The organism is Corallincola platygyrae (genome assembly GCF_039544265.1).
In the GTDB taxonomy this organism is placed as follows: domain Bacteria; phylum Pseudomonadota; class Gammaproteobacteria; order Enterobacterales; family Neiellaceae; genus Corallincola; species Corallincola platygyrae.
Window position 1 is genome coordinate 57672 of the sequence record NZ_BAABLI010000006.1, and the last position, 57671, is coordinate 115342.

At 48.9% G+C, this 57671-nt stretch carries 56 protein-coding genes (1 of these 56 only partly in view); 33 read left to right on the top strand and 23 right to left on the bottom strand.

The window, feature by feature from the left end; genetic code table 11:
• The first annotated feature begins 32 nt into the window (after window positions 1-32).
• The 3 genes from seqA to ABEA14_RS03985 all read left to right on the top strand — a co-directional run bounded on the left by seqA (window position 33) and on the right by ABEA14_RS03985 (window position 4984).
• The gene (gene seqA, locus ABEA14_RS03975; RefSeq protein ID WP_345338652.1) at window positions 33-572 is read left to right on the top strand and encodes a replication initiation negative regulator SeqA; all 540 of its coding nucleotides are present in this window, start codon (window positions 33-35) and stop codon (window positions 570-572) included.
• Window positions 573-618: 46 nt separating this feature from the next.
• Window positions 619-2271: a phosphoglucomutase (alpha-D-glucose-1,6-bisphosphate-dependent) gene (gene pgm / locus ABEA14_RS03980; RefSeq protein ID WP_345338565.1), complete on the top strand. Its 1653-nt coding sequence runs from the start codon at window positions 619-621 to the stop codon at window positions 2269-2271.
• A gap of 214 nt (window positions 2272-2485) precedes the next feature.
• On the top strand, window positions 2486-4984 hold the full coding sequence (locus tag ABEA14_RS03985) for a glycogen/starch/alpha-glucan phosphorylase (protein ID WP_345338566.1): 2499 nt from the start codon (window positions 2486-2488) through the stop codon (window positions 4982-4984).
• A gap of 209 nt (window positions 4985-5193) precedes the next feature.
• Here ABEA14_RS03985 and ABEA14_RS03990 read toward each other — a convergent pair whose 3' ends face one another.
• The 3 genes from ABEA14_RS03990 to ABEA14_RS04000 form a co-directional block, all read right to left on the bottom strand.
• On the bottom strand, window positions 5194-6150 hold the full coding sequence (locus ABEA14_RS03990; protein ID WP_345338567.1) for a GGDEF domain-containing protein: 957 nt from the start codon (window positions 6148-6150) through the stop codon (window positions 5194-5196).
• A 184-nt stretch (window positions 6151-6334) separates the two neighbouring features.
• A complete protein-coding gene (locus ABEA14_RS03995; RefSeq protein WP_345338568.1) occupies window positions 6335-8284 on the bottom strand; it encodes an exoribonuclease II in 1950 nt (649 codons plus the stop codon).
• 51 nt (window positions 8285-8335) lie between these two features.
• The gene (locus tag ABEA14_RS04000; protein ID WP_345338569.1) at window positions 8336-8815 is read right to left on the bottom strand and encodes a type III secretion system chaperone family protein; all 480 of its coding nucleotides are present in this window, start codon (window positions 8813-8815) and stop codon (window positions 8336-8338) included.
• Between the two features lie 208 nt (window positions 8816-9023).
• Here ABEA14_RS04000 and astE point away from each other — a divergent pair, with 208 nt between their 5' ends.
• Window positions 9024-10109, top strand: a complete 1086-nt coding sequence (gene astE / locus ABEA14_RS04005; RefSeq protein WP_345338570.1) for a succinylglutamate desuccinylase — start codon at window positions 9024-9026, stop codon at window positions 10107-10109.
• 142 nt (window positions 10110-10251) lie between these two features.
• Window positions 10252-13317, top strand: coding sequence for a D-2-hydroxyglutarate dehydrogenase YdiJ (ydiJ, locus tag ABEA14_RS04010; RefSeq protein WP_345338571.1), 3066 nt, complete (start codon window positions 10252-10254; stop codon window positions 13315-13317).
• A 52-nt stretch (window positions 13318-13369) separates the two neighbouring features.
• Here ydiJ and ABEA14_RS04015 read toward each other — a convergent pair whose 3' ends face one another.
• On the bottom strand, window positions 13370-14008 hold the full coding sequence (locus tag ABEA14_RS04015; protein ID WP_345338572.1) for a CBM96 family carbohydrate-binding protein: 639 nt from the start codon (window positions 14006-14008) through the stop codon (window positions 13370-13372).
• Between the two features lie 413 nt (window positions 14009-14421).
• Here ABEA14_RS04015 and ABEA14_RS04020 point away from each other — a divergent pair, with 413 nt between their 5' ends.
• The 3 genes from ABEA14_RS04020 (at window position 14422) to ABEA14_RS04030 (ending at window position 17009) form a co-directional block, all read left to right on the top strand.
• Window positions 14422-15543, top strand: coding sequence for a methyl-accepting chemotaxis protein (locus tag ABEA14_RS04020; RefSeq protein ID WP_345338573.1), 1122 nt, complete (start codon window positions 14422-14424; stop codon window positions 15541-15543).
• Between the two features lies 1 nt (window position 15544).
• Window positions 15545-16495, top strand: a complete 951-nt coding sequence (locus ABEA14_RS04025; RefSeq protein WP_345338574.1) for a hypothetical protein — start codon at window positions 15545-15547, stop codon at window positions 16493-16495.
• 85 nt (window positions 16496-16580) lie between these two features.
• Window positions 16581-17009, top strand: a complete 429-nt coding sequence (locus tag ABEA14_RS04030) for a GFA family protein (RefSeq protein WP_345338575.1) — start codon at window positions 16581-16583, stop codon at window positions 17007-17009.
• A 2-nt stretch (window positions 17010-17011) separates the two neighbouring features.
• Here ABEA14_RS04030 and ybaK read toward each other — a convergent pair whose 3' ends face one another.
• Window positions 17012-17479: a Cys-tRNA(Pro) deacylase gene (gene ybaK / locus ABEA14_RS04035; protein ID WP_345338576.1), complete on the bottom strand. Its 468-nt coding sequence runs from the start codon at window positions 17477-17479 to the stop codon at window positions 17012-17014.
• Between the two features lie 375 nt (window positions 17480-17854).
• Here ybaK and ABEA14_RS04040 point away from each other — a divergent pair, with 375 nt between their 5' ends.
• The 15 genes from ABEA14_RS04040 to ABEA14_RS04110 all read left to right on the top strand — a co-directional run bounded on the left by ABEA14_RS04040 (window position 17855) and on the right by ABEA14_RS04110 (window position 26965).
• Window positions 17855-19180: an AAA family ATPase gene (locus ABEA14_RS04040; protein WP_345338577.1), complete on the top strand. Its 1326-nt coding sequence runs from the start codon at window positions 17855-17857 to the stop codon at window positions 19178-19180.
• A 6-nt stretch (window positions 19181-19186) separates the two neighbouring features.
• Window positions 19187-20080, top strand: a complete 894-nt coding sequence (locus tag ABEA14_RS04045) for a DUF4435 domain-containing protein (protein WP_345338579.1) — start codon at window positions 19187-19189, stop codon at window positions 20078-20080.
• A 206-nt stretch (window positions 20081-20286) separates the two neighbouring features.
• The gene (locus tag ABEA14_RS04050) at window positions 20287-20637 is read left to right on the top strand and encodes a hypothetical protein (protein ID WP_345338581.1); all 351 of its coding nucleotides are present in this window, start codon (window positions 20287-20289) and stop codon (window positions 20635-20637) included.
• Window positions 20638-20727: 90 nt separating this feature from the next.
• Window positions 20728-21165: a GIY-YIG nuclease family protein gene (locus ABEA14_RS04055; protein WP_345338582.1), complete on the top strand. Its 438-nt coding sequence runs from the start codon at window positions 20728-20730 to the stop codon at window positions 21163-21165.
• 14 nt (window positions 21166-21179) lie between these two features.
• On the top strand, window positions 21180-21533 hold the full coding sequence (locus tag ABEA14_RS04060; protein WP_345338583.1) for a hypothetical protein: 354 nt from the start codon (window positions 21180-21182) through the stop codon (window positions 21531-21533).
• A 39-nt stretch (window positions 21534-21572) separates the two neighbouring features.
• Window positions 21573-21992 carry a hypothetical protein gene (locus tag ABEA14_RS04065; RefSeq protein WP_345338584.1) on the top strand — a complete coding sequence of 140 codons (420 nt, stop codon included), beginning with the start codon at window positions 21573-21575 and terminating at the stop codon, window positions 21990-21992.
• Window positions 21993-22409: 417 nt separating this feature from the next.
• Window positions 22410-22877: a DUF3592 domain-containing protein gene (locus ABEA14_RS04070; RefSeq protein ID WP_345338585.1), complete on the top strand. Its 468-nt coding sequence runs from the start codon at window positions 22410-22412 to the stop codon at window positions 22875-22877.
• 92 nt (window positions 22878-22969) lie between these two features.
• Entirely contained in the window at window positions 22970-23644 is a 675-nt protein-coding gene (locus ABEA14_RS04075) for a penicillin-insensitive murein endopeptidase (RefSeq protein ID WP_345338586.1), read from the top strand.
• Between the two features lie 127 nt (window positions 23645-23771).
• Entirely contained in the window at window positions 23772-24173 is a 402-nt protein-coding gene (locus ABEA14_RS04080) for a DUF6326 family protein (protein ID WP_345338587.1), read from the top strand.
• Between the two features lie 18 nt (window positions 24174-24191).
• The gene (locus ABEA14_RS04085) at window positions 24192-24581 is read left to right on the top strand and encodes a hypothetical protein (protein ID WP_345338588.1); all 390 of its coding nucleotides are present in this window, start codon (window positions 24192-24194) and stop codon (window positions 24579-24581) included.
• A 121-nt stretch (window positions 24582-24702) separates the two neighbouring features.
• Window positions 24703-25200 carry a hypothetical protein gene (locus ABEA14_RS04090; protein WP_345338589.1) on the top strand — a complete coding sequence of 166 codons (498 nt, stop codon included), beginning with the start codon at window positions 24703-24705 and terminating at the stop codon, window positions 25198-25200.
• A gap of 145 nt (window positions 25201-25345) precedes the next feature.
• Window positions 25346-25678, top strand: coding sequence for a hypothetical protein (locus ABEA14_RS04095; RefSeq protein ID WP_345338590.1), 333 nt, complete (start codon window positions 25346-25348; stop codon window positions 25676-25678).
• Between the two features lie 11 nt (window positions 25679-25689).
• Window positions 25690-26106 carry a hypothetical protein gene (locus tag ABEA14_RS04100; RefSeq protein ID WP_345338591.1) on the top strand — a complete coding sequence of 139 codons (417 nt, stop codon included), beginning with the start codon at window positions 25690-25692 and terminating at the stop codon, window positions 26104-26106.
• Window positions 26107-26160: 54 nt separating this feature from the next.
• Window positions 26161-26520, top strand: coding sequence for a GFA family protein (locus ABEA14_RS04105; RefSeq protein ID WP_345338592.1), 360 nt, complete (start codon window positions 26161-26163; stop codon window positions 26518-26520).
• A 43-nt stretch (window positions 26521-26563) separates the two neighbouring features.
• The gene (locus ABEA14_RS04110; protein WP_345338593.1) at window positions 26564-26965 is read left to right on the top strand and encodes a GFA family protein; all 402 of its coding nucleotides are present in this window, start codon (window positions 26564-26566) and stop codon (window positions 26963-26965) included.
• Window positions 26966-27023: 58 nt separating this feature from the next.
• Here the strand turns inward: ABEA14_RS04110 and bfr (ABEA14_RS04115) are convergent, their stop codons facing one another.
• The 4 genes from bfr (ABEA14_RS04115) to ABEA14_RS04130 all read right to left on the bottom strand — a co-directional run bounded on the left by bfr (ABEA14_RS04115) (window position 27024) and on the right by ABEA14_RS04130 (window position 30326).
• Window positions 27024-27494 (bottom strand): bacterioferritin, encoded by a 471-nt coding sequence (gene bfr, locus ABEA14_RS04115; RefSeq protein WP_345338594.1) that lies wholly within the window; start codon window positions 27492-27494, stop codon window positions 27024-27026.
• Between the two features lie 21 nt (window positions 27495-27515).
• Window positions 27516-27980: a bacterioferritin gene (gene bfr / locus ABEA14_RS04120; protein WP_345338595.1), complete on the bottom strand. Its 465-nt coding sequence runs from the start codon at window positions 27978-27980 to the stop codon at window positions 27516-27518.
• Between the two features lie 199 nt (window positions 27981-28179).
• The gene (locus ABEA14_RS04125) at window positions 28180-28452 is read right to left on the bottom strand and encodes a hypothetical protein (RefSeq protein ID WP_345338596.1); all 273 of its coding nucleotides are present in this window, start codon (window positions 28450-28452) and stop codon (window positions 28180-28182) included.
• Window positions 28452-30326 (bottom strand): Na/Pi cotransporter family protein, encoded by a 1875-nt coding sequence (locus ABEA14_RS04130; protein WP_345338597.1) that lies wholly within the window; start codon window positions 30324-30326, stop codon window positions 28452-28454. The genes ABEA14_RS04125 and ABEA14_RS04130 overlap by 1 nt, the downstream gene beginning before the upstream one ends.
• Window positions 30327-30490: 164 nt before the next feature.
• Here ABEA14_RS04130 and ABEA14_RS04135 point away from each other — a divergent pair, with 164 nt between their 5' ends.
• The 3 genes from ABEA14_RS04135 to ABEA14_RS04145 all read left to right on the top strand — a co-directional run bounded on the left by ABEA14_RS04135 (window position 30491) and on the right by ABEA14_RS04145 (window position 34195).
• Window positions 30491-31213, top strand: a complete 723-nt coding sequence (locus ABEA14_RS04135) for a sulfite exporter TauE/SafE family protein (RefSeq protein WP_345338598.1) — start codon at window positions 30491-30493, stop codon at window positions 31211-31213.
• 147 nt (window positions 31214-31360) lie between these two features.
• Window positions 31361-33298, top strand: coding sequence for a diguanylate cyclase (locus ABEA14_RS04140; RefSeq protein ID WP_345338599.1), 1938 nt, complete (start codon window positions 31361-31363; stop codon window positions 33296-33298).
• Window positions 33299-33376: 78 nt separating this feature from the next.
• Complete coding sequence (locus ABEA14_RS04145) at window positions 33377-34195, top strand: YbaY family lipoprotein (RefSeq protein ID WP_345338600.1); 819 nt, start codon at window positions 33377-33379, stop codon at window positions 34193-34195.
• A gap of 11 nt (window positions 34196-34206) precedes the next feature.
• Here ABEA14_RS04145 and ABEA14_RS04150 read toward each other — a convergent pair whose 3' ends face one another.
• Window positions 34207-34968 carry a substrate-binding periplasmic protein gene (locus tag ABEA14_RS04150; protein ID WP_345338601.1) on the bottom strand — a complete coding sequence of 254 codons (762 nt, stop codon included), beginning with the start codon at window positions 34966-34968 and terminating at the stop codon, window positions 34207-34209.
• Window positions 34969-35040: 72 nt separating this feature from the next.
• A complete protein-coding gene (locus ABEA14_RS04155; protein WP_345338602.1) occupies window positions 35041-36669 on the bottom strand; it encodes an electron transfer flavoprotein-ubiquinone oxidoreductase in 1629 nt (542 codons plus the stop codon).
• 154 nt (window positions 36670-36823) lie between these two features.
• On the opposite strand from ABEA14_RS04155, the gene ABEA14_RS04160 reads away from it, so the two are divergent.
• The 3 genes from ABEA14_RS04160 to ABEA14_RS04170 all read left to right on the top strand — a co-directional run bounded on the left by ABEA14_RS04160 (window position 36824) and on the right by ABEA14_RS04170 (window position 39269).
• Complete coding sequence (locus ABEA14_RS04160) at window positions 36824-37573, top strand: electron transfer flavoprotein subunit beta/FixA family protein (RefSeq protein ID WP_345338603.1); 750 nt, start codon at window positions 36824-36826, stop codon at window positions 37571-37573.
• A complete protein-coding gene (locus ABEA14_RS04165) occupies window positions 37573-38523 on the top strand; it encodes an electron transfer flavoprotein subunit alpha/FixB family protein (RefSeq protein WP_345338604.1) in 951 nt (316 codons plus the stop codon). Before ABEA14_RS04160 ends, ABEA14_RS04165 begins: the two co-directional genes overlap by 1 nt.
• 326 nt (window positions 38524-38849) lie before the next feature.
• Window positions 38850-39269 carry a hotdog fold domain-containing protein gene (locus ABEA14_RS04170; RefSeq protein WP_377776201.1) on the top strand — a complete coding sequence of 140 codons (420 nt, stop codon included), beginning with the start codon at window positions 38850-38852 and terminating at the stop codon, window positions 39267-39269.
• 20 nt (window positions 39270-39289) lie between these two features.
• Here the strand turns inward: ABEA14_RS04170 and ABEA14_RS04175 are convergent, their stop codons facing one another.
• A complete protein-coding gene (locus tag ABEA14_RS04175; protein ID WP_345338653.1) occupies window positions 39290-40171 on the bottom strand; it encodes an AraC family transcriptional regulator in 882 nt (293 codons plus the stop codon).
• 214 nt (window positions 40172-40385) lie between these two features.
• Between ABEA14_RS04175 and ABEA14_RS04180 the strand changes: the two genes are divergently transcribed.
• A complete protein-coding gene (locus ABEA14_RS04180) occupies window positions 40386-41534 on the top strand; it encodes an iron-containing alcohol dehydrogenase (RefSeq protein WP_345338606.1) in 1149 nt (382 codons plus the stop codon).
• A 103-nt stretch (window positions 41535-41637) separates the two neighbouring features.
• Here the strand turns inward: ABEA14_RS04180 and ABEA14_RS04185 are convergent, their stop codons facing one another.
• The gene (locus ABEA14_RS04185) at window positions 41638-42324 is read right to left on the bottom strand and encodes a DUF4386 family protein (RefSeq protein ID WP_345338607.1); all 687 of its coding nucleotides are present in this window, start codon (window positions 42322-42324) and stop codon (window positions 41638-41640) included.
• 205 nt (window positions 42325-42529) lie between these two features.
• On the opposite strand from ABEA14_RS04185, the gene ABEA14_RS04190 reads away from it, so the two are divergent.
• A complete protein-coding gene (locus tag ABEA14_RS04190; protein ID WP_345338608.1) occupies window positions 42530-42745 on the top strand; it encodes a hypothetical protein in 216 nt (71 codons plus the stop codon).
• Window positions 42746-42749: 4 nt separating this feature from the next.
• On the opposite strand, the gene ABEA14_RS04195 is transcribed toward ABEA14_RS04190, so the two are convergent.
• The 5 genes from ABEA14_RS04195 to ABEA14_RS04215 form a co-directional block, all read right to left on the bottom strand.
• A complete protein-coding gene (locus tag ABEA14_RS04195) occupies window positions 42750-44357 on the bottom strand; it encodes a methyl-accepting chemotaxis protein (RefSeq protein WP_345338609.1) in 1608 nt (535 codons plus the stop codon).
• A gap of 148 nt (window positions 44358-44505) precedes the next feature.
• Window positions 44506-45102 (bottom strand): glutathione S-transferase, encoded by a 597-nt coding sequence (locus tag ABEA14_RS04200; protein WP_345338610.1) that lies wholly within the window; start codon window positions 45100-45102, stop codon window positions 44506-44508.
• A gap of 11 nt (window positions 45103-45113) precedes the next feature.
• A complete protein-coding gene (locus ABEA14_RS04205; RefSeq protein WP_345338611.1) occupies window positions 45114-45782 on the bottom strand; it encodes a hypothetical protein in 669 nt (222 codons plus the stop codon).
• Between the two features lie 158 nt (window positions 45783-45940).
• On the bottom strand, window positions 45941-46567 hold the full coding sequence (locus ABEA14_RS04210; RefSeq protein WP_345338612.1) for a DUF3239 domain-containing protein: 627 nt from the start codon (window positions 46565-46567) through the stop codon (window positions 45941-45943).
• Window positions 46568-46608: 41 nt separating this feature from the next.
• Window positions 46609-47235 carry a lipoprotein intramolecular transacylase Lit gene (locus ABEA14_RS04215; RefSeq protein ID WP_345338613.1) on the bottom strand — a complete coding sequence of 209 codons (627 nt, stop codon included), beginning with the start codon at window positions 47233-47235 and terminating at the stop codon, window positions 46609-46611.
• Between the two features lie 161 nt (window positions 47236-47396).
• On the opposite strand from ABEA14_RS04215, the gene zntR reads away from it, so the two are divergent.
• Both zntR and ABEA14_RS04225 read left to right on the top strand, forming a co-directional pair.
• Window positions 47397-47825 carry a Zn(2+)-responsive transcriptional regulator gene (gene zntR, locus ABEA14_RS04220; protein ID WP_345338614.1) on the top strand — a complete coding sequence of 143 codons (429 nt, stop codon included), beginning with the start codon at window positions 47397-47399 and terminating at the stop codon, window positions 47823-47825.
• Window positions 47822-49021, top strand: a complete 1200-nt coding sequence (locus ABEA14_RS04225; RefSeq protein WP_345338615.1) for an SO_0444 family Cu/Zn efflux transporter — start codon at window positions 47822-47824, stop codon at window positions 49019-49021. Before zntR ends, ABEA14_RS04225 begins: the two co-directional genes overlap by 4 nt.
• 84 nt (window positions 49022-49105) lie before the next feature.
• On the opposite strand, the gene ABEA14_RS04230 is transcribed toward ABEA14_RS04225, so the two are convergent.
• The 5 genes from ABEA14_RS04230 to ABEA14_RS04250 all read right to left on the bottom strand — a co-directional run.
• The gene (locus tag ABEA14_RS04230; protein WP_345338616.1) at window positions 49106-51700 is read right to left on the bottom strand and encodes a DUF7151 family protein; all 2595 of its coding nucleotides are present in this window, start codon (window positions 51698-51700) and stop codon (window positions 49106-49108) included.
• Window positions 51701-51865: 165 nt separating this feature from the next.
• The gene (locus ABEA14_RS04235) at window positions 51866-53908 is read right to left on the bottom strand and encodes an acetoacetate--CoA ligase (RefSeq protein WP_345338617.1); all 2043 of its coding nucleotides are present in this window, start codon (window positions 53906-53908) and stop codon (window positions 51866-51868) included.
• Between the two features lie 40 nt (window positions 53909-53948).
• Entirely contained in the window at window positions 53949-54848 is a 900-nt protein-coding gene (locus ABEA14_RS04240; RefSeq protein WP_345338618.1) for a hydroxymethylglutaryl-CoA lyase, read from the bottom strand.
• Window positions 54841-57060: an acetyl/propionyl/methylcrotonyl-CoA carboxylase subunit alpha gene (locus ABEA14_RS04245; RefSeq protein WP_345338619.1), complete on the bottom strand. Its 2220-nt coding sequence runs from the start codon at window positions 57058-57060 to the stop codon at window positions 54841-54843. Before ABEA14_RS04245 ends, ABEA14_RS04240 begins: the two co-directional genes overlap by 8 nt.
• Window positions 57057-57671, bottom strand: the 3' portion of a protein-coding gene (locus ABEA14_RS04250; protein ID WP_345338620.1) for an enoyl-CoA hydratase-related protein. The gene runs 273 nt beyond the window's last position; only the last 615 of its 888 coding nucleotides appear in the window; its start codon lies beyond the right edge, outside the window — the gene reads right to left on this strand; its stop codon occupies window positions 57057-57059. Before ABEA14_RS04250 ends, ABEA14_RS04245 begins: the two co-directional genes overlap by 4 nt.

Below are 57671 nucleotides of genomic sequence, written 5' to 3' on the forward strand. Positions count from 1 at the left end.
TGCCAGCGCATAGTGAAGCGGTGACAGACAAAATGAAGACAATTGAAGTAGATGAAGACCTTTATCAGTTTATAGCCAGCAAGACGGAGCGGATTGGCGAGAGTGCCTCTGATATCCTCCGTCGATTGATTGGCTTTGAACAACAGAACAATAATGAAGCGCAGACTGAAATAGTTGAGTCTGAGCCTACGCCTCCCATTCCTGAAACTAACTCTGAATTCGAATTCGACAGCCAGGCAGTTGCCAAGCAAAAAGGCGCTGTGGGCCGTTTCGTCTATATTCTTTCATTACTCCATCAATACTCGCCGGATAAGTTTGCTGCGGTATTGAACATTAAAGGTCGCAACCGAGTGTATTTTGCTACCAGCAAAGCGACTCTGTTAGCGGCAGGAAGCAGCACGGCACCGAGGCAAATACCCGATTCTCCTTACTGGGTGATTACCAATACCAATACAGGCAAGAAGCGAGAAATGCTTAAGCGTGCGATGGCGGTATTGGAGCTTGATGAAAGTTTGGTAGACCAGATGTTACAAACCTTGCCTTCGTCATCCGGCAAGAAAGTAAAGAAATAGATTTCTCATTTAATCATCGTAGATAAAAGTAGGGTAGGTAATACCTATGGCGTTACATCCACAAGCTGGCAAACCTGCTGGCGCAGAGCAGATGTGCAACATCCCAAGATTAATGGCTGCCTATTATCAATATCAGCCTGATCCGTCAGAGCCTTCTCAGCAAGTGAGCTTCGGTACCTCTGGTCACCGTGGTTCTTCTTTGAAGAAGTCATTCAATGAAGCACATATCCTGGCGATCGCCCAGGCGCTGGTTGAGTACCGTGCAGAGCAGGGCACAACGGGCCCCATGTTCGTAGGCTTCGATACCCATGCATTGTCTGAAGCTGCATTTGGTTCTGCTTTGCAGGTACTGATTGCTAATGGCATCGAAGTGCGTTTTCAAGAAGGTCTGGGCTACACGCCAACACCTGTGATTTCTCACGCCATCCTCAGCTACAACAAAGAACGTACTGAAGGCTTGGCTGACGGTGTTGTGATCACACCGAGTCATAACCCACCTGAAGATGGTGGGTTCAAATACAATCCGCCTAATGGTGGCCCGGCTGATGGCACGGCGACTGCGATTGTGCAGTCTCGAGCAAACCAAATCCTAGCGGCTAACCTCGAAGGCGTTAAATTGGTGACCACAGAGCAGGCAATGGCGTCTGACCTGGCCGTCGCTTATGACTACATCACGCCTTATGTTGATGACCTGGGTAATGTCATCGATATGGAAGCGATCAAGAAAGCGGGCATCAAGTTGGGTGTAGACCCTATGGGTGGTTCCGGCATCGCATTCTGGCCAGCAATTAAGGCCAAGTACGGTATCGATATTGAAGTTGTGAATGAACGCGTTGACCCTGCATTCTCATTCATGACCCTCGACAAAGATGGCAAGATCCGTATGGACTGTTCAAGTCCTTATGCGATGGCCAGCCTGATCGACCTCAAAGACCGCTTTGACGTTGCCGTCAGTAATGACCCGGACAATGACCGTCACGGCATTGTGACCAAAAGCGTCGGCCTGATGAACCCTAACCATTACTTAGCTGTGGCTATTGAATACCTGTTCACCCACCGCAAAGGTTGGGGTGACGACATGGCTATCGGTAAAACCCTGGTATCCAGCTCTATGATCGACCGCGTGGCGGAAAGCCTCGGCCGCAAAATGAGCGAAGTGCCTGTCGGCTTTAAATGGTTTGTAGATGGCCTGTTCGACGGTAGCTTCGGCTTTGGTGGCGAAGAAAGCGCTGGTGCGTCTTTCCAGCGTTTCGACGGCTCTGTTTGGAGTACCGATAAGGATGGCATCATCCTGGCGCTGCTGGCAGCTGAGATCACTGCTGTGACAGGTAAAGATCCTGGTGAGTTATATCAGGTTCTGGAGTCTAAGTTCGGTAGCCCTGTTTATGAGCGCCTTGATGCGCCAGCAAACCACGAACAGAAAAAAGTACTTTCGAACCTCACCCCAGATATGGTTGAAGCTGACACACTGGCAGGTGAGCCAATTGTTGCTAAGCTGACTCATGCTCAGGGTAACGGTGCAGCGATCGGCGGCCTGAAAGTCGTCACTGAAAATGGCTGGTTTGCAGCGCGCCCATCTGGCACAGAAGAGATCTACAAGATCTACACTGAGAGCTTTATCGGCGCTGAACACATTAAGCAGATCCAGGAAGAAGCAAAAGAGATTGTTGCGGCAGCTTTCGCGAAAGCTGGCTGCTAATGGTTGCTTTTTGTACAGATTTCACTGTTTTATTGAAAAATGTTGAAAACCCATTACAGTAAAGCCGCGAAAAATCAGACTTGGATCAAATAACCAAGGCGAGTCACCCGATAGGATTTGGCTCGCTTGAAATTTTACAACAGACTGTTTGCTCGATTTTTAATCGGTAGACAAAAGTATGTCCCGTCACAACTAAACGAAGGACAGTAACAACATGGCAACCAAGAAAACTACTCGTAGTGCAAAGAAAGCAGCTCCGGCTTCGCGTTTCTCTTTGACCACGGCAGAATTCAAGGAAAGCATCCTGAAGCATCTGCACTCAACTCTGGGCACAGATGAAAACAAGGCAAGTAACCGCGCGTGGGCTGAAGCTACTGCAGCTGCAGCTAACGATTTCGTTTACGAGCGTCTCCGTCAAACTCAAAAAGCTCACTTTGAAGCTGATACTCGCGCAGTACACTATCTGTCTGCGGAGTTCCTGATGGGTCGTTTGCTTTCTAACAACCTTCACAACCTCGGCGTGTTTGAAGCTGCTGCTGATGCACTGAAAGAGCTTGGTCATGACATCTCTGTCATCCTGGATGAAGAGCCTGATATGGCTCTGGGTAACGGTGGTCTGGGTCGCTTGGCGGCTTGTTTCATCGATTCACTGGCAACATTGAACTACCCAGCTATCGGCTACGGTATCCATTACGAGCACGGCCTGTTCCGTCAGGAATTCCGTGACAACCGTCAGATCGAGCGCCCTGATGAGTGGCGTGAGTACGGCAGCCCATTCGAAATCTGCCGTCCAGAATCTATCCAAGAAGTTCCTCTGTTCGGTTACGTTGAAACTGTATTCGACGAAACTGGTAACATGAAGAAGAAATGGCACCCAGGACGCGTTATCAAAGGTGTTCCATGGGATGTTCCAATCGTAGGTTTCGGTGCTGAAACCGTAAACATCCTGCGTCTGTGGGAATCACGTGCATCTGACTTCTTCAACTGGGATGTATTCAACGCGGGTGGTTATGTTGACTCACAAGCTGAGAATGCAGAAGCTGAAGCAGTTTCTAAAGTTCTTTACCCGAACGACGAAACTGAAGCTGGTAAGCAGCTGCGTCTGATCCAGCAGTACTTCTTCTGTGCATGTTCACTGAAAGATATCGTTCGTCGTTATCGTCGTGCACACGGCGACGACTGGAGCAAGTTCGCTGACCAGAACGTTATGCAGCTGAACGATACTCACCCAGCGGTTGCTATCCCTGAATTCATGCGTCTGTTGGTAGACGAGTACGACATGAACTGGGATGACGCTTGGAAGATCAGCCGTAGCGCATTTGCATACACTAACCACACTCTGCTGCCAGAAGCACTGGAGAAGTGGGACGTATACCTGTTCGAGCGCGTACTGCCTCGTCACCTGGAAATCATTTACGAAATCAACCGTCGCTTCCTGAACGACGAAGTTGAAGCGAAATGGCCTGGCAACGATGAAATCAAAGCTAAGCTTTCTATCATCGAAGAAGGCGATTCTCGCAAAGTTCGCATGGGTCACCTGTCAGTAATCGGTTCATTCAAAGTGAACGGTGTTGCTCAGATCCACTCTGAACTGGTTAAGAAAGACCTGTTCCCAGAGTACGATGCGCTGTTCCCAGGCAAATTCACTAACGTAACTAACGGTATTACTCCGCGTCGTTGGTTGAAAGCGTGTAACCCACGTCTGTCTGCACTGTTGACTGAAAAAGTTGGCGAAGAATGGCCACGTGACCTCGAGTTGCTGCGTGATATCGCTAAGTACGCTGATGATCCTGCATTCCAGAAGGAATACATGGATATCAAACTGGCGAACAAAGTAGATATGGCTGCAACCATCAAAGAGCTGACTGGTGTTGAAGTTGACCCAACAGCAATCTTTGACGTACAGATCAAGCGTCTGCACGAGTACAAGCGTCAGCAAATGAACCTGCTGCACATCCTGGCTCTGTACCGCCGTCTGCTGGAAAACCCAGACTACGACATGCATCCTCGTGTTGTTATCTTCGGTTCTAAAGCTGCACCTGGTTACAAGCTGGCGAAGGACATCATCTACGGCATCAACTGTATTGCTGACAAGGTGAACAACGATCCTCGCATCAAAGGTAAGCTGAAGGTTGTATTCCTGCCTAACTACCGTGTAACTATCGCTGAAAAACTGATCCCAGCAGCTGACCTGTCTCAGCAGATCTCTCTGGCAGGTTTCGAAGCGTCAGGTACTGGTAACATGAAGCTGGCTCTGAACGGTGCTTTGACTGTTGGTACTCTTGACGGTGCAAACATCGAAATCGCTGAAGAAGCGGGTGAAGAGCACGTTTGTATCTTCGGTATGAACGTTGACGAAGCTCAGGCGTTGAAAGCTCAAGGCTACAACCCTTGGGATTACTACTACAGCAACCCAGAGCTGAAAGCGATTCTGGATTGGCTGGATACTGACTACTTCACACCTGGTAAGCCTGGTGAGTTGTCAAGCATCAAGCGCAGCCTGCTGGACGGTGGTGACCCGTACATGGCTCTGGCTGACTTCGAGTCTTACTCAGATGCGCATAAGCGTGCTGATACTCGCTTCCGCGATAAGGCTGGTTGGGCACGTTCAATGATCATCAATACAGCGACTATGGGTAAATTCAACTCAGACCGCTCTATGGAAGATTACGTACGTGACATCTGGAAGCTGACCAAGTGTCCAGTTAAGTAAGAACTCTTCTTGCTAGAAAAAAGCCACCTTCGGGTGGCTTTTTTTATGGCTGGTGCTTTGTGACAGCTGCGATGCTCTGTAATCAAATAGCATCGCGCCAGCACTTGGCATTGCCATGTGCTACTGGGACTCATTCATAAGTTAGGTAAGGGAGGGGGCCTGTGCGAGAGCGTAGCGGGCGAGTTAGACTTAGTTGCTATAGAGGTGAATTAGACAACTCTGTTTCGACCAGAAGTCTTAGCTTCGTAGAGTCTGTCGTCGGCGCGTTTTAACCAACTGTCAGCACTTTCTTCGATAACCATCTCCGCAACTCCAAAACTGGCTGTGAGATTAATGTTGCAGTCAAAGGAGTGGTCTACCAGAGATTCCCTGAGTTTTTCTGCCACCGCCATAGCATCCATCTGCTCGGTTTCTGGAAGCAACACTGCGAACTCCTCACCGCCAAATCGATATAAGCTGTCGGTTCCTCGAATTGTTCGACTTATACAGTTAGCAGCTTGTTTGAGCACCTCATCACCCACGGTATGACCATGGGTATCATTGATCTCTTTAAAGTGATCGAGGTCGATGCAGATTAGGCTGCAATGCCTACGATAGCGCTTTCCATAATCGATAGCTTGGGCCAACGCTTTCGACATCATTCTGCGATTAAATACGCCTGTGAGCGGATCTCGGTTCGCTTGCCTTTCAAGCGCCTTTTGGTTGGTTTCGACCTCATAAGCGAAAAATGCGGTAAACAGTAAGCTCAGGCCGATACCAATAGAAAACTTAAACACTAATACTGATGGCGCGGCATTTAATGACAGGGCGATGGATAGAATTGTGTAGACAACACTGAGAACCAAACCAGCTCTGAAACCGAAGATAAAAAACAGCATGGACGCTGCGCCGAAGGTATAGATGAGTCCTCTGATACCCAATTGATAGCAGACGCCAAGCAGGGCCATACATACAACAATAATGAATGTCTTGCTGTATAAGCTATTGTCTTTGCCCTGAGCCAGGCGAAATACAGAGAGCGCCAGTGGCAGTGCCGCGATAATTAGCACCACGCCAACAATATGGCTTTCCCAGCCAATATGGTACACACCGTATGCTGACAACGGGATCAGCATAAGTACATGTAGCAGCAATGCAAATTTACTGGAATGGCCGGCACTAAGCATGGGATCGGTTTGCGACTCCTTGTCTTAACTCCCTATAAGATTACGCTTTTTTTTGCAAAACACCCATGTCTGTTTGGTTATGGTGGGTCAAAATGTGACCTTGCTGACGACAGGATAAAAAAGAAGGGCCGCAACAGCGGCCCTTCATTCGGAGAATTTTTCTTTAACTAGCGATCAACAGCGATTAATCCGCTAACGGCTCGGCAGGTTTACCTACCAGAGAGCGAGTCGCCAGTTTGGCTTCGGTAAGCACCAGAGAAAAACTGTCAGCCAGCTGCAGTACTTTATTTTCTTTGATGGCCAAACAACCCAGCTCTCTGTCGATGGTCAGTTCCTCTTTCTTATCGTGGATCAGCGAGGCGGGAACAAAAGCAACCGCGCCGTTTTCTTTCAGTCTGACGCGCACACCACCACGGTTTATGTCGATCACTTCCCCGGTAAACACCTGCTTCTCTTTGACTGCGGTTTGCAGGAACCGAACATAAAGCCAGTCACCCATGGAACGCTCAGCCTGACGGTTGCGTTTGCGTTGTAACGTCAAGTGTTCCACTAGAGCGGCGTCAGGTTTATTTGTACCTTCTACATTTGATGCTAACACTGCTTTTAGAAGGCGATGATTAACCATATCGCCGTACTTACGAATTGGAGAAGTCCAGGTGGCGTAGCCTTCAAAGCCCAGACCAAAGTGAGGGCCTGGCTCGCTATGGATCAGGCTGTAGCTCTGCTTCGAGCGGATGCGGGCATCAAGATAGCCTGTGGGTTGGTCATCCAGCCATCGGCGTAGTTCACAGAACCCTTCCAGGGTAAGAATGGCATCACGATCGAAATTACCCTGATGTTCATTGATGATGCTGACCACATCATCAACTTTCTCCGGGTCGATACCAGTATGAACATTAAACACGCCCGCGTTTACATGGCTTCTCAGCCACTTGGCCGCACATACGTTGGCAATAAGCATTGATTCTTCGACCATACGATGGGCAATGTTGCGGTGATCAACATGGATAGCAGCCACTTCACCTTCGTCATTTACCTCAAAGCGATAATCTGGACGCTCAGGGAAGATCAAGGCGTGGTCATGGCGCCACTGGGTGCGAGCCAGGGCAAAACTGTGTAGCGCTTTTAGCTGTGCTGCGAGCTTTCCTTCAGGTTGCCATGAAGATGTCTCAGCTTCCAAAAACTCTGCAACCTGGTCGTAGCTGAGTTTGTTCTGAGAGCGGATCGTAGCAAGGAAAAATTCACCGTCACCTTTGAGCTCGCCAGATTTATCAACATCGATGCGGCAACAAAGGGCAGGGCGGTCTTCATTCTCAACCAAAGAGCAAAGGGATTCGCTCAAGGTGGGTGGCAACATCGAGACATTGTGTCCGGGCAGATACAAGGTAAATGCACGTGACATCGCTTCTTTATCCAGGGCGTCTCCTTCGGCTATATAGGCCGTGGGATCGGCAATGGCGACCGTCAGTTGCCAGCCATCAGTGGTTTCGCTGATGAGCAGAGCATCATCCATGTCACGGGTAGATGCACCGTCGATAGTGAAAAAGGCTTCAGCGGTCAGGTCCTGGCGCGGGCAGGGGTCTTCCAAGCGGGTAAACTCCTGTTCAGCAGGAGGCTGGTCAGGCAGTTCGTGGGTGGCGGGTACCACTTTCCAGGCCGCGAGTTTGTCATCTGCCGTTGTGATCTTACGCTCGATGCTGGCGAAGAAGTTGTTATCGCCTTTCAGAGGATGACGCTGGAGGCGGGCCACCACCCAATCACCTTCAGCCAGACTAACCTCTTTCCCGGCATTGTTTCTTGCATTGATTGGGTGTTTTATCACTGGGTGGTCAGCGACAACGGCCGGACGATCTTTACGAAAGGTCACTCGCGCGATAAAGCGCTCCAGGCCTTGCTCAACCAGACTATCTGGTTCAACGCTCTCTTTCTCCCCATCTTTGCGTAGCAAGGCGACAACCTTATCGCCATGCAGCACCTTCTTCATTGCCGGTGGTGGAACAAAATAGCGTTTCCCTTTATCCGTCTCTAAGAAGCCGTAGCTCTTGTCCGTTGCGCGGATGGTTCCCTCGACTTTAGGGATAGACGCTTTGATCTCGGTTTTCAGTTGCTGGAGAAGGGGATTGTCTTTAAACATAAGGTTCCTGGGTAAAGCGATTTGGTTCTCGTCTGCGGCGTTCAGTACTGATTAGTGGACAATATTGCTTGTCTCATCGGGTTTACTGGCAGACGCATTATCCACCACTAATACGCCATTATCGTGACACTCGCCGATAACTTGCTCGACTATCTCAATGGTTTGGTTAAAAAAGTGCTCAAACTGCTTCATTGTGATTGCGGCGCCAACAAACAATGATTGGCTCACCACTAACCGAGGTAATGAGTCATCCTGGATATCCACGAAGATCTTTGTTGTTGGCCAGGCTGCATTGATATTGCCCAGCTCTGCCATCAGATGCAGCAAGCCCGAGGGTTTTATCTCTGCTTCAGTACTCAGCAACATCCATTCTTCATCCACAAACAGGCGCGATTCAAGCACGCCTTCCATCTCCTGAACTTGAGGCAAGTGCAGCGCCTGGCAGTTGTCACAGATATAGGTAGGTATCTCCAGTGACTCTAGCCAATGTTTAACCTGATCCCGATCGGGGCGGATGAGGGTGTTTACCATGGGATGGATGAATTTCCTGAGTTGATATTTAGCTGTATGACACTTGGTGAGCAAGTGTGGTGATGTCAGTCAGACGTTACAAGGCGAGATTATACGTCCTTTACCAGATGATCGACAGCCTTTGCCTTCTTCTTCGACGCCGCTATAGTTTGCAGCATCTTTTTGAAATCTTGGCGATTAGGTTAAAGCGCCATCCTTGGGAGCTGATTTGTCTGCATTGAACTGGACTGAAACATTCGATTTTCTCAAATACACCTTGAGCGAGGGCGAGTCATCAGACATTGGCCCTGCTGATAGTTATCCTAAGTCCATTCAATCTGCGCCGGCCTGTGCCCACTTAGAGGCAACACTGCTGGCGCCTGGTGTATTGCAATTCACACCAAACCAGGCAACCGACACCGACCTGATCCTCTCCTGTGCAGTTCACGGCAATGAAACAGCGCCCATTGAGATCTGCAATCGCCTGACCAACGCAATTCTGGCGGGTGATTTAAACCTGCGTGTTCGACTGTTAGTGATGATTGGCAACATCCCAGCGATCAAAGCGGGCACTCGTTTTATTGATGAGAACTTAAATCGCCTGTTTAAACCCGATGCTCGCCTGACCGAGGCCACGAACCCGGAGCAGAGCAGGGCGATAGCCTTGATGGCTGAGGTCGACCGCTTCTTTGAAAGTGGCGGAGAGCTTAATGAGCGACGTCGTATTCACCTGGATCTTCACACGGCAATTCGTGGCTCAAAACATCAGAAGTTCGCTGTACACCCCTTCCTACACGGGAAGCCTTATCAGGAAAGGTTTATCGCGTTGTTGTCTGGTTTAGATTGCACAGCGGTACTCTTGTCCCATGAGGCCACCGGGACTTTCAGCTATTTCAGCTCCAAAGCGCATGGTGCCGAAGCTGCGACTGTCGAACTGGGCAAAGTGATGCCATTTGGTGAGAACAATCCGATGGATTATCTGCTCACAGAAACCACGCTGCGTGCATTACTGATTCAGCAGTTTGACTGGCAGCAGGTTAACTGGCGCAGCGCGCTGCAGCTATTCCAGGTCAGTCGTTCAGTGCATAAACAGACGGAAGATTTCTCTCTGAATTTTGCCGACGATACCTTCAATTTCACCCAGTTCGAAACTGACTCGTTGATTTGTCAGGATGGCGATACCGCATATACAGCGCAAGCGCCGGGCGAAGCAATTGTGTTTCCCAATGCGAACGTGGCTATTGGCCAACGCGCCTTGCTGCTGCTCCAAACGGTGACCGAACCTGACCAACGATTGGGTTTTTCTGACGCCTAAACAACCCTGTTTGCCTTGATCTGACGCCCGCTCTCACTCGAATAAAGAGTTAGTACAAGGGGCTGGTAGGCGCACACGCCACGCTATTGGCGTGCTATACTGCCCGCCCTTTTTTGTTTAAGCGGCAAGAGATTGGCAATTCATGATCCCTAAGATTGATCATCAACACCTGTTGGCGCCTGACTGCTTAGCGTACCTGGACGCATTGGAAAAAGCAGGCTTCGAAGGCGACATTGAGAAGGATTACGGTAGTCGATTGGCAGTAGCCACCGACAACAGTGTATATCAGCAGTTACCGCAAGCGGTTCTTTTCCCGAAACACCACGAAGACGTGGTGCTGATGACCTCCATTGCCAATCAGTCCCCATACCAGTCCATCTCCTTTAGCGCCCGCGGTGGCGGTACCGGCACCAACGGCCAGTCATTGACGCCCGGCGTAGTTGTCGACCTATCTCGTCATATGAATAAGGTGCTCGAAGTTAACGCCGAAGAGGGCTGGGTGCGGGTACAGACGGGGGTGGTTAAAGACCAGTTGAACGACGCATTGCGCCCCCATGGTTTGTTCTTCTCGCCAGATCTCTCAACGTCAAATCGCGCGACCATTGGCGGCATGATCAACACCGACGCTTCCGGCCAGGGGTCATTGGTTTACGGTAAAACCAGCGACCATATCCTTGGTTTGCGTTCGGTACTGGTTGGCGGTGCGGATATCGATACCCAACCGATTTCGATGGAATCGGCTGAAGAGTTGGCCAAAGGCGATAATGCTGAGGCGGCTATTTATCAGCAGATCCTGGCAAGCTGCCGAGATATGCGTGATGCGGTCGTTGATAAGTTCCCGAAGCTCAACCGCTTCCTGACCGGGTACGACCTTAAACACGCGGTCAGTGACGATATGAGCCAGGTAGACGCCAGTCGTCTGCTGGCGGGCTCAGAAGGCTCATTGGCAATTATTACTGAAGCCAAGCTCAATACCACGGTTATCCCAACCTTCCGCGCGCTGGTTAACGTTAAGTACGACAGTTTTGAATCAGCGCTGCGTAATGCGCCTGTGATGGTCGAAGCTAAGGCGTTGTCGGTTGAAACCGTTGACTCCCGCGTGCTTAACCTGGCCCGTGAAGATATCGTTTGGCACTCAGTCAAAGATCTGATCACCGACGTGCCCGGTAAAGAGATGCAGGGCATCAATATCGTTGAGTTTGCAGACCAGAGTGAGCAAGAGCAGCAAAACAAACTAACCGCGCTCTGTGCTCAGCTGGACAAGCTGATTGCCGAAGAGCAGGGCGGTATTATCGGTTATCAGGTGACCGAAGATTTAGCATCCATTAACCGCATCTACGGCATGCGTAAAAAAGCCGTAGGCCTGCTCGGCGCAGCCAAAGGACGTAAGAAGCCGATCGCGTTTGCGGAAGATACCTGTGTGCCGCCAGAGAACCTAGCTGACTTCATTATGGAGTTCCGTCAGCTACTGGACGATCACAAGCTCGACTACGGCATGTTTGGTCATGTCGATGCTGGCGTGCTACACGTTCGTCCCGCGCTAGATCTTTGCGATCCGGAACAGGAAGTCTTGCTACGCAAAATCTCTGACCAGGTGGTTGCACTCACTGCCAAGTATGGCGGTTTGATGTGGGGCGAGCATGGTAAAGGTTATCGCAGTGAATACTCACCGGCTTTCTTTGGTGATGTGCTGTGGGGTGAATTACGTAAGATTAAAACCGCGTTCGACCCGAACAACCGCCTGAACCCTGGCAAAATCTGTACACCCGTGGATTCTGATGGCGAGTTGGTGTCAGTCGATGCCACCAAACGTGGTTATTACGACCGCCAGATCGACGTCAAAGTGCGTGACAGCTTTACTCAAACAGTAGACTGCAACGGCAATGGCCTTTGTTTTAACTACGACCTGACTAGCCCGATGTGCCCGTCGATGAAGATCACCAAAGATCGTCGTCACTCGCCAAAAGGGCGTGCGGGCCTGGTGCGTGAATGGTTGCGACTGGCCGAAGGCGAAGGGCTTGACGTACTTGCGCTGGAAAAAGCGACGGAGTCGGAAGGCCTGAGCGTCAAACATCTGGTCGATAAGATCGGTAATACCTGGCGCAAAAAGCAGGGCGAGTATGATTATGCCCACGAAGTGATGGACGCAATGAAAGGCTGTCTGGCATGTAAAGCCTGTACCAGCCAATGCCCAATCAAAGTGGATGTGCCCACCTTCCGTGCGCGTTTTATGCAGCTTTATCATACTCGCTACCTGCGTCCTTTCCGCGACCATCTGGTCGCCAACATTGAAAAAGCACTGCCACTGATGGCGAAGCTGCCGGGCTTTATCAACTTTTTCCTTAAACAAGGATGGGTGAAGTTCCTCGCAGCAAAAACCACAGGTTTTGTTGACGCGCCACTTATCAGCACGCCGACGCTGAAAAAATCGTTGAGTGGCCACAGCGCCATGGGCTATGAACTTGAGGATTTGAAAGCAATCCCAGCAGAACAGCGCAGCCAGTATGTGCTGGTGGTGCAGGATCCGTTCACCACTTATTACGATGCTGATGTTGTACGGGACTTGATCCTGCTGATTGAAAAACTGGGCTTTAGGCCGGTGTTACTGCCATTTAAACCCAATGGTAAACCCCAGCATGTGAAAGGCTTCCTGAAGGCATTCGCCAAGACGGCTCGTGATGCCGCTGATTTCCTGCAGCAAGTGTCTGAGCTGGGCATGCCGATGGTAGGGGTCGACCCATCGCTGGTAATGACCTACCGAGATGAGTATGTGCATGCGCTTGGTGAAGATCGTGGTGACTTCGAAGTGATGCTGTTCCAGGAATGGTTCTTGAAAGCGGACTTGCAGGTGCCCAAAGCGGATGTGGATTTGGCCACTGTGCCAGCGTATAAGCTGTTTGGTCACTGCACTGAAAAGACCGCGCTGCCCACCAGTGATAACGACTGGAAGAACATTTTCGAACTGTTTGGTATTCCACTGGCGAATCAACCCGTGGGCTGCTGTGGTATGGCAGGGACTTATGGTCATGAGTTGCCGAACCTTGAAAACTCGAAAGGCATTTATGAGTTAAGTTGGCAGCAGCCACTGCAGCAAAATCCGCAAGAAGCTGTGTTGGCGACGGGGTACTCTTGTCGTAGTCAGGTAAAACGGATGGATGGCTTTAAGCCCAAACATCCGGTTCAGGCCCTGTTGGCCTTGTACCAATAAATAAAAAAACCGCCGATTGGCGGTTTTTTTATTCGAGTAATATTTACGATGCTTAGCCCTTGGTTCGGCGTGTTACCAAGCCTAATATGCCAAGCGCTAACAAAGCCAGCGGGGCTGGAGCAGGTACATCAGATGTGTAGTTGATGGTGAGGGTTGGAGCCCACATCTGGTTGTCACTGCCATGCCAATAGACATAGCTGTAACTCTCTTTTTCGTTACGCATTGCCAGTGACAAAGTGTCATCTGACAAGTCTGCCAGCCAGTCAAACGCGTCGATATCTAGGATCCAGTCGTAAGCGATGTAGTCACCACCAGGGAAGCCTGTTTGTGCTGTGGTTAGTTGCTCATTTAAACCTGGGTGGCTACTGCCACGGCTCCAGCTATCGTCATTTACATGATAAATGGAGACTTCAGGGTCCTGGTAAGGATTGCCAAAGCCCTCTTCGTGATAGGTAGTCAGTGTCATTGATTCAATCGTGATGTCGTCAGCGAATACCGACAGATCGAACTTCATAAAGCCATCCACGTGGCCTGTAGACTGGTTGTAATAGGCTCTCAGACGGTCATCATTCCATGAGTTGGTTGCACTCATGGAACCTGTATCAAAGGCACTGACAGTGAGCATGCCTGCATTTGCGATAGAGCTCAGGCTCAAAAGGGCCGCACCAGCAACTAACTTTCTAATACTCATTAACTTTTCCCTGATAAAAATGATTTTTAGTTATGTGAACGCCCGACTAAGCAGGATCTATTCCAGCAGGGAAAACCTATATAAAACAAAAGGTAATGGATTAGTGTTTGCTTGAGTTGCTCAGTGGTGTAAAAGCGGCAAACACTTGATATCTATTTTCAGCTGCGCAGTTAGATTAGCGCTGCACCGATGAGGTGCGCCCTCAAACTTTTATGGGGAGTGTAAAATATATTGACGCTACCTCGTTTGGGTTAGTGTCGATTCAAGAGACGGATTTTGTACCTGCGTTAGAGCTGATTTACCTAATAAAAACAGTTTGTTAAAACTCTCTTGTGGTTATCTTTAAAAGATTGGAATAGCCCTTGCTCATGTAACCCTCATGAATACAAAGCAGTTAAACGAGGGACCGTCTTATGGGTAGATATCTCCAATCGCTCGGTATCAAAGGTGCAGCCAGAGTGCAGTGGCTCGCCATCCTTATCAGTCTGATCCTGCTGGGATTTGATCAGATCCAATCCGCATTCGTCATTCTTGTTCTTACCTCTGTGTTTTGCTGGCGAGTTCTGGTGTCCGTGCAACGGGATCAGGAGACGTTCTCTGAACTGGTGGTTGCAGTGCAAAACGGTGACACCACGGAGTTCGATTCTGCCAACGCTGGTCCCCTGCAGAGTATCTATCCCATGATTGATGACTTGGTCAGGCATGCCCGTCGTCAACTAAATACCGTGCAATCTGTCAGTGATGAGATGGGCTTCTCTGCAAAAGAACTGGCGAGCAATGCAATGGAAGTGGCCAGCCACTGCCAGCAGCAAGCGGATGTCACGACTTCATCCGCCTCCGCAGCTACTGAGATCTCACAGAGTATCGACGATGTTTCTCATCGCATTGAGGCGACACGCAGTGCCATGGAGCAGGGCAGTCATCTTTGTCATCAAGGGCGAGAAGAACTCACCAAAACGCAGCATCAGGTAGAAAGCGTGAGTGAACGTGTAAAAGCGACCGGGATAAGTCTGGAAGAGTTAGATCGAAAATTAGGCACAGTGGTGTCGATGTCTCGGTTTATTCGAGAAATAGCAGAACAAACCAACTTACTGGCCCTTAACGCGGCGATTGAAGCGGCGCGCGCCGGTGAACATGGCCGAGGGTTTAGTGTGGTGGCTGACGAGGTCCGTGGGCTGGCGCAACGCAGCCATGAATCCGCGAATGCCATTACACAGCAGGTCACTGAAGTCACTAACAGCATGTCTGATGTAGGCCAACAGATGCAGTTGGTTGTTGGGTCTACTGAAGAGTGCCAACAAAGCGTAGATGCAACGTCAGCATCATTGGAAGAGATTGTTGCTGCCATAGAAGAGGTCACCGACCAGATAGGAGGTATCGCCACAGCGTCAGAGCAACAGGCGATTGCAACTCGGGAGATCTCACAAAATATGGAGCAGGTGGCAGTTACCGCCGAGCGTAACGCCTATATGGCCAAACAAAACGCCAGCGTTGCAGATCACCTTCAGAATATGACCAAAGCGGAGGCGGCTTGATATGAGCAGCATTGAAACAGCCCCAGTTGAAATGAGCCCAGTTGGAATAAATCCAGGACTCGATTTTTCCATCGTCTTTGTTGCTTTGGCTGCATTGACAGTATTAGTAGTGGTTATCAGCTTTCTTCATCTCAGAGCCAAACATGCTGCTGAACTCAGGCTCACGGAAGGCCTGGATTGGTTGCACAGATTCAGGCAGTTACTGACACTGGTGCAACAGCATCGCGGCCTGAGTAACGGTTATCTTTGTGGAGATGTCGACTTGCTACGTCGAATTAACCCGCTGCAAAGCAAGATAAATCAGTCCAGTCGCGCGTTAAGTCAGGGCGGTAACTGGTTAGCCGGCAATGAAAACTGGTCGGGGATCGAAAGCCACTGGCATCGCTTGGCCTGTGGTTTTAAGAGCCAAACCCCAGCGAACAATCTGGAACAGCACAACAAGTTAATCACCAGCATTCTCTACCTGATTGATGATTGCGCCGAACAGCATCGCCTATATGAAATGAAAGACTCCAATAAACGCTCTATTCGTTATCTGTGGCAGGAGCTGTTGGTGACCGCAGAAAACATTGGTCAGGCCAGGGCCATAGGCACCGGCGTCGCAGCTGCGGGTGCGTGTTCAAGCGTCGACAGGATCCGTTTAGGTTATTTGCATCAGGCGATAGATGCCTTCACAGGCAAAGATGTGGATGTTCAAAGCGGTTATCGCTCTGGCAAAAGCTCGGTAACCGCCCTACTGAAACTGCTTAAAACCGAGGTGATCGTTGATAAACCCGCGGTCAGCGCCAACGCCTATTTCGATGCTGCTACCTTAGCGCTGGAGGAAGTGCTGAAACAGTTTGACGATACCCTGATGGAAGTGAAGCTCGATTTGCAGGGGGCAACTGCCTTACCTGTTAAAAGTGAACAACTTGCAACAGCCTCAGCTCGAAGCCCGGCGACTAGCAGTTAGCACACTTAGCGGCTTGCACACCCGCTGTGTTAATCCGCCAGGCTGTGTAAGATGGATGCAAAGTTAGCAATAGGAAGTGCAACCAATGAATGGAAACTGTCTTTGTGGGGCTGTTGAGTTCGAGGTAGATGTAAGTCAGGTTAATCTGTATCAGTGCCACTGCAAGCTTTGCAGAAAGCAAAGTGGCAGCTGTTCCAACGCCGCTACTATTGTGCCAGCTAAATCTTTTAAATGGGTTCAAGGGGAATCATCGATTACCCATTGGCAAAAGGAGAGTGGTTTCCGCTCAGATTTTTGCAAAGTGTGCGGCTCTCCTGTACCCAATCCATTGCGTGACACTGGCTATGTTTGGGTGCCAGCCGGGTTACTCGAAAATGAGCAGGATCTGAAAGTGGTATCCCACATATATACCGCTTCAAAAGCTACTTGGGACCAACCAAATCCAGATGCAGCCACACATGAAGATTTTCCTGATGGCGGGCTGGAAGGGCATATTCAAAGCTTGAAGCGGTAAACTTACACCGCAATGGCGGCGAATTTGGCATGGGTGAGTTTTTGCAGATCCAGCGGCGCAAGTTCAATCTCCAAGCCGCGTTTGCCTGCGCTCACATACATTGAGGTGAGTGATTCAGCGGAGCTGTCGATGATGGTTGGCAAGCGTTTTTTCTGACCCAATGGGCTGACCCCGCCCAGCACATAGCCGGTAGAACGTTGTACATCGACCGGATCTGCCATTGCCGCTTTTTTACCACCCGCCGCTTTTGCTATCTGTTTTAAGCCCAGTTTTGCCATGACAGGCACCACGGCAACAGCGAGTGATTTGCCATCCAACTCAACAACCAGCGTCTTGAAAACCCGCTCTGCTGGTACACCTAACTTTTTAGTCGCCTCCAAGCCGTAAGAATCACAGCCAGGATCATGGGCATACTCATGCACCTGATGAGCAATCTTTTGTTTGGCGGCAAGGGTGATAGCAGGGGTCATAGATAACACAACAACGGCATTAGTTTATTTGCAGCCATCATTCTCCAACGTTTGTTTAGTGAATAACAGCGAAATGGTATTGCGGCAAAAAACAGTGCGCAGGTTTTTACTGTGTAGCTATACAGTTCACCTGTTTTAACAATGCTTCCTTTGTCGGAACCGAAATCGCAGAAGTAGATGACCTTGCTTGCAATAAGGGTAAGATTTATCCAAATTAGACAGTAAGTTACAGCGTGCTGATTAATGGCCGACAAGCTTGGGCATAGATCACATTTTCCGAGATAGGAAGCACGCTCTCTAAATGGAGATAGGAAGCACGTGCTTCCTACTTAGCGTTAGGGCCAAAACGTACACATTCTTCAACATAAGGTTTATATGAAAATAGTTAAACTAAAAGCCAGTCAAGTACATGACTATATAGATTTTGATATAACATTTAATCCTGAAGTAAGCTTTATCGCAGGACTTAATGGGTCTGGAAAGACGACAGCTTTAAAGCTTGTTATGGCAATGCTCACTCCTTCAATAAAGGAACTGAGCGATATTAAATTTAAGACATGTGAGCTTATAGTTAAAAAGGATGAAGAAACAGATATTCACATACACTGCAAGCAGGATAATGAGAAAATATCTTTATGGATAGACGGAATAAAAGAAAGACTTGTAACTGACAAAGGGGACATTGACTATTCGGAAAAGAGGAAGATGTCTTTTCTGAAAAGAAAAAATCCTGTTGTTAAAGAAATATCCCGCTTATCTTCACCAATGTTTTTGAGTTTAGATAGACGCTTTGTAAAAGGTACTAGAGACGAGGATGATTTTCATGTCATTTTTGATGGTGAGTTCGAACGTCGTTTTTCAAAAAAGAAAAATCTAAAGGATGAAAGCTTAGATGAGGTCCTTGAAATAATATCTCAGGCGAGCAGTGGAGCGCGAGCTAAGCAATTAAACTCAGACAAGAAACTCAGAAATGAAATAATACTTGATTCTTTTTCCTTTTCGGAGTCAATAAGCGAGCTTAAACTACCAGACCAACAAACACTTAGAGATTTGAGAAGAAAGCAGAGAGCTATAAAGAAAATTCTTGATACTCTAGATGTACCAAGTGAAGAGTTCGAAGAAAGATATGCGATCTTTTTTGATAAGATAGAAGAAATAGCTGAAGTAATATCGAAAACAGATTTCGAGTCTAATGAAATTAACACAGGAAACAACGAAGAGTTTCAAAAGGCTATGTCAGAGTGGTACGTTAACCAAAACCAGCTCGACAGAATAAATAGGCTTTTTGTTATGGTTGAGAAATACCAAAAAGTAAAAACAAGGATATACAATAAGCTTAATGACTTTGAAAGGTTAGTTAATCAATTCCTTGAGCAAACCAATAAAAAAATTCGTGTTGATCAAGTTGGGAACTTGAAGATAAGAATTAACGAAAAAGAAAGAGATTTGTCAATTTTGTCTTCTGGAGAAAGACAAATTCTTATTATGCTCGCTCATCTAGTTCTGAATAAAACCTTAACTAGAGATGGTGTCTTCATAATTGACGAACCGGAACTTTCATTACACCTTTCATGGCAAGACATGTTTGTAGGAGCAATACAATCTGCAAATCCTAATCTTCAAATCATTCTCGCAACACATTCACCTGCCATTATTGGAAAGAGAAAAAACATGTATGTTCCACTTAATGGTGGAATTTAATTCTTTATGTCAAATTCAGCATTACCCGTTTGGCCAATTGACGCCTTAGAAAGCATAGGTCTTCTATACAGAGACCTTCAGGATATTGAAGTTTATGTCGAAGATGAAGATTCAGAAGCAATTTACCGCGAACTTCTGAGTCGAGCTAGTAATAATAGCGTAAAAATACACAAGCTATTTTGCTTAGATGGCAGACATAACGTAGTCACAATGTGTGAAAAATACGATGATGAATCACCTGCATTATTCATTATTGATGGAGATCTAGATTTAGTGCTAGGCGAGAAAGAAAAAAGCATACCTAGGCTATTTCAGCACAATCTTTACTGCATGGAAAACTATCTTTTTTGTAAAGATGCAGCTATTGAGTTGCTTATTGAATCCTCTGGAAAAATTCTTACCGACGCTGCAGCTACCCTGATAGATTGGGATGCTTTTATAAATAGCATTAAATCTGATTTGGAAAACTTGTTCATTACTTTCGGCACGTCAAGGAAATTAACTCCTAGTGAAAAAACTGTTGCGCATAGCTTCTATTCAATTTGTAAAAAAGGCGAGAAAAAATCTCAACCTAGGATATGCTCCATGAAAGTAGACAAGCTGATAACAGATATAGAGTCAAAAATCATAAAGGAGTTTGATGTAGAAACCCTTGAATCAGTTAAAACACCTATCAAGGAGAGAGTTTTTACTTCTACAAATTCACTTAGTTATGTTTCAGGTAAAGATTTCTTAATCCCTGCATTATATTTTCATCTGAAAGACAAAGGTCTTACACCTTCAATTACTATGGATTCATTCAAGTTCAGACTCGCACGACACTGTGAGAAGAGTCCTCTTGAAGCCCTTGCAAATGCAATGCAAATAACGGCAAAAGGGGAAATCTATAACGCAGCATAAAGGCCCTAACAAGTAAATCCAGGTAACGCCTACGGCGCACCTGATTTAGGCATTAGATGTATGAGGGAAAATTGAACTATCAATGTGTAATCGTGCTATTGGTATTCCTTCTGGCTGGATGTGGTTTTATGGGAAGTGAGAAGGAGGAGGAGTGGCTTTATCATAATGTGGATAGAGTCTCTGAGGTAAAATCCGAAATTTTGAGTATGTCTGAACTTACTGCCGTATATGTGCACTCGGATATCGTAGACCGTTCATTTGCCCATAAGCCAACCAGCGAAGAAGTCGAGGCGTACAACGGGATTCGTGCCAAGCTTCGCTCGCTTGGGATCTCGCGCGCAGAAGTAGATTTACGCTCAGGTGGTGTTGGATTTGTTACTTACGACTCTGGTGTATTTGGCGATATTTACCAGTCATTTGACTTCATTCCTGCGCCAACAAAATCAGTAAAGCTTACAACTCCAGAGGTTTGGAGTTGTAAGAAGCTACATGTTGAATTGTGGTACTTATGCGAAGGAGTTGCTGCCCGTGATACACCTAACAAAGCAAGTCACTAACTCATCGCTGCGCTCCTCAAGGAGAAAGGCCACTGAGCGGCTAGCCGCTGACCTTTGCCCGTGCTTGCGGCGTTATGTGTAGGGAGATTTATGCCGACTTTTAATGATTTAAAAGAGGCCACAGACGTATTCTTTAAAAGGCACTGGGATAAATCGTCTCATACACAACCATATGAGTGGGTTGCTAATTGGCCTTGGAGAGGTTCAGTTCCTCATCATGATAAAGCTGGTGTATATGCTCTCATTGACGGAGAGGGTGAAATTGTTTACGTGGGGCTTGGTGCTTCGAGGGGTGGGGGCTTATACAAAGAACACGGCATATCCCGAAGGTTGCTTTCTCATGTTATTACTACTGACACAGCAAAGGGGCGGGGAAACTACAAGCCAAAACCAAAGTGGCAAGGCGTTGTTGATATTGCCGCCATTGGGTTTTCGCCTAACTTTTCATATTTAGCTCCGGCCCTAGAGGATTATCTAATTGGGGAGTTAGAACCAAAGAGAAATAAAGTTAAAAAGAAGGGCACATAACAAACGCAATAAGCATGGACGTAAAACAGTTGGCTTACGCTCCTTCGTCGCTCACTTTAGCCAACTATTTTGTGCCCCTATGCGGGGAGTTATATGCAGGTCGTATTAGAATGAAACTAGCTGTTTTATATTTTGTCTTCGGATTCTTCTTTTCGATTCTTACTTTTATATTTGGTTATGAAGACGTGTCCTGTTTTGGTTGTAAAAGTCGTTATATCTTCAATCCTATATCTATCGTTTTTGCCTTAATTGGATTTGCTTTTTTAGTGATAAGCTTTAGGCGAGCTTACTTAGGTGCAAACTTAGTTAAAAACAATGAGTACAACGCCAAGGATATCGCAAATGATAGCGACAATTCAGGAGGTTAGCGGCATATGGTTGGGTGTTATAAGGTCAGAGTGAATTATATGTTTCTATTTGTCGCGCTTATTGTTTGCGACTATGCTTTTGCTTCATCCATGCCAAATATAATAAGTTTGACGGGCAGTAGACCTGCTTGTTTAGGCTTTAAGTTTGAAGAGGGTGTGGGCAATACTACCTTCCTGAGGGTTCCAGTAATTAAAGGTGTACGAGAAGAGTACCCTAGTGCAGTTATTATCGGATATCATCACGGTGAAACTCTACTTATGTCTAGTTCTATTGATATTGGTGTTGATGCTAAAAACAGCGCTAGAGTTTCTTTTGACTACAATGACGATCTTGGTGATGTATCATTGTCGGTACTTTACTCTTTCGAGCATCAAGGCAAGTTAGTTCCATCTCTTAATATATATGAAATTGATTCAATCAATGATTTAAAAAAACAAGAGAGGGCAGTTTGCCCATAGCACCCTTATAACAAACACATCAAGTTTTTCGCTATGCTCACAAGGGCATCAAAACTATGTGGCGAATTAGCTTTGATGTTTCGAAAGTTTAAACCAGACTCTCGACACTAGTTTCTTGAAGACAAAGGCAACGACGTGACAAATCTCTGGCCTTTGCCCACGGATGTTATGTAACGAACTAGGATACTAGTGAGCGTCGATGCAGTTTCAGACGAAGGTCCCGAGTTAACTGGTGCGACGATAGAAGACTAGGAATTTATAGCTCATGCGCGTCAAGATGTTCCTCGTCTAGCCGCCGAGATTACGAGCTTCAAACGTGCGCAGTAACATATCTCTGTGGCAAAAGGGAACGCTGAGCGGTGGCATAGGAAAGAGTGCGCTTGTCTGAAGCGTTACGCCATAACAAGGTAACTGAGTATGAATACTCCTCCATTAGTTGTTGAGTTATGTATTTCCATATTTTGCCTATACATGGCCAATCATGCTTTTAAAAACTACAAGAAGGCAAAGGATAGTGAAAGCTGGAACGCTGTCACCGGTATTTTGGAAAATGTAGAGTTGTGGGGAACAAGAAGAGTCGATGGTGAAATGTTGCCAGTTGAAAAAATACGGGTTAAGTACTCTTACACCGTTGGCAGGGGGAAGTACATGGGTAGCACAGTTGCTTTTTACACCATTCACTATCCTGAAACAGTTAATTTTTACCAGGCTCATGAACAAGGAAAACCTATCAGTGTAAGGTTCAATCCTGAACGTCCAGACGAGTCAGTTTTGATTCCAGGCCGTCATCCAATCAAGCCATATAGTGAACTAATTTTGGCAGGAATAGCTGTAGCTATTGGGGTTTGCGTTCCGCTAGGGTCTTGGTTTGGCTTGATTGGCTAATGGCGTCAATACCGCTGTTATCGTTATCTTTGAACGCTGGTAACGCCAAATTACTACGTTTTTTTAGGCTGATGTGCGAATGCAGGTCTCACATGTTCAGATTACTCATAATTTTGCTTTCAGCTGTTTGCTTTGGCTCTGTTGCTGCCGAAAGTATTTGCTATGGAACGACGTCAAATGGACGCTTGGAAAACGGTGTAGAGCTTCCCGCGGATGGTGAGAATTTTGTCACTTACAGCACCGTGGCTCGTTTAGCTGGGCGAACCTACGTTCATTCGACTGTACGTGACATTATGGTTGCGTCTTATGCTCGCCTTTACCGAGAGTTACCAACAAAAGTTTATAAGTACGCCGAAACTGGTTTTGAATCAGGTGGCCGCTTCAGACCGCACAAAACACACCGCAATGGTTTGTCGGTGGACTTTATGACTCCCGTTATGAATGCGAAAGGAAATTCTGTTCATCTTCCTACACACCCTTTCAATAAACTAGGTTACAAAATCGAATTTGATGCAGAAGGGCAATACGATGGCCTGGTAATTGACTACGAAGCCATGGCTGCTCATATCGTTGCATTACATAAGGAAGCCTTGGCGCACGACGTTGATCTTTGGCGTGTGATTTTTGATCCCGAGCTGCAGCCAAATCTATTTAAGACTCGCCACGGACCGTACCTGAAACAATACATACAGTTTTCACAGAAGCGCTCATGGGTAAGACATGACGAGCACTACCATGTGGATTTTGAAGTTCCATGTAAAACTTAGCCTTGCGCATTCACATTTAGTTACCAGAACCTCCATGCCAGCTGCACCTTTCTTATTTCAAACGCTACGCCAATCATCTAGCTTAGAAACACAACACTTGAGTCGCGCTATAAAGGAGAGTTTGGGTATGTTCGAATGGAATGGTGATAGAAAGCAGTTGCTATCGGTTTTGTGGATCTTTTTGACCGTCAACTACATCTACTGTGACGTCTTCACGCTGCATGATGCTGACTCGCTACAGGCCTTCCTGACCGGGGAAGCCGGGGGAATGAAGATTACTGAGGAGTTCCTCCTGTATTTCGCAATAATCATGCAAATTCCTATGATCATGATTGTGCTGTCGCGCTTTCTGGTGTTTCGTGCAAACAAATATGCCAATATTATTGCCGCGTTAATCACCGGGTCCATCCAGAGTTTTACACTCTATATGGGCGGAACGCTTCACTATGTTTTCTTTAGTGTGTTCGAGATTACAACTGCGTTTCTCATCCTCTATTTTGCTATTACATGGAAGAAGGCTGACGCCTGAAGATAGGGATATAACAGTATGAAATACATACTCATTACGGCTTTTGTCGCGCTAGCGTCTGGCTGCGCATCAACTGAGCCAACCACATCACCTTCATCCCTCATGAGTAAAAATGCGGTTACAAGCGTTTTTAACTCTGCACAGATCGAGAAGGTTCGTTATTACACCGTCTATAACAGCGGCGCTAGCCTTAAAAGAAAGCATATTATGTATGTCGAAGGGTTAGAGTCTGGTTGTATTGGGGTTTGGTCTCATGGTTCGCATGACAGTGCAAATAGCATGCTGGTTGAGGCCTTTAGAGGTGATTATACAGTGACGCTTACCTATGACTCTGAAGTTAGAGGTGTTTGGGGGGATGATATGGAGATTTGCCAGCTACTAGCGATCACCTTGGAAAGGAATTCTTAGCCCTCCTTTCTACATCCTGATCAAGGGGCTAAGGTGCTGCTAATGAGAGGCAAAGATTATTAATCTCACCCAAATGTTCGTCGTGATGGCAAGCCTTTTCTGTCTATCCGCTTGCTTCGATATGCCGACCCAAACTGATGTCTATGAACAGTCGACAGGCCCGAAGGCATCAGGCTGCTTGAGCGTACATGATGTGGTACTCGATGAATCTAAGTGTACCGACTTTCGAATCGGTGACCTGTTTGTTGATGTGATGGTCGTGGGGACCAGGGAGTATTATCAGGACCCACAAACGAGCCCTTACGCTATCTCAGGGTTGGTTTGCACCATAAACAACGAATACTCGTTTGATTTTAAAAACAACTTCGTCCTGAAAGAGGTGGTGGTATCCACAGGCGCAGGCAAGCACTTCGCTGATTTTCAGTGGAGTATTGTCAGCTACAACAAAAGCTGTCGACACCTATCCATCACTCCCTGGCTCGATATCAATGTGCAACAAGACAAAGCGCTGACGGTTTCTATAGTGGCTACCGTATTAGCTCCTGAAACAGAGACCAAAGAGATGAAGTTTGTCTTTAACGGTGAAACCCATTGGTATGTGCCGTTTTATGGTTCTTAGCCAGCGCAATAAAAGCCTTTCATGTCACTTGTCCCTTGGTCTATTCCTGCTTTTGTGAATCCCTAAACACCTGTTATTAAGTGTTTACTGTAAGCTGATGTTTTACTTACGCTAAAGCGTTTGCGAAACAAGAAGGTTTACCAGTATGGACACAGATTCACTTCCTCATGCGGGCAATAGCCAAGCCCCTGAACAGCGCAATGAAAGCTATCATCCGAGAAAGGTACTGTTTGTATTTAAAAGCTGGCCGCAGTTTGCTTTCTTCTGCTATCTCACTTTGACATTGGTTGGCATTGTTGCCATGTATCTTGATGCATGGGGGATCTGGCCTGCAGTGATGTTGTTGATTGCGATTGGTGGGGTGTCGCACTTAGCCTTAACGTGGGCACGACATGATGACCTTGAAGATTATCAGCAGCAGATGGATGAAGAGCGCGGGATAAACCGCAAGAAGATCACCTTTTTTATTGATAACTGATGGTTCATACCATGCGGATAAAAAATCGATATAAGGCGCAGCTTCAAGGGATTGTCAGTCTGCTGGTAGTGATGCTTTTGTCTGCTTGTGTCACCCAAGGAAAATTGGAGTATGTGACGGCTGAAGGCGAGCACAAAACGGCTTGTGAGGTGGAGTACAGCGGTGCTCCATCTGTGGACATATATGCCGTTGAGTATGTGTTGAGTTATTGTGCGAGGAAAGCCGCGGAAGAGGGGCATCAAGTTCTGGATCCAGCCTTGTTGACCAATGATCTATCGATTGTCGCTGAGCCTAATGGTGAAACGTGGACGTTTGAGTCTGCGACCGCCCGATACCGCGCGGGTGAGTTAACAGACAAACAATATGGTTACCTGGTTGCGCATATAGATTTAGGGCTAAATCAAACGACGGAGCCAAATACCGATTGACTGGATTTGGTTGGCAAACCGGTATTGGTCTGACTATTTAAAATGGAGAATCTTGTGAAGCATTCAGGAAGCTGTCACTGCGGTGCAATCAAGTTTGAGTTCGAAGCCCCAGAAATTACTGAAGGACTCAAATGCAACTGCTCTATCTGTCGTCGCAAAGGTGCCACCATGACGGCGTTTGCTATTCCAAAATCGGAAGTCAAGATAGTTGCTGGTGAGGGCGCGCTGGCGACCTATCAGTTTGGAAGCTGCGTCGCTAAACACCATTTCTGCAAACGCTGCGGTATTTACCCATTTCATGAAACGCTGCGTAAGCCAGGTCATATGCGGTTTAACATCGGGTGTCTGGATTCTACCGATGGCGTTGATGTTGCAGAGTTACCATTCGATGTATTTGATGGTGCATCGCTTTAATTCGCGCACTCCTAACTCACATCGAGGTTAAACAGGATTTAGTATGGCGACAGGTGAATGTAATTGCGGGGCAGTGGGCTACGAGATAGCTGAAGAGTTAAGTGATGTTTATGTCTGCCACTGCTCTATCTGCCGTCGCAGCACGGGAAGTGGCGGCATTGCTGTGGTTGCAGTGAACAAGGCGCAGTTCCGCTGGACAAAAGGGGAAGATCAGATCCAGACCTGGCATAAACCGGGGCATGACTGGCAGACCCGGTTCTGTAAAACCTGCGGTTCCACTTTGCCCGGCGACAATGATGATGAGCGTATGTATGTGCCGGTAGGCACCCTCATCGAAGGCGCTGACAATCTAAAAGTTGCTCATCATATCTGGGTTGATTCCAAAGCTGATTGGGAAGAGATTGGCGACGACGGCAAACAACACCCAAAGGCGTTTGGCGCCTAAGACCCTAAATATAAAAACGGGACCGAATGGTCCCGTTGTCGTATTTGGCGATTGCTTATCAGCCCATCTGTGATTGCTGGTAATTCTGCAATCCAACACGTTTTATCAGGCCCAGTTGCTGTTCCAGCCAGTACGCATGATCTTCCTCGGTATCAGCCAGTAACTTCTCAAGGATCTCGCGGCTCTGATAGTCCTGTTCCTGTTCGCAGATGGTGATCACCTCTTTGAGCCTTGCATCTACGTCGTATTCCAGCTGCAGATCGTTTTGCAGCATCTCTTCGACATCTTTGCCGATACGCAAGTCGTCGCGTTCGGTCATGCAGGGCACACCTTCCAAAAACAGAATGCGTTCGATCAGCAGAGATGCGTGACCTTTTTCGTCGTCAAACTCGTGGTTGATACGTTCGTATAGCTTTTCCAGGCCCCAGTCCTGGTACATGCGAGAGTGAATAAAGTACTGGTCCATGGCTGCCAGTTCTGCAGCGAGGAGTCGGTTTAGACCGTCGATGACTTTGCTATTGCCTTTCATGTTGGTTTCTCCTGTCCGCTATCAGAGCTGTGACTGCTGGTAGTTTTCGATACCGATCTCTTTGATCAGGTGTTGTTGTGTTTCCAGCCAATCGAGATATTCCTCTTCATCTTCCAGGATCTCTTCGAGCAGTTGGCGGGAGACAAAGTCTTTGCGTTCTTCACACAGCTTAATGGCATCTCGTAGCTGGGTGAGCTGCTCAAGTTCCAGTGCCATATCGCAGCTGATCATCTCTTCGGTGTGCTCACCGATTTTCAGGTGGCCAAGTTGTTGTAGATTGGGCAGGCCTTCGAGAAACAGTACCCGCTCAATCAACTCATCAGCCTGTTTCATATCCTTAATCGATTTTTTGTACGCTTTTTCGTTTAGCTCGGACAGTCCCCAGTTCTTGAACATGCGAGCGTGAAGGAAATACTGGTTGATGGAGGTGAGTTCGGTCGTTAACACTTGGTTCAGAATGCGTATTACGTCGCTGTCGCCTTTCATGTTCGCCTCTGTGAGTAATGAGCACCTAACTTCTAAAAGTAGTTTTGCAGATCCATTAACGCCACAAATTGACTGAAAGATCAGTGATAATTTATTGAATTAATTTACATAATACGAACGGTAATGCGAAGCGATATCGTTCCGCCTGCCGGGCGTGAGTCATGGTCAGGAGAGCGGTAGGGTAGGCAAAAGAGGTTTGCTATTTCTGACGGGCGTTTAGTGCGTCTTTTAGTTCGCGGTATTTGGCGTGTGCTTTCTTGCGGATCGCTTTGGCAACTTCCAACTCCTGATCAAGTTGGGCCCTCTCTTTCGGATCTGAGGTTTGTTCGAGCAGCTCTTTCAGGGTGCGACTTTTGCGCTTCAGTTTTTCCAGTTTGCGTTTCACTCTGTCCAGTTCGTCACGGTTTTCAGCCTTCCCCTCATTGAGGAACTTGCTGAGCCAGTTGGTAAGCTTTTCCATGGAGCTGTTCATTAGTTTTCTCCATCCTGCGGAATGTCAGCGGTGAGGTGAGTGACTTCATCCGCTGCCAATGCCAGTTCACGGCTAAGGACACCTTCACCGCTGGAGCTGGCAGTCATCAACACTTCAATGGTATTCACCATGTTCTTAGATATTGACCGACAATAATGGCTGTCGTTCATTAAAGAGCTGGTCACTTTAGGTGCCAGGTAGTGATGGCGAATCAGATCATCCAGCGCATCGCTGTTGATAATGTCCTCTTTCTCCAGGCTCAATCTAAGTTGACTGATCACCAATTCAGCATCGTTATCTTCTTGGGATTGTTCATGTTGCCGGATAAAAAACAGTTTTCGTAATAGGGTCGCTAACTGGACCCGCAGCTGTTGATACTGGGCTTTGATATATCTGTCATCAGAGGCCAGGTAGCGCTTCATATTTTTCTGCAGATGTTTGGTGTCTTTAACGGCATTCACCAAGTCCCTGGCCGCCGCTTTTAGCGCAAACAGCTCTTTTACCTGATTGCTGTTTAACTGCGGGTGGGCGAGGGCTGCAAAAGTCAGCAGTTCGCCGTATACCTTGCGAATGTAGCGATCGTAAAGATCGTCAATATCTGCGAATGAGCCTGGATCGACCTCTGCCTCCGCAAGTGATTCAAGTGGTGTGTCAGACTCAAGGAGTTCTCGTTCAAGCAAAAGCCCTCGCGCTATCACGCTGTAGGACTGATCAAACAGGTGTTGAGATTCCAGGATAACGGCCTGCAGGGCAGTGTCCGGGTTGTTTAACACGGCCTTTTTAAGGAATTTCGGCTGAACCTTACGTTGGCGACGGTCAACCTGGCCCTCAGGAAGCACATTGCGTTTTCGTCGGTCCTTCGGTTTAAGCAGGTTTTCCAGTGTGCGACAAAGCTGATTGATAAATGGCAGCATCAGCAGTATGCCAAGGGTATTAAACAGGGTATGGAACAGGCTGAGTTTGAGGGTGTAGTTTGTTTCGCTGATGCCAAGTCCCTCCGCCAGGGTATCGACCAACCCCGCCAATGGAACGATCAGAATGAGGGCGGTGACGCCGGTGACTAGGTTGAATACCAGGTGCGCGGCAGCCAGGCGTTTACCTTCCAGGTTAGCCCCCATTGAACCAATAATGGCGGTGATGGTGGTGCCGACATTTGCGCCGATGGCGAGCGCTAGCGCGTTGTAATAGGAGATCTGTCCGGCGGCTAGGGCGGTGATAATCAGCACTAGAGTCGCGTGGCTGGATTGCATAACGACGGTAGCAAGCATGCCTATCAGGGTAAATATCAGCAGCCCTTTGATGCCGTCCGCCATGTAGTCGGACAGTACAATACTGTCCTGGAAGGTCTCAAACCCCTCCTTCATGTAGTGGATGCCGAGGAAAAGAAAACCAATCCCCGCCAGCAGGTATCCCAAGCCTCGCAGTGCTTTCAGGCTTTGGAAAATAAAGATGACGCCAAACACCAGCAGAGGCATGGCGTAAGCAGAGATGTTTACTTTCAGGCCAAACCCGGCAACCAGCCAAGCGCCTGTGGTGGTGCCCAGGTTGGCACCAAAGATGATGCCCACACCCTGAACCAGCGTAAGCAAACCGGCACTGAGGAAAGAAATAGTGATGATGGTGACCAGGCTGCTGGATTGCATCAGGGTGGTGGAAACCACGCCAAAGGTCAGGCTTTTCCATAGCTTGTTGGTGGTGCGTTTCAGCAGGCGTTCAAGCAGGCCGCCGGTAAAGGCCTTAAAGCCATCCTCCAGTGCTAACATGCCAAACAGAAAAATGGCGACACCGGCTAGGATCTCCTTGAGCTCGGGCATGATCCAAAAACCGTAACCGAGCAGCAGGAGTATGGTAGGGAGAAAGAGCTTTCTGATCACAACCTCCTGAAATTTAAGTGTAAGTATAATCAAGCCTCGAAAAAGGGCTGTGATCTGATAAACATGGCGCAAAATAGGCTGCGTTAAATCATGGCTAACCGTCAGAATTAGGCGTACCGTGGCGGCCTTCCGGAGAGCTGAGCAAAGCGAAGAGCGGTAACATCGTGATTGAATGGTGGGTATGGTTAGTTGGCGGCGTGATGGTATTGGCAGGCTGTTGGCTACAGTCTGCGCTTGGTTTTGGTTTAGCCATTGTTGCCGCGCCGATTCTGGTACTTGTTCATCCTGAATGGGTGCCTGTTCTGCTGACGGTCGTTGCTTTTCCGCTTAGCCTTATCAATGTCTGGCAGTTGCGCCGCCACATCGAAGTTAAAACCATGATGGTGCCCATTGTGGCTCGTTTGCCCGGTACCGCTTTGGGAGCCTGGTTGCTCACCATCATGAGTGTGAAGCTGCTGCAGATAAGTGTGTCTGTTGCCGTGTTGATGGCTGTGGTGATTTCACTCTGGAGCAAGAAGTTCGAATCCACTCCTTCTCGTCTGGCTTGGGCGGGACTTGTTTCGGGTTTTATGGGCACAACAACGTCGGTCGGTGGTCCGCCTCTGGCGCTTGTCATGCAGCATGGTGATCCTCGAATTATTCGTGCAAACCTGTCGCTCTATTTCCTGTTTGGCTGTTGCATCAGTATGTTTGCTTATGCGGTGACGGGCTTGATGACCGCAGAACTTTTCTGGCAAAGCAGTTTGTTTGTTCCGCTCGCTGTGCTGGGCGTTGCCTTGGGTACGAAAAGTCGCAGCTATATAGATGCCGGTCGGTTTCGGCCCCTGCTGATTGGTTTGTGCGGTACCGCTGGCACGATTGCATTAATCGGCGCACTTTGGCGCTAACATCATAGTTTTGGTCGTTGATCGCAGATTTTAGAACTACTGCTCTAGTTCTAAAACCAAGATTACACTGGTCACCTATACTTCATAAATCTAACTCAACGCATGTGGGCATGACGGTGAGGTAGTAATTTCCATTTGGAGCAGGAAGTGCCGACCGTGTCTCAAACCAAATCGCGCCGCTCTAGAAGTCTCAGGCAACTGGTATATTCCCAGTTTCTGCGCTCGTCTCTTATTCCTATCTTTGTTATCGAAGTGGCACTGTTGCTGCTCTATTTCGGTATTACCCATTACATCGCCGAACGAAACATCCGTATTGCGCTGGATTCCGCCAAACTCAACATCGCTGAGCTGGCTATTGCTGAGGTGCACGTGATTGATGAGCATTTAACGGCAATTGAGCGAGTAGGTTCCGTACTACAGGCGCACCACCAATATCTGTTTACCCATTTTGATCATGTCATGGTGGCGAATGAGCCGGACTTTGAAACAGCAGAAAATGGTGCCTGGGTGAAAAAAGGAGGTGAGGGGGCGAGCCTTTATTATTCTGCTGAAACAATCATTGGTTCCGAACAGTTGGAAAAAGCTGTAAAGACAGAAGAGATGGATCCACTTCTGCAGCAGGTGGTTGATCAGCATGACAGTATTGTCGCTGCCTATTTTAATAGTTGGGACAATATGAACCGGCTTTATCCCTATATTGATAATGTTGCAGACCAGTACGGCCCGCACATCAATATGGAAGATTACAACTTCTACTATCTGGCTGATGCCAAACATAACCCCGACAGAAAGCCAGTTTGGACCAATGCCTATCTTGACCCGGCAGGTCAGGGTTGGATGATTTCAAATATCTTCCCCATTTATCGAGGTGATTTTCTGGAGGGCGTTTCGGGGCTGGATATTACCCTGCCACAGGTAACCCAAACGTTGGAGAGTCTCTCTTTGCCCTGGCAAAGTGGCGCCATGATATTGGATGACACAGGTACCGTGTTATCTATGACACCAGAGATCGAAGTGCTACTAGGTATTCAGGAACTGACCACCCATGAGTACAACGAGGTGATCACGGAGACCATTGTGAAACCCTGGCAATTTAACCTTTATCAGAATGATTCGGACTCGAGTCAGTTACTGAAACAGGCGTTGCAGAAGGCAAAGGTAAGTGGTCCACAAGAGTTTGAACTGAATGGTGAAGGCTACATTCTGGTGGTTAACGGCATCGAAACCACCAATTGGTTATTGGTTATGGTGACTCCCAAAGCTGTGGTGTTCGAGGAGATATATCACCAGCGCCGCATTTCAAGTCAGATCGGTTACGCCGCCATCGCTTTTATGGTGCTGTTCTATCTGATGTTCTTTGTTTACCTGATGCTGCGCTCTCGTCAGTTGGCGAACAAGATTGTTGAGCCTATCGCTAAGTTATCGCAGATGGTACATGACGCAGTCCATAGCTCGGAAAAACCTGGCAAACAACCAGTAAATCTTGATGTGGCTGAGTTGGATTATCTTGCGGATATTCACCGTCAGCTAAGCGAAGCCAATCATATCTACCAGTCAATGGTGAAAGAGGTAACGCGGAAGAATGCCCAGCTCGAGCGCATCTCTGAAACTGACTCTCTCACTCAACTGAATAACAGGCTCAAGCTCGACCGTAGCCTTGCTCAAGAGGTCAAACGCGCAGAGCGATATGGAGAGAAGTTCTCGGTGATTATGCTGGATCTTGACCACTTTAAACGGGTCAATGACAACTTTGGCCATCAGGTGGGTGACAGTGTGTTGATCGAGTTGGCTGAGCTGATTAAAGCGCAGGTCAGGGAGAGTGACATTGTTGGTCGTTGGGGTGGCGAAGAGTTTATGGTTATTTGCCCCAATACTGCCAAAGAGCAGGGCGCGCTGTTGGCGGAAAAACTCCATCGCCGTGTAGAAGCTAATCATTTTTCTACCGTGGGTAAACAAACCGCCAGTTTCGGTGTCAGTGGATACAGAGCGGGCGACAACGTTGAGTCGTTGGTTGAGCGTGCAGATGTTGCGCTCTATCGTGCGAAGGCCAATGGTCGCAATAGAATAGAGATTGAGCACCTATAACTGCTTTCTGTTCAGCCCCTTTCTCGTGAATCGTTCGTTATCTGTTGTTTCCATCTAAAGCTATCTAAGGAGGCAGGCATGCGCGCTTGCTGGAAATATGCAATTGCATTGGTATTTATCAGTCTGTTTGCGGTGGTCGGTTGTGATCAAAGTCAGCAAAAAGCTCCCACCGAGGGCGACGTTAAATCTGGGGTTACAGCTGAGGCTAAAATGGCCAAAATCGTGGGTGAGGCGTTTTATCGTGAGCGTATTGCTTTGGCACCGGGAGCAGAGCTAATCGTGTTTCTCGAAGATGTTTCTAAAGCTGATGCACCGAGTGAAGTGCTGGGTGAATTCAGCGCGGTATTGGAAAACGCACCGCCTTACGCATTCGAGATTAGTTACGATGAGTCGAAGATTGATAGCCGAGCTCGCTACAACCTTCGCGCTCAGATCCGTCTGGATGAGCAACTGCTATTTACCACTACCCAGGCCTATGACCCGTTTGCGGGATCAGAAAACAAGTTGATGATGCAGAAAGTTACACCCAGTCAATCAAGTGATAGCTACTCCTTGATCGGAAGCTGGGAACTGGCAACGGTGGCTGGGCAATCAATCGATGTCGTACCGGATATGGCGAAGCCCAGCCTGTCATTTTTAACCAGTGGCAGTGTCACGGGAACAGGAGGATGCAACAGGCTGAACGGCAGTTATGAGGCAGATAGTAAACAGAAAGGATCTTTGACCTTCAGCCCTATCGCGACCACCAGCATGATGTGTGCAAAAGGAATGGAAGCCGAGGCAGCGCTGTTTAAGTTGTTTGACCAGGTCAAAACCTATTCTGCCAGCGCCACTGAACTAAAACTGATGGGCATTGGTGGTATTGAATTGGCGACTCTTACGCGTGTTGCAGAATAATCTGATTATGACTACTTCAGTCCATATTTAGACTTCAGGGCGTCAATAGCAGCCGCCCTTGTTTTAAGAAAGTGATTAAACAGGTCAATCAGTTCACCATTATCGCGACTGCTCAAATAGCGGCTGTCCTCTATGTAGGGCAGCTGATTTGCAAATGTCAGTCGTTGAGCAATGTCTGGGTTGTTTGCTAGCCAGTGCTCTGCGACCGCCTTATTGATATAGACGCCATCCAGAGCCCCTTCATCGAGCATTTTCAGCAGCACCCCCAGGTTCGCATCATAATGGGTTTTGATCACCCCAAGTTCTATCGATGAAAGGTAGGGTGTTGGCGTAAAACCAAGAGGAACACCCAGGCGCTTCAGCTCGCTCACTTTCAGGTTGTGACTGGTTTTCTGTACAAATATGCCATCAACAAATGACACCACGGGTTGGCTGTAAACGATAGTGTGTTTTGCTTTGGTGGCCATTGCCCAGTTTGGGTTATCTGGATAAACCGCGCTCGCATCACCTTCAACCAATGCCATGCTGCGACGCTTTACCGAAAAGGCCTGATAAAGGATCCGGGTGTTTATAAAGTCACTGAAAAGATCAAACAGCTCGCGGTTAAAGCCTTTGTATTGGCCGTTAAGCCAATACGAATAAGGCTGATAGTCCTCGAAATCCTGAACACCGATCACCAAATGTGCTTCTCTCTGTTTTTGTTCCGCAGTCAGGGCGAAACAAACGATATAGAGCAGGGTAGCCAACCAAGCGCGCGCAGAAAACAGAAGCAAGAATAATAACCTTTTACATTACGCAGACTTTATAAGGCTAGCGTATTATTCAGCTCAGGATTTTTGACTGGATCACATCTCTCCGTACTGTGGTCCGGATCCGCCCTCAGGCGTTACCCAGTTGATGTTCTGTTGCGGCTCTTTAATATCACAGCATTTACAGTGCAGGCAGTTCTGAGCATTAATCTGAAAGCGCTGTTCTCCTTCAACGTCAATTACTTCATACACACCTGCTGGACAGTAGCGCTGGGCTGGTTCGGCAAACTTGGGCAGGTTTACTTGGATAGGGATTGCATCGTCTTTTAACTGCAGGTGGCAAGGTTGATCATGGTCATGATTCAGGTTGGCTAAAAACAGCGACGCGGTGCGGTTAAAGGTGGTCACCTTGTCTGGTTTTGGATAATCGATAGCAGGGCATTCATCTGCAGTTTTTAGCTGACTATGGTCCTGGTTTTTGTCGTGTACATGCCAGCTGTGTTTGCCGCCAAGCAGCGTCTGTTCTACCCAGTTCAGCGCGCCCCCAACTAAGGCTCCGAATTTATGCAGGTTGGCCACGGCGTTTCTATGTTTGTAGAGGTCTTTGCCTAACCAGGAGCGTTTAACCAATTCGCCGAAAGCAGACAGGGCGATAGGAGAGCCCCAATGCTCAGCTATTAGCTCAGCCGCCAAGATCCCGGATTTCATCGCAGTATGAGAGCCTTTAATACGTGCGCCATCGAGTGTACCGGCGTCACAACCAATCAGCAGGCCGCCAGCAAATTGCATCTGGGGCAGGGCATGCCAGCCGCCCTTGGCAATGGTGCGAGCGCCATAGCTGATGCGCTCAGCACCTTTTAACAGTTCCTGAATGTGCGGATGACGCTTGAACTGTTGGAACTCCTCAAACGGGTCCAGGTGTGGATTTTGGTAATTCAAATCGACGATTAGCCCAAGATAAACCTGATTGTTTTCGCCGTGGTAGATAAAACCGCCACCGTTTACCTTATCTTGGGTATATAACAGCGGCCAGCCGAAGGTATGCTCGGCTTTCCCAGCCTGATAAACCTCGTCAGTGACCTGCCATACCTCTTTAAACCCCAGCGCATAGTGTTGCGGGTCAAAGCCGGTATTGAGCTGGTAGCGCTCTATTAACTCTTTACCCAAATGACCACGACATCCCTCTGCGACAATGGTGTGCTGTGCGATGATTTCCATGCCCAGCATGCCGCCGGGTTTGAGTTCTCCCTGTTTATCTCGACCCATATCACCGGTGATTACACCAATCACTTGGTCAGTGTCGTCGTAAAGAATTTCACTGGCGGCAAAGCCGGGAAATATGTCCACGCCTAAACTCTGAGCCTGCTCTGCCAGCCAACGGCATAACTTACCGAGGCTAAGAATATGGCAATCTTTATTGTGCAAGGCTTTGGGGACCAACAAGTGGGGCACGTTCAGTGAGGAGGTTGGACTCAACTTCAGCAGATGGTCCTGTTTAACGGATTCCCCCAGAGGCGCTTGTTGCCAAGAGTCTGGCATTAGTTCCTGCAATGCGATGGGGTCAAAGATGGCACCCGAAAGAATATGCGCGCCAACTTCAGCGCCTTTTTCCAGTACACAGACAGATAGTTCTGGCTTTAGCTGCTTGAGGTGTATAGCTGCAGACAGGCCTGCCGGCCCTGCACCTACCACCAGTACATCCACTTGCATCTGCTCTCGTGTCATCTCGTTCAGTTCCGTTTACAGATTTTGATTACTACATCACCATGATACAGGTTTACGTTAACGTCAACGGTAACTATCCTGATCGCAGGTTTTAATAGTGGCAACTCGCTCATACAGCAGTAATCAAAAAGTAGCGGAACAAGCAGAGGCATGCATGAAGATATTGGTCGCGATTAAGCGTGTTATCGACCCTGGCGTCAAAGTAAGGCTTAAGCCCGATGGCAGTGGCGCTGAGCTTAACGGCGTAAAGATGGCTGTAAATCCATTTTGCGAAATAGCGGTAGAACAGGCCGTTCAACTAAAGGAAGCAGGCATCGCGTCAGAAGTCATTACTCTGGCGATTGGTGATAAGGCCAGTCAGGAGCAACTCAGAACTACACTGGCTTTGGGGGCTGATCGGGCTATTCATCTGGATGTAGAGCAAACGCTGGAGCCACTAAATATCGCAAAACTGCTGCGTATGGTGGTTGAGCGGGAAACCCCCGAAATTGTTTTGCTGGGTAAACAATCGATAGATGGCGACAACAATCAAACCGGGCAGATGCTGGCTGGGTTACTGGGTTGGTCGCAGGCAACGTTTGCTTCAAAGGTTGAAGTAAAAGAGCGCGGCGTAGAGGTTACGCGAGAGCTGGATACTGGCCTGCAAACACTGTCATTGAAGTTACCCGCGGTTATCACCACGGATCTGAGACTCAATACCCCCAGATTCGCCTCATTGCCAAACATCATGAAAGCCAAGCAGAAGCCATTGGAATCGGAGTCTGTGGATCTATCTGCGCTGAATATCAAAACTCACACCGAACTGCTTTCAATGCAGCCACCTGCTGTCAGGCAAGCGGGTGTAAAGGTGGGTAGTGTCGATGAGCTGGTAAGCAAGCTGACTAACGAAGCGGGGATATTCTAATGAGCACTTTGGTAATAGCCGAACTTCAATCTGGCGAGCTAAGCGATGCGACATTAAAAGCTATTTCAGCGGCGAACCAGCTTTCTCAGCAAACAGAGCTGTTGCTGTGGGGCGCCCAGGTGGCGGCACTCGCAGATGGTATGTCGACCTTACCCGTGGCAAAGATACGGATTATGGAAAGTGCTTCGCTGGAGCATGGATTAGCGGAGTCACTTGCTCCTGCTTTGGTTACTCTGGCGCGGGAGTATAGTTATCTGCTTGCTGGCGCCTCAACGTTTGCGAAGGACCTGCTGCCCCGCGTCGCTGCGTTATTGGATGTGGGCATGTTGTCTGATGTCGTGGCATTTGAGGATGATGACGTTTTTGTTCGCCCCATGTATGCAGGCAATGCCATGGCGAGAGTGAAAAGCCATGACGATATAAGAGTGCTGACCGTTAGAGGATCAGCTTTTGCGTTACCTGAAGCCGCCACCGCGGCGCCAACTGTCGAAATGGTTGCGGCAGATATCACCGCGCTGGTTTCTCAAAATCAACTCTCCAGCTTTGTAGGCGAGCAGGTAACTGAGAGTGAGCGCCCAGAGCTAGCCAGCGCAAAAGTCGTCGTATCAGGCGGACGTGGGCTGCAAAGCGCAGAGCAGTTTGGTTTGGTTGAGCAGTTAGCTGACCATCTGGGGGCTGCGGTTGGTGCATCTCGCGCCGCAGTAGACGCAGGATTTATCGGCAACGATTTTCAGGTGGGCCAGACAGGGAAGATTGTTGCGCCAGATCTGTATATTGCACTGGGTATTTCAGGGGCGATCCAACATATTGCCGGCATGAAAGACGCTAAGGTAGTGGTTGCGGTGAACAAAGATCCTGAAGCACCAATTTTCGACGTCGCGGATTACGGCTTAGTGGGCGACCTGTTTGATGTGGTACCGCAGTTGATAGAGAAGCTGCCTGGGAAGTAATACTGGCATGTTCATGAATACCCCTCTCCTAGGAGAGGGGTATTCATCCTATCGAAGAGACCCATCATCTCAATCTTATCCCCAAGGGAGAATAGGATAAGATTCTCAAGTTCAGCTAAGCGGATTCCTCTGCTAATCAAAACCCTCTCCTAAGAAAATTTTGCCTCAACCTGTGGGGCGTATGCCCATCCACCTCTATTTGCATGTATTGCCAAAGCTGCTACGCTAACACATCGGACCAGTTTGAAAATAAGAATAAATATAAGGAGTTCCGGGTGGCTGAGAATTACGTTCTAAAAAGCTTTCGCAAACTTAAGTACCTACCTATGGGGGACTGGCTGTTCGGAAAAGTGATAAGCCGTCGCGCTCCCTATTTCGGAACCATCAGCCCTCGCATTACTAATGTTCGCCCGGGTATGTGTGAATGCCTGATCAAAAAGCGTCGTGGTGTCGAAAATCATATTGGCACAGTGCATGTCATTGCGATTGCCAATGGCCTGGAGATGGCAATGGGGACGATGGCTGAAGCATCGATCCCAAAACACTTGCGATGGATCCCCAAGGGCATGACCCTGGATTACACCGCCAAAGCGGGGTCTGATATTCGTTGCGTGGCTGAAGTCGATCAGTCTGCCTGGCAGCCGGGTGACATGCCCGTGACTGTGACAGCATACGATGTGAACGATACCGTAGTGGTGAAGGGCACGATCAATCTTTGGATCTCAGAAAAGCCTAAGAAATCCTAACGTGCTTTTGCACAAAACTATTAGCCGATAGCAAGCGCCCCTGGTGTCTGATTAAAGTGCCGTTTGAACTCGCGACTAAACTGAGATGGGCTCACGTAACCCACTTGCCGAGCGGCATCAGCCGCTCTTTGCCCCTGATTAATAATCAACTCTTTGGCTTTAGCCAAACGTACCTTCTTCAGATATTGCAAAGGCGACTCCAGGGTGACATCTCTGAATGCGCGGTGGAACGCTGACACACTCATATTTGCCTCTTCGGCCAGGTGGTCCACGGTAATTTGCTGCGCGTAATCGCTATGAACCCGGGTCAGTGCTTTGGCGATACGGGCATAGTGACCATCAAACTGTGCCAGCCCCATCAGAGTATGACTTTGTGGGCCGATCAGAATTCGATAGATGATCTCTTCGACGATCATCGGGCCGAGGATCTTGCCATCGGTTGGATGCATCAAGGCTTTCAGCAAGCGCTCTACGGCATTGAGCATCGCCGGGTCCATCTTGTCAGATTGCAGTCCACACTGGTTTTGCATTTTAGCCGCGCGCTCTCTGCTGCTGGATGGTGTAGAGGGCATAGATTGCAGTTGATTAACTAAGCGGTGCAGCAGAGCCGGGGGGATATCAATGGACAATCCCAACAGCGGCTGATCATTTTCGGCGATGGCTTCACACTCAAGGGGCAGCGGCACCCCCAAAACCAGATAATCTCCCGGTCCATAGGCAACGGCGTGTTCGCCCAAGTGCACCATTTTTCTGCCTTGCCCCATAATGATAATGCCCGATTGATAAAGCAGTGGCTGACGAGCGCTACTCTTTGCGGCGCGATAGAAATGCACACCTTCAATGGTTGTGCTGGTCGCGCACTCGAGTGACTCAAGGCCTGCGTAGGTGACATATTGATTCATTAAGTTAGACAGCTGCATACTTCGCCCGCCAGTAGGTGAGGAGTTGGTAAAATACCTGCAGCGATAGAAATAGGCAATATAAAGGTAGGTATTAACCTTTATCGATGCTCTTGCTGCGACTAATATGCATCTCGAGATTTGAGCTGGCCAACCACCTTTTATCGTTTGGCCATCTGCCATCAAACCAGTTTTGATAGAAATGAGGACGAGTTTCATGCAATTTTCTTATGTAAACCCAACGCAAATTCAGTTCGGCCAGGGCCAAATCGCATCTATTCCTTCACTATTGCCAGCAGACGCCAAGGTATTGGTTATCTACGGCGGTGGTTCAATTAAGCGCAACGGTGTTTACGACCAGGTAAAAGAAGCGCTGAAAGATATTCCTTGGCAGGAGTTCTCGGGCGTTGAACCAAACCCAACTAAAGAGACCCTGGATAAGGCGGTCGCCATTGTTAAGTCTGAAGGTATCAACTTCATCTTGGCTGTGGGTGGCGGTTCCGTCATCGACGGCTCTAAGTATGTTGCTGCCGCATCCCATTACGATGGCGAAGGTTGGGATATTCTGGAAGGCAAACACCAGGTAACAACTGCGGTGCCTTTGGCCGCGGTATTGACCCTGCCGGCGACGGGCTCCGAGTCAAACATGGGTGCGGTTATTACCCGCGCAGAAACCCACACCAAACTGGCGTTCCTGGCTCCAGCAGTACAGCCTAAGTTTGCTGTTATGGACCCAGATGTGATGAAAACGCTGCCAGAGCGCCAACTGGTGAACGGTATTGTTGATGCCTGGGTTCACGTCTGTGAGCAGTATTTGACCTTCCCAGCCGATGCTATGGTGCAGGACGGTTACGCTGAAGCGCTGCTGAAGAACCTGAAGAGATTAGGTGAACAGTTTGCAGATCGTGATAACGATAGCTGGCGCGCCAACCTGATGTGGACTGCTAACCAAGCATTGAATGGTTTGATCGGTGCTGGCGTAGCACAGGACTGGGCGACCCATATGATCGGCCACGAACTGACCGCGTTATACGGTGTTGATCACGCCCGCTCGTTAGCTATTGTGCAGCCGTCACTGCTGCGTAACCAGATGGCGACTAAGCAGGGTAAAGTTGAGCAGATGGGCCGCAATGTATTCGGTCTGGCTGACGGCGATGATTTAGCCGAACGCACTGTGCAAGCTATCGAAGCCTTCTTCCACAGCCTGGATGTTGCAACTCAGCTCACTGAACATGAATCTTCAAAAGCGGAAGCGATTGACGCTATCGTCGGTCAACTGGAGCAAAACGGCATGGTAGCGCTGGGCGAAAGCCAGGCAATTACTCTGAATGAAAGCCGTCAGATCCTGGAAAAAGCGGTAGCTTAAGCATGCTCTCGGTCAATCCATCGGTTAACTTCTGAGTAAAAGAGTATCTTGGTAAGAAGAAGCCAGCCCTAGTTGTATATACAATTGGGCTGGCTTTTTGCGTTTAAACTTTTGCTGGAGAAACCGCTGTTTCTTGATGAGAATTGAAGCCTTTAAAAATCAACCACAAGCCTAGCAGTAACTGACTCAAGGCCAGCGGCGCAATCAGCATAAAATCTACTTTCAGGCCAAACAGCGGACGGCTGACAGAGCTTAGCTGGGACAGCACGGCGAGTATGCCAAACCCCGCCAGTAGCATTGGGATCAAACGGTATCTGAATAGCACCAGATAGAAGGCCAGTAGCATCAGCCCAGACATAATCAATCCGATATAGTGCGCCCAGTTGCGGTAAGCAGCAAACAGTGAGGGTAATGCCTGTATGGTGGATTGGCTGGTGGGATCTGCCTGTGCCAATGTTTGACTGAAGGATACCAGTGCCATGGTGTTGATATTTTCCACCAATACTAACGTAACGCTGATACAGACCAGCATCATATAGCCACGTGCCAACACTGGGTTGTGGGCTTTGAATGTGCCGTATGCCAGATTGGCGACAGTCAGAGATACCAGGCTACCGAACACTGCCAGCAATACAGACGCGCCGATATGGTTGGCGACCTTGGCGCCATTAACCGCAAACCCGGGTTCGCCGTAGAGTGGGGCGGTCAGTGCAAAGTTGACATATATGCCCAATACCAGTTGGAGCAACACGAGTGCCCCTATCCATCTTCCCACGTTGGTTTTTTCCATTGCTAAGCTACCCACATCTAATTTACTTGGCTTGTTTCATGCCATTTAAGCGCCAAAACTGTGTTTTATCGAGCGGGACATGTAACAACTAATTAACAAATGGCCTGGGGCGATAAAGATTAATCTAAATCAGCAAGAGTTGAGGTCAGTTGTGATGAACTGATGCTGGTAGGCGTGGATACACTGGGGCGAGAAAGAGATGTCAATGTCGAGTCAAACACTAAATCGCGTGCTCTGGGGCCTTTGTGGGCTAGGGGCGCTATTGGTATGTGTGGGTTTGGCGATGGCGATCTGGACGGATATCAGCGTTACCATGGGTGTAAAGGGGATACTGATTATCAGTCTGACCATAGGTGCAGGCCTGTTCCTTCTGATTCCCTCCAAGATCTACCTGACCTTGCTACTGATGAAAAACAAGTAAACTGCTAAAGCTTGTATTGTCTGATCATCTCATCGAGGGAATGCACCAGCTTAACCACTCGTTCGCTGATCTCATTGTCAATCGCTGAATCTTCAGCGGACGACTCCGCAATGTCGTTGATGTCAGAGATATGTTTGGTCAGGGATTCCATCGCACTGCGCTGATCTGATGCCGCATCAAATACCTGCGCATTCAGGGTATTTATCTCTTTGGTTTGGTCCGCGATTGTCTGCAGCGTCTGTGCTAATTGCTCAATACTACCTGCTGAATCAGAGGCTGCTGTATTGGCGTTCGCCATAATTGTCACTGCGCGGTCCGATTCGGCTTTAAGCTCGGTGATGATGGTGTTGATCTCCTGGGTTGAGTCATGGGTGCGATTGGCCAGCGCACGCACTTCGTCGGCAACCACGGCAAAGCCACGTCCCTGTTCACCGGCGCGGGCTGCTTCAATGGCAGCGTTAAGCGCCAGCAGGTTAGTTTGCTCGGCAATGGAAGTAATAACGCTGAGCACACTGGCCATGTTTTCTGAGCGCTGTTCAAGTGCTGCAATTGTATCTGCGCCAGAGGCGACGGAAGCGACCAGTTCCCGGATCTCGGCCACAACCGCGTGGGCAGCATCAGTGCCTTGCTCGGCTTGGGATTGGGCACTGGTTGAGCGCTCAACGGTAAACTCTGCATTTTGTTTGACGCTTTCGGCTGCTTGCTCCATTTGACCAACCGAGCCGACCATCATGCCGCTGTCCTGCTTCAGTTTCTGAACGGCTTTATCTGTCGAGACCGCAGTAGCACGAAGGTCTTCAGCTGTTTGGGTTAACTCGGAAGAGTTGCTGCGAAGCTGTTCAAGGCTGGTTTTGAATGTTTGAGTCAGCTTGGCCAGCGACAGGCTAAGCTCACCAATCTCATCATTTCTGTGCAGATCAAATTGGGTTGTGAGGTCGTTATGATCGGCGCTGGCGGAGAGCGCACGCCGCAAGCTGTTAAGTGGTACGGTGACGTAATGGCGGAATACATATGCCAGTAAAACCAGTCCGATGCCAAATACAACTGCAAGAATACCGACCTGGCGCCACATCGACATATTGATACTGCTGTAGGTCTCCTCCATTGAATAGGAGACGCGTACTGCGCCGGCAATATCTCCTTCTTTGCTTTTAAAGTGACAGGTCAGGCAGTTAATACCGTTGTGGTCTTGCTTCATTACAATCGGATTTACCAGGGTAAAAACTGGGAGTCCGTCAACTGAGGTTTGCTCCAGCACTTTTTTACCCGTCAGTGCCAGCCGATCCCATTCATCTATCGGGGCTGCGTCCTCCATGCCAGGGCCATAGATTAAGGTGATGGCTTCGCTCCTTATCAGTCGAAGCTCAACAATGTTCTCCTGGGAGCGCATTTTGTCCTGCAGTATTTTTCTTTGCGCCATGCCTCCGCTGAGCATCAAGGTGTTGATTGCTTCAAAGTAGCTTTCACTGAAGGTATTGATATGGTCAATCGCCATCTCATCAACGAGGGCACGTTCGTGTTGATAGCTGTAGAGCATGGTGATGGCGAGAAGAAGCAGGCCAACACTGGCCATGGTGATGTATAAACGAGCGGCGATGGTGAGGCTTTTCATGGAAAACCCTGTCTTCCTTCAGGGGCTACCACTAAACACCGAGATAGCTAAGTTGTCAGTTTATTCACCTCTTAAACATAGTTAAACAGCCTCAATCTGCCATCTAAGTGGCGGTGATTATTCATGAAATAATTGCGATGCTATCAACCTAGACGTTCTGCCAATCAGAGGCATGAGTTGTTGCTTGCTGCATCAAAGGCCAGCTGATTAGCGATCGCTGATAGTCGCCAGCGTTGCCAGTCAAATGAAGCCCATAACTCGCCAGGCGATAGGCCATCAATGCGTAGAACGCGTCGACCATGGACGGCTTTTCGAACATAAAGGGACCGTTTGCGCCAGCAAATATCGCTTCCAAACGCGCGAGTTCATGGCTTAGTGCAGGTGTCAGTTCTACTGTTTTTGGTTTGCCTAGGTGAAAAGGGCACGTGCCACGAAGCTGCTGAAACCCTGCATGAAGCTCCGCGCACAAACTTCTGGCGATGGCTCGGTTTGTAGGGTCGTCAGGGAGTAATTTACCCCCAGATTTTTCGTTCAGATATTCAGCAATCGCCAGTGAATCATGAATAGCTGTATCGCCGTCATAGAGCACTGGTACCTGACAGGTGGGGGAGAGAGGCGAGAGTTGCTGTTTGTAATCGGGTGCAGCCAAATCAATCACGGTTTCATCGGCAGATAACTCCGCTATTTGAAGGCAAAGCCACACCCGTAGTGACCACGTGGATTCAGTACCAACAACTAATTTCACTACAAGCCCCCCTAAATCGTTTGCGACAGACGAGTGGGCTGTGGTTGTGTGCGCACCAAAGCAATCCCAAGCCAGATAAACCAGATAATTTGGCTTAGCCCAAACAGCTCTTTGAACAGATCCAATGGGATCAGCGTTAAAACTCCAAATGCGCCGACGACAATGCCAAGAATATTTAGGGCTTTTGAGAGAGTCGCTGTCTTGAACATAGCGACGCTGATTAGCAGAACCCATAGCGCGCCGACCAGCTCAATGCCGCCGCCCAGCGCATCTCTGACAATCGAAAATGCTATCCAGACCGAACGGGTCTGCTCTGGCTCTTCGGCTTTCAGTTCCAACACAGTTTGCATACCTATGTTGGCGACCATTCCAGCGGAAATAATGATGGCAACCCAAATTACGCCAAACAGGGTCGCAGTCTGTGCCAGTGCTGGCGTGTTCTCTTTAGCCTTTGAATAGGTGGCTTGGACTAGCAGTGCCAAAGCAATACCAAACACAAAGTACCCGATGAGGTTCATCACAGTAAAAGAGGTTTGCTGTGATTCAATGTAGTCGAGCTTGATTGGCCAACTGGCATCGGAAGGAAAGTCCAACACCGCGCCGTAAAAGATAAACATTATTATGTATGTAAGTGCGCAAACAATGGCAGCAATACCGCCAATTTTCTGTAGCTTTTCCATGCTTCTTCCCCTGAATTATCAATTCGTTGTTATTGTTGTTCGTGTTTTTAGGTGCTTTATGGCGCCGCTTTCACCGCCATCAAAAGTATGTCACAGGGTTATCCGCCTACAAGGAGGTAAACTGCAACAGGGCTTGATAACTTGTTAGAAAATATGTGCTAGCGGGATGTTGTGCACCAGTCGCTGTCTGCAATGTGCACGCGATAAAGGCCGGGTGAGTAGGGCTTAGTCAGTTGGCTGACACCACTTTCTATATCCTCCCATTGCTCGTCCGAATACCGAGCAATTTCACGCCGGATCTCGCTTCGGTCATCGGTGGCGTAATCAATAGGGATCGGCTCAAAATCCACCCAGTGATTGATGAAGGACTCTCCATCATCATCTTCGTGTGCTTCATAAACCGCAATGGTGCCAATACGATCGCCAACTCTTACAAACTTACTTGGCTTGTACTCAATAACTTTGATTACAGGATAGTCACCGCCGAACTTTGCCAGGTTGGTTGATACGGCTACCAAGGTAGGGTTCTTAGAGATCACGATGCCACCATTGGAGTCGGCCGTGAAATGCTCGGATGCGGCAATCCAGTAATACCAGTTCATATAACAGGCTACAGGCACAAAAAGAAATGCAATCTTGGTAACAAAGAAGCCGAACAGAACCGAGGTTAAAAGGAACAGGACCAGAGAAATAATCTTCTTCCTATCATGTTTGAACCAAACACCTGGTTTGAAACTTATCATTCCAGGTGTTGACGCAAACGTGTCGTTGTCTAATGTGTGCATTTTCTTTTCGTGCATATAGTTTGCGGTTCTCGTGGTACTTCCTAGTGCTGATCGGTTGTTGACTGTTCTATCGGTTGTTTTCCGCTGCTCAGCCTGAGCCACTGCCAAATAATCAGGTTTGCAGCGGTGGTGACGCTGATGATGTAGATGGTACTGATCCTAAAGAAGGTCTTGGGCATAAAGTACCAGGAGCTATCAGCCCGGTTGTTTTTCCACATCAGGTTATCGAATATCAGTGGATGGAATACCTCTTTCCAGAAGGTATTAAACACGGGGATCACCAGAAGGAGAGAGACAACAAATAGGGTGTTAAATTTGGCGGCTTTTCGAGTGCAATCCTTGTTGGCAAATGCGAGTAGCAACAACAAGGCCACAGGAAACCCCCACACCATACGGTCGTAGATCCCGCGTACTTCCAACAGATGGCGTTTCTCTTTGTTTGTCCATTTTCGGCCTAGTTTCTGCCTGTCATGGCGCCAAAATTCGACCAGTTCGGTGATTCTGCTCTCCAGCCATGCTGGGCTACGTGCTTTGCATCGGCCGTGAAAATTACATGCTGTGTGGTAGCTATTTGGAGTGTAAATAACCGACGCCAGGGCTGGGTAAAAAGTCGCATAGAACAGCGCTACAGCTAATAATGCTGTTCGTCCTCGATTAAGCCAGTCCATCGCGTTACTTCACTCCCATACACTCGTTATCCGGTCAGTATACCGATAGATATTTTTCTGCATAGATGGATAAAAATGAACTGAGGTGTTGACCTTGGACCTAACTCTAGGGTTTAAGATTAAGTTATGAAAACTAGATATCTGTCGTTGAGCATTTAGCTATGTACAAGATTGGTGAGTTATCCCGGCAAACCGGGTTAAGTAATGACACATTGCGCTATTACGAGAAGATGGCGTTAATCACGCCTGCGACCCGCACAGAAGCAGGCTATCGGCTTTACGATGAGTCCAGCTTATCCCGCTTGAAATTCATTCAACAGGCTAAATATGTCGGTTTTTCATTGGAGGGCATCAAAGAGCTGCTCTCTATGAGGTTGGATAAATCGCACCACTCTTGTGGTGAAGTAAAGCAGCTAACTGAAGATAAACTGGTTGAGATTGACAATAAAATTGAAGAGTTGCTACGGATAAAACAGGCCCTGCAAGTGATGAATGATGCCTGTTGTGGCGGTGCGGTTTCAGCCGAGCATTGTTCGATCTTACAGGCGCTCGAAACCGGTGAGCCAGTTAAGCGGGAGGGCCATTTATGAACCAAAGCATGAGCTTTTTCGACAACCTGCTGGATCTGTTTATCGAATCTGCGCCATGGCTATTGCTGGGCTTTATTGTCGCAGGATTAATTAAGAGCTTTATCCCGGCTGATTTTATGAGCCGACACTTGGGCGGAAAAGGTGTCTGGGCAACCATTAAAGCGGCAGTTATCGGCGCACCTTTACCATTGTGCTCATGCGGAGTCGTTCCTGCGGCACTTGGACTGCGCCGTAATGGCGCCTCCAAAAATTCCACTGTGTCGTTTCTGGTGGCTACGCCGGAAACAGGCGTAGATTCGATAGCTGTGACGTATGCCTTATTGGGGCCAGTGATGGCAGTTGTGCGGCCAATTGCTGCTATATCCAGCGGCATTCTGTCTGGCGTGCTGGTTGGTAAAGCAGAAGCTTCTGAAAAGGCCGAGCAAACTCAAACGGCTTCAAGTTGCTGCAGTAGCAAAAGTAGTGGATGTGGCGCCAAGGATGTTGTTGAAGCCTTGCCAAGCACAAGAACAAGCACCAGCACCAGCACCCGGCTGATTTCCGGCGTGAAGTTTTCTTTTCATGACATGCTTAAAGATATTGCCTTCTGGTTGCTGATTGGCCTGGTATTCGCAGCAGCGGTCAAGACCTGGGTGCCTGCAAGCTTTTTGGCGCAGTGGGGCAGTGGTTTTCTTGCCTTTGTCGTAATGGCGTTGATAGGTGTGCCCATGTATATCTGCGCAACGGCATCAACCCCTATTGCTGCAGGCCTATTGATGGCGGGTGTCTCCCCCGGTGCTGTGTTGGTATTTATGATGGCAGGCCCAGCCACTAATCTGGGAACACTTGCAATTGTTGGTCGCGAACTCGGCCGCCGCGCACTTGTCGCTTATTTGAGTGGTGTCGTAATTGCCAGCTTCTTCTTTGGGTATCTGCTAAATGCCTTGGTTGACGCACAGGGGTGGAATATTGTCGGGGCGGCTCACGAACATATGGCATCTGAGAGCCTGCTGGCACAGATCAGTGCTTTGATACTCGGTGCAGCGATACTGCGTGTGGTATGGATTGATTTTCGCGATAGATATCTGAGGGCTTCAGCTAAGGAAAGCGGTTGTTGTGCCAGCGATGCAGCGTCTCAGGAAAAGGCCACAGAAAAAGCTCAAGCCAAATCGGGATGTTGCGCTGGAAACCCTGATAGTAAAGGTGGTTCCTGCTGATCTTGAACCAAACCTGTTTAACGTTAGACGCAAAAAAGCACCCAGAAGGGTGCTTTTTACTTTGAAACGGAGGAAGGGCCGTTGCTAATAGAGGTTCACGACAGGGAGGTTATCTCCCGTTTCGCTCTCTTCATCACCCAGGTAATCTTCATACCAGTCTGGTTGACCAAGCACGGAATATTCGCCCTCGCCAAAACATTTCACGGTGTCATCACTAAGTAACACGCATGTTTGACTGCCGTTTCCTGAAATCGCCTTAACCGACAGTCCGGTGCCAAAATCTAAGCTGGCTAAGGCATCACCCATTTCGCTGAGGGGATCAACCAGATCGACACCAAACTCGTCTTTACCATCACCAATGTCATGGTCGGTACCATCAGCGATGTAACCACCGTCCCCCCAGCACTTTACCTGGTCATTGTTAAGAAGGGCGCAAACGATATAGAAGCCTATAGACACATCAACAGCGTATAAGCCCGTGCCTAACTCAATGGGTAAGAGATCGTCACCCATCTCATCGTCATCATCGCCTAGGTTAAGCTCAGAGCCTTGGCCAAGCGCTCCATCAAAATTGCGCCCCCAACATTTGAGGTCGTCGTTGTCAAGAATGGCGCAGGTTTTTCTGTAGCCCGAGAATACCTTTTTGGCAGTGCGGCCAGTACCAAGATCTACATTGGGTAGATCGTCGCCCATCTCTGAGACACCGGGGGCCAAGTCTACGTTAAGTTCATCTTTGCCATCTCCGCGATGATTGGAGTCACCCAAGCCAAGTTGACCATAACTATTACTTCCCCAACACTTTACGTGGCCGCCGGTGACAACGACGCATGCGTTTAGATAACCGACAGATAACTGCTCTGCCTTTACGCCGGTGCCTAAGTCAATGGCTGTAAGCGCATCGCCCATTTCAGCTCCACCGGCGTCGCCAATATCACCGGTTGCTTCGTGACCTAATCGACCGTTACTGTTGGAACCCCAGCATTTTACTTCCCCCTCTTCAGAGAGCGCGCAGGCATGATCATTACCTACCTCAACCTGAATTGTTGTAAAGCCAGAGCCCAAGTCAATAGCGTTCATGTTGTCGCCGAGTTCAGCTGCACTGTCACCGTAGGTCGAGCCCCATGTCGCAGTGTCGACACCAAAATTGTTTGAATAACCGACACACTTCACTACGTTACCTGGGAATAGTGCACAAGAGATATATTCGCCAACGGACACTTGCAGCGGAACTTGGCTTCCGAATTGAGCTGCGTCCAGGTTTTCGCCCATCTCTTCGTGTTCATCGCCAAGTTCTTGGTCGTTTAAGTGGAAAAATGTGTTGTTATCACCATAGCCAAAGCATTTTGTCAGGCCATCTTGAGATGTCACACATGTGCCATAGCTGCCGCCTTCCAGAGTCTTAGCTACAGGCATAATCACAAGGTCAGTTGAATCCGTTCCACCACCGACATAAGTAGTCAGGTCGTCGATGGAAACATTTATCGTCTCTCGCTCTTCAGCAAGGCTGTCATCAACAATAGTGATATTGACCGTGGTAGAGGTCGCACCTGCTGCAAACACGGCATCTGCAGTGACATAGTCATCGTCTTCAGTGGCATCGCTGCTGCTAAAGCTTAAAGGCAAAGTGAGTTCTTCACAGGTTGCTTGAGTTAGCTGGAGTTCTAATGAAGCTGTGCCCGCATCTTCGTTAACAAAATAGGTTGATTCAGCAAAGTTAACTTCGTTGATATCAAGATCCTGGCTGATGATGCCAAAGGCTGAGACAGTGGTGCCGCCACTGAGCTGAAGCAGGAAATACTCGTCACACTCATAGGTGCTGTCATCGAGAAGGTTTACGTCGATGGTTTTGGTTGTTTCACCAGCCAGAAATGTCAGTTTCCCCGCAGTTGCCTGGTAATCACTGCCGCTGGTAGCTGTCACGTTTACCGTACCGTAGGTAAATGTTTTATCGACAGCCTGTGCCTCGCGCATATTGACGGTAAAGGTGAGAACCGAATCGGCTTCAGCAAGTGTTGCATCGCTAACGGAAAGCAGGTCATTGGCATTTTCGCCATCTTCACCAGGAGCACCGTCAGTACCATCAGCTCCGTCAGAGCCATTTGACCCATTTGAACCGTCGGCGCCATCAGAACCATCCACACCATCTTGACCCGGTGCACCGTCTGAGCCATCAGCACCATCTAATCCATGGCAAACATATTCGCTGGAGGTGACTTCGTCTTCCTCTAGCATGCTGTTTTGATTTAGGTCCAGGCCCGCTTCAACTAATAGGCCGCCATTGGCACAGTTGGAACCTGCTGGCTCCGCCGCGATGTTTAGAAGCGCGCTGGTGCCATCTTCTCCGTCTGCGCCATCTGCACCATCAGCACCGTCTTGACCGGGATCGCCATCTTGGCCATTAGTACCGTCGGTACCATCACTGCCGTCAGCACCGTGACATACGATACGAGTCTCAGTGATCTCATCGGCATCCAATACGCCGTTGCCGTTGTTGTCTAAACCGAGGTCAATACTAACACCACCGTTAGGGCAGGTGTCGCCGCCGGTTTGTAGTTCCGACGTTTCGGTGAAAACGGATCGCGTTGTGATTTCGGTTGGGCTTGAGTCGGAGCCACCGCCACATGCGGTAAGCAAACAGCTAAGTGCGCTGACGACTATCAGGGGTGATTTGATGTACATCCACTGCTACCTGTGTAGTTCCAATTTTTAATTAGCTTGGGGCGTTGGTAACGCTACCATAATTTCCTGCTAAGCGTTAAAAATATGTTACTACAATGTAAATCTAGTGGGCAGTTTAAACGTCTATTTATTGACTCTAATAGCGTCAAATATTCGTTGCACTGCTTAACACTGAAGTTCAGGTAGGTCCTTGAACAATGCCAGCGCTTTTGGATTCGCCAAAGCATCTGTGTTGGTGACTGGCTCCCCCATAACAACCTGTTTTACAGCCAGCTCAACCAGTTTGCCACTGATAGTACGAGGCAGTTCCGAGACCGCGATAATCTTGGCTGGCACGTGCCGGGGAGTCGTGTTATCGCGTATCTGTTTGCGGATCTTCTGCTCCAGAATATCGCTCAGTTTCAAGCCTTGTTTCAGTACCACAAACAACACCACGCGCTGGTCATCCTGCCAGGGCTGGCCAATGGCCAGACTCTCTTCAACTTCATGCAGTTGTTCAACCTGGCGATAGATCTCAGCCGTTCCAATGCGGACGCCACCTGGATTTAACACCGCATCTGCACGACCATAGATAATCAGTCCGTTTCTTGGCGTGATTTCGGCGTAATCGCCATGTGCCCAGATATTACAGAAGCGGTCGAAATAGGCGTCGTGGTACTTCTGACCATGGGGCATCTGTGAGCAATCATCTCCCCAGAAACCCACTGGCATTGAGGGGAAAGGATGGCAGCAAACCAGTTCGCCTTTTTTGCCAAATAGCGCGTGGCCATCACTATCAAACACCGCGACATCCATGCCAAGTCCAAGGCTCTGTAGTTCACCTCGATAGACGGGTTGAGTAGGGTTGCCTAACGCAAAACAGGAGACGATATCGGTACCGCCAGAAATAGAGGAGAGACACACCGAGCTGCTGATGCTTTGATAGACATAATCATAGCTGGTGGGGGCAAGGGGAGAGCCGGTACTCATTATCAGTTTCAGGTCTGGTAGCGCGTTCTCTTTACCCGGTTCGTAACCTGACTTTTCGAGTGCTGAAAGGTACTTGGCACTGGTGCCAAATGCGGTGATCTGTTCTTGCTCAGCAATCTGCCACAAGGTACCGGGTTGATTCAGTGGGTTGCCATCAAACAGTATCAGGGTCGCACCACCAGCCAGTCCGGATACCAGCCAGTTCCACATCATCCAACCACAGGTAGTGAAGAAGAACAGCGTATCTTCATGGGTTAGATCGCAATGCAGCAAGTGCTCTTTTCGGTGTTGAAGCAGCGTGCCACCAACCCCATGAACGATACATTTTGGGCTACCTGTGGTGCCAGAAGAGTAGAGCACAAACAAGGGATCATTAAAGCTACAGGGGTGAAACTCTGGTTGTGTGACATTGTGGTCCATAAAGCTCTGGAAATAGGTCGCCAGCCCATCCTGTTCGGTTTCAGGAAGGTAAGCATCTGCTTTAATAAAGTTGGTCTGTACCAGCTTGTTTAAGCTAGGCAGCGCGTTGGCAACGGCAGAAACCTTTTCATGCATGGGGATCACTTTGCCGCCGTATTCATAGGCATCCACAGTGAATAGCACTTTAGGTTGTGTCTGACCAAAGCGATCTAACACGCCTTTGATACCAAAATCTGGTGAGCAACTGGTCCATATTGCGCCTTGAGCCGCAGTCGCCAACATGGCAATCACAGTCTGTACCGAATTTGGCATATAGCCGGCAACGACATCGCCGGGGCCGACACCAGCGTCAATCAAACCTTTTTGCACCTTGGCCACATGGCGGCGCAGTTCGGCGTAGGTCACTTCAGTTCGCCACCCCTGAACACCCGCATCACCATAGGCAACAAGCGCAGGGCGGTCAGAGATCAGGTCATCACCTTCTGGTGAATAGTTTTCAAAGCCAGCAGGATAGAGCAGGTTTTCAGCGTAATTCAGCTGTGCATCGGGAAACCAGGTGGCACCGGGCATGCGTTCTGCTTCAAGCAGATAGGGACCCTGACCCATGTCGCCACGCACCTCGCAGAACAGCCAGATTGATTGCCAGAAACGCTCTGGCTCTTCAATGCTCCAGCGATGGAGTTGGTCATAGTCCTGCAACGCCAACTGATACTGGTTGTTCACCCAGCGACGAAACTTGTCCATGGCACTGGCAGAAATTTGTTCTTTTGTCGGTTGCCAGATCGGTTTGTCGCTTTTTGCTTTGGCTATTGTGCTCATGGTCGGTTAACGCATCCCAAAAGGGTGATGTCCCTATTAATTAGATTGAGTTTTTCGCGCTAAGTGCGAGATTGACTCTGGATTGAGGCGGTTTATTTAATGCGTTAGAAATGAACTGGCCCGCTTCCACTAACAAAGGTAGTTCTACACCACTGGGCATGCCTAGTCCGTCCAGTAGGAAAATCAGCTCTTCGCTTGCAAGATTGCCTGATGCACCCGGCGCATAAGGACAACCACCCAGTCCCGCCACCGATGCATCGACAGTGCGAATGCCCATCTCGAGCGCAACACAGACATTCGCTAGGGCTTGTCCGTAAGTATCGTGAAAATGCACCGCCACGGCATTGGCCGGGATCTCCGCCAGTACCGCCTGCAGCATACGTTTGATTTTGTTTGGCGTGCCCACGCCTATGGTGTCACCCAGGGATATCTGATAGCAGCCTGCCCGATAAAGGGAGTACGCCAGTTCTGCCACATCAGCAGGATCGGTGTCACCTTCGTAAGGGCAGGCGATAGTGGTTGAGACGTAACCACGCACAGGCAGGTCCAACGATTTCGCATGGCTGGCTAGCTCAGAGAATTGCTCGAGGCTTTGTTGTCTGTCCATGCCGATATTGTTAAGACAAAAGGTGTCGCTGGTGGCGGTAAACAGCGCAACCGCATCCGCATTGGCATCAATGGCCTGCTGCAAGCCGCGGCTGTTGGCAGCCAAAGCGGAAAAACGTGCGGTAGTGTTTGTCGGCAGTTGGGCAAACAGCTTATCGGTATCTGCCATTTGTGGGACACGTTTCGGGTTTACAAAACTGCCCACTTCAATCTGTTTGCAGCCTGATGCCAGGAGTTTTTCAATCAGGGTTGCGCGGGTTGCCAATGGCAGTGGCGTTTCTCCCTGCAGACCGTCCCTGGGGCCCACTTCAACCAGATGCACGCGATCACTCATGGCTGCTGTGCTCCGACAATTTGGAGTCGTTGGACACACTATCATTGGCCAAATGTTTGCCTGCAGAAACGCTAAGCAGGGGCGCGCCACGCTCGACGGTATCACCGGGTTTATAACTGATGGCTTCTACTGTCCCGGCTGCAGGCGCTTTAATTTGATACTCCATCTTCATCGCTTCCATCACCATCAGCAGTTGTCCGGACTCGACCTGTTCTCCCTCGCTAACCTCTACCGTCACCACCGTGCCGTGCAGTGGCGCCGAAAGGGCCGCACTACCATCGTCTGCTGCGTTGTTGTCGACCTGATGCTCAAAGCTTGCCCCCGTTAACCACTGGCTGCGTTCGCCAGTCTCGCAGTGGGTCAGCACTCTGTTTTCATTATCAACAACGCCATCGCTGTCACAAACACTGCTTGTCTGAAACCGCTGACTTTGCTTGGCGTCATCGATGAGTATGAACTGGCCATTTGGCTGTGCTTTAACGCGATAACAGATTGGCTCTACTAGAGATGAACTCTGGAATGCATTTTTTGACCGTAGCTGAGAAGGCAACTCGCCAAGCATCCAATGTTGCTCAGTGCCATCAGCCATTAACTCAAGACTAAAACGGCGCGGCGATGATTGCGGATAAACACCGTCTTTGCTTAGTGCCAGTTGTATCAGATACTGTTTCCCGCCCGAGAGCCTGAAGCCGTTTAAACCCTCCAAATCACCCTTAGACCTGCAGTGCATCGCTTCGGCGAGTGCGGCAGCATGCCAGGTGGTGTCGGACAGACTGTCGCTGCCCAATTGGTCAAGAATTGCTGTGTGTTCGAGAAAGGAAGTATTCAGGCCAGGCGACAGCTCATGTGCGTTGTCGTCGCTCGCTGAGAATACGGGGTGCGCCAATACCTGTTGCAGCAGATTTAGGTTATTGGCAACGCCAGCGATCTCTGTTTGTGCCAGAGCTGTCAGCAGGCCTCCGGCGGCATCTGCGCGAGTATCAGCGTGGACAATCAGTTTCGCCAACATTGAATCGTAATCCGGCGGCACTGAGTCACCCTGTTCAAAGCCGCTGTCGACACGAACGACAGTGTTGCTTGTTGCAGAAGTTGAGTTCAGGCTATCGAAACAGGGCACAAGCGACGCCTGATGCGGCCATTTGAGTCTATTGAGCTTGCCGCTGCAGGGGAGGAAGTTCTCGCTTGGGTCCTCAGCACATATCCGCACCTCAATGGCATGACCGCTGGTCTGCAACTGATCTTGTATTAGCGTCAGCAATTCACCCGAGGCGATCTTTAACTGCCAATCCACCAGATCAACACCAAACACCAACTCGGTGACCGGATGTTCTACCTGAAGGCGGGTGTTCATCTCCATAAAGTAGAATCGATGCTCGCTGTCGAGCAAAAACTCCACGGTGCCAGCTCCCCGGTAGTTAATCGCTTTGGCGGCACGCACCGCGGCTTCGCCCATCGCCTGACGTGTCTGGTCGCTTAAGCCCGGAGCCGGCGCTTCTTCAACCACCTTTTGATGGCGACGTTGAACTGAGCAATCGCGGTCACCCAGATACACCGCGTTACCATGTTGGTCCGCCAGGATCTGCACCTCAACATGACGTGGCGCTTGCAGGTAGGGCTCGAGCAATACTTTGTCATCACCAAACGCGGCTTTGGCTTCTCGTTTAGCACTGTCCAGTTCGGTAGCAAACTGGTTGGCATCGGCGACAATACGCATTCCACGACCACCGCCGCCACAGGTGGCCTTAATCAGTAGTGGGAAGCCAAGCTTGCCTGCTTCCGCCGAAAGCGTCTCCAACGATTGATCCTCACCGCGGTAATCTTGCAGCACCGGAACCCCAGCATCCGCCATAATCGCTTTGGCGTTGGCTTTGTCACCCATAGCGTCTATCGCATCTGCTGAAGGTCCAACAAAATGGATATTCGCCTTCTCGCATAGGCTGGCAAACGCCGCGTTTTCACTTAAAAAGCCGTAGCCGGGATGGATCGCCGTGATCTCCAGTTGCTGGGCCAGCGCAATGATGGCCTGCTGGTTGAGATAAGAGTGCTCTGGCGCCGGCTCGCCAATCAGATGGGCTTCGTTGGCCAGGCGAACATGGCGTGCATTTGCATCTGCTGAAGAATAGATGGCAACTGTATGCCAGCCTGCCTGTTTGGCGCTGGAAATGACTCGACAGGCGATCTCGCCTCGGTTAGCAATCAACAGTCGCTTCACAGCTTATCTCCGTTCAGTTGCCAGTTGGCAGGTCGTTTTTCGAAAAAGGCGGCCAGCCCCTCTTTTGCTTCTCTGTCGCTGCGGATCAAAGACAGCTTTTCAGCGGTGACATCAGCAAGGGTGTCGTTGATGGGGTGATCGGCAATTTGCCGCAACAAGGCTTTGCCCTGGCGTTGTGCCTGAGGTGCGTTTTGCAGCAGTTTTAGCAACCAGTCTTCTGCTTCCGAAAGTAGCGAATCTGAGGAATAAACCGCGTGACCCAGTTGCAGCGAAAGCGCCGTTTCTGCATCGATTATCTCTGCGGTGAGCAGGTATCGGCTCAGTTGTCTGTGTCCCATGGTACGAAGCAGGTAGGGGCTGATGACTGCGGGTATCAGGCCAAGCTTTACTTCACTCAAACAGAACCTGGCATCATCACCTAGTAGTGCGATATCACAGCAGCAGATAAGACCCAAAGCGCCACCAAAAGCAGCGCCCTGAACCAGCACCAGTGTGGGGGTGGGAAAGCTGTCTAATACGCGCATCAGTTGCGCCAGTAGCCGGGCATCCTGAAAGTTATCTTCCTGAGAGGCTTCTCCCATCTGACGCATATCATCAAGGTCTGCACCGGC

Coding starts and splice junctions, on each gene's coding strand:
- pgm (WP_345338565.1), top strand. CDS start 619: ATGGCGTTACATCCACAAGCTGGCAAACCTGCTGGCGCAGAGCAGATG.
- ABEA14_RS04095 (WP_345338590.1), top strand. CDS start 25,346: ATGGACACAGATTCACTTCCTCATGCGGGCAATAGCCAAGCCCCTGAA.
- ydiJ (WP_345338571.1), top strand. CDS start 10,252: ATGATCCCTAAGATTGATCATCAACACCTGTTGGCGCCTGACTGCTTA.
- ABEA14_RS04225 (WP_345338615.1), top strand. CDS start 47,822: ATGAACCAAAGCATGAGCTTTTTCGACAACCTGCTGGATCTGTTTATC.
- ABEA14_RS04230 (WP_345338616.1), bottom strand. CDS start 51,700: ATGTACATCAAATCACCCCTGATAGTCGTCAGCGCACTTAGCTGTTTG.
- ABEA14_RS04075 (WP_345338586.1), top strand. CDS start 22,970: ATGTTCAGATTACTCATAATTTTGCTTTCAGCTGTTTGCTTTGGCTCT.
- ABEA14_RS04145 (WP_345338600.1), top strand. CDS start 33,377: ATGCGCGCTTGCTGGAAATATGCAATTGCATTGGTATTTATCAGTCTG.
- ABEA14_RS04080 (WP_345338587.1), top strand. CDS start 23,772: ATGTTCGAATGGAATGGTGATAGAAAGCAGTTGCTATCGGTTTTGTGG.
- ABEA14_RS04040 (WP_345338577.1), top strand. CDS start 17,855: ATGAAAATAGTTAAACTAAAAGCCAGTCAAGTACATGACTATATAGAT.
- ABEA14_RS04110 (WP_345338593.1), top strand. CDS start 26,564: ATGGCGACAGGTGAATGTAATTGCGGGGCAGTGGGCTACGAGATAGCT.
- ABEA14_RS04055 (WP_345338582.1), top strand. CDS start 20,728: ATGCCGACTTTTAATGATTTAAAAGAGGCCACAGACGTATTCTTTAAA.
- ABEA14_RS04100 (WP_345338591.1), top strand. CDS start 25,690: ATGCGGATAAAAAATCGATATAAGGCGCAGCTTCAAGGGATTGTCAGT.
- ABEA14_RS04065 (WP_345338584.1), top strand. CDS start 21,573: ATGTTTCTATTTGTCGCGCTTATTGTTTGCGACTATGCTTTTGCTTCA.
- ABEA14_RS04205 (WP_345338611.1), bottom strand. CDS start 45,782: ATGGAAAAGCTACAGAAAATTGGCGGTATTGCTGCCATTGTTTGCGCA.
- ABEA14_RS04015 (WP_345338572.1), bottom strand. CDS start 14,008: ATGAGTATTAGAAAGTTAGTTGCTGGTGCGGCCCTTTTGAGCCTGAGC.
- ABEA14_RS04240 (WP_345338618.1), bottom strand. CDS start 54,848: ATGAGTGATCGCGTGCATCTGGTTGAAGTGGGCCCCAGGGACGGTCTG.
- ABEA14_RS04160 (WP_345338603.1), top strand. CDS start 36,824: ATGAAGATATTGGTCGCGATTAAGCGTGTTATCGACCCTGGCGTCAAA.
- ABEA14_RS04165 (WP_345338604.1), top strand. CDS start 37,573: ATGAGCACTTTGGTAATAGCCGAACTTCAATCTGGCGAGCTAAGCGAT.
- ABEA14_RS04180 (WP_345338606.1), top strand. CDS start 40,386: ATGCAATTTTCTTATGTAAACCCAACGCAAATTCAGTTCGGCCAGGGC.
- ABEA14_RS04210 (WP_345338612.1), bottom strand. CDS start 46,567: ATGCACACATTAGACAACGACACGTTTGCGTCAACACCTGGAATGATA.
- ABEA14_RS04060 (WP_345338583.1), top strand. CDS start 21,180: ATGGACGTAAAACAGTTGGCTTACGCTCCTTCGTCGCTCACTTTAGCC.
- ABEA14_RS04045 (WP_345338579.1), top strand. CDS start 19,187: ATGTCAAATTCAGCATTACCCGTTTGGCCAATTGACGCCTTAGAAAGC.
- ABEA14_RS04085 (WP_345338588.1), top strand. CDS start 24,192: ATGAAATACATACTCATTACGGCTTTTGTCGCGCTAGCGTCTGGCTGC.
- ABEA14_RS04125 (WP_345338596.1), bottom strand. CDS start 28,452: ATGAACAGCTCCATGGAAAAGCTTACCAACTGGCTCAGCAAGTTCCTC.
- ABEA14_RS03990 (WP_345338567.1), bottom strand. CDS start 6,150: ATGCTTAGTGCCGGCCATTCCAGTAAATTTGCATTGCTGCTACATGTA.
- ABEA14_RS04050 (WP_345338581.1), top strand. CDS start 20,287: ATGTCTGAACTTACTGCCGTATATGTGCACTCGGATATCGTAGACCGT.
- ABEA14_RS03995 (WP_345338568.1), bottom strand. CDS start 8,284: ATGTTTAAAGACAATCCCCTTCTCCAGCAACTGAAAACCGAGATCAAA.
- ABEA14_RS04020 (WP_345338573.1), top strand. CDS start 14,422: ATGGGTAGATATCTCCAATCGCTCGGTATCAAAGGTGCAGCCAGAGTG.
- ABEA14_RS04215 (WP_345338613.1), bottom strand. CDS start 47,235: ATGGACTGGCTTAATCGAGGACGAACAGCATTATTAGCTGTAGCGCTG.
- ABEA14_RS04185 (WP_345338607.1), bottom strand. CDS start 42,324: ATGGAAAAAACCAACGTGGGAAGATGGATAGGGGCACTCGTGTTGCTC.
- ABEA14_RS04000 (WP_345338569.1), bottom strand. CDS start 8,815: ATGGTAAACACCCTCATCCGCCCCGATCGGGATCAGGTTAAACATTGG.
- bfr (WP_345338594.1), bottom strand. CDS start 27,494: ATGAAAGGCAATAGCAAAGTCATCGACGGTCTAAACCGACTCCTCGCT.
- ABEA14_RS04175 (WP_345338653.1), bottom strand. CDS start 40,171: ATGAATCAATATGTCACCTACGCAGGCCTTGAGTCACTCGAGTGCGCG.
- ybaK (WP_345338576.1), bottom strand. CDS start 17,479: ATGACCCCTGCTATCACCCTTGCCGCCAAACAAAAGATTGCTCATCAG.
- ABEA14_RS04030 (WP_345338575.1), top strand. CDS start 16,581: ATGAATGGAAACTGTCTTTGTGGGGCTGTTGAGTTCGAGGTAGATGTA.
- ABEA14_RS04155 (WP_345338602.1), bottom strand. CDS start 36,669: ATGACACGAGAGCAGATGCAAGTGGATGTACTGGTGGTAGGTGCAGGG.
- ABEA14_RS04195 (WP_345338609.1), bottom strand. CDS start 44,357: ATGAAAAGCCTCACCATCGCCGCTCGTTTATACATCACCATGGCCAGT.
- ABEA14_RS04170 (WP_377776201.1), top strand. CDS start 38,850: ATGGGGGACTGGCTGTTCGGAAAAGTGATAAGCCGTCGCGCTCCCTAT.
- ABEA14_RS03985 (WP_345338566.1), top strand. CDS start 2,486: ATGGCAACCAAGAAAACTACTCGTAGTGCAAAGAAAGCAGCTCCGGCT.
- bfr (WP_345338595.1), bottom strand. CDS start 27,980: ATGAAAGGCGACAGCGACGTAATACGCATTCTGAACCAAGTGTTAACG.
- seqA (WP_345338652.1), top strand. CDS start 33: ATGAAGACAATTGAAGTAGATGAAGACCTTTATCAGTTTATAGCCAGC.
- ABEA14_RS04190 (WP_345338608.1), top strand. CDS start 42,530: ATGTCGAGTCAAACACTAAATCGCGTGCTCTGGGGCCTTTGTGGGCTA.
- zntR (WP_345338614.1), top strand. CDS start 47,397: ATGTACAAGATTGGTGAGTTATCCCGGCAAACCGGGTTAAGTAATGAC.
- ABEA14_RS04070 (WP_345338585.1), top strand. CDS start 22,410: ATGAATACTCCTCCATTAGTTGTTGAGTTATGTATTTCCATATTTTGC.
- ABEA14_RS04090 (WP_345338589.1), top strand. CDS start 24,703: ATGCCGACCCAAACTGATGTCTATGAACAGTCGACAGGCCCGAAGGCA.
- ABEA14_RS04235 (WP_345338617.1), bottom strand. CDS start 53,908: ATGAGCACAATAGCCAAAGCAAAAAGCGACAAACCGATCTGGCAACCG.
- ABEA14_RS04025 (WP_345338574.1), top strand. CDS start 15,545: ATGAGCAGCATTGAAACAGCCCCAGTTGAAATGAGCCCAGTTGGAATA.